A 57671-nucleotide genomic window follows, 5' to 3' on the forward strand; every position below is an offset into this window, starting at 1 on the left:
GTCAAAGTTGAATGCTTACTGTGATAGTATACTGGACGGACATAATTAGTATTAGCAGTAATGTAACCCGTCATACCATCAGATTTACTATGATGATTGACGTCACGGACTTGATATCGGAGCACGTGATTCTTGCTATACTTGTAATTCGTCACCACAAACATTGGGCGATTAACCCGGGGCTTTTTAGCGTAACTAAACTTGCGGGCGCCTTTGGTAAAGTTATTGCTTCGATACAGATAGATGTGTTTCAAAGCGTAAACGGCTTCACCTTTTTTGGCAACCAATTTCCCGCTTGGCTCAGCCGGTTCTGGAGTTGGAGTCGGGGTTGGTTGTGGGTTTGGTGTTGGTTCTGGATTTGGCTGAGGTTCTGGTCCCGGACCTGGATTAGGGTTGGGTGGCGTTACCGTCTTTTGATAGTAAAAGATGACTGGCGTGGTATTGGCCGTTAAAGTGCCGGTTAAATTAGTTGGCATCTTGGATTTAACCAGGGTATAGGATTGGCCGTTAATCGTCAGGGTATCCGGATAATAAGGCGGATCAATTTTATAGGGGTCATTAATAGTCCCGTGAACCACCTTTTGCTGGAGCAACTGATTATTATCATTATCCAGGTAGTTAATATTCAAAGTGGTATCATTAGCAAATGACTTGCTATAAACCACGTCAATGGTACCACCACCATCAGGAATGATTACCTGGTTTTGGTTAACGACTTTATGATCATTAACCACATATCCGGGAATATCAGGCACAGTGACATATTGACCGACATCATCCTTACCACTAACATCGTGACCTAACGGATTCCCGTTTTGATCAACTGGGTGAATGGTGTACGACACCGTGGTGGCATCATAAGCCACTCGAATATCCCCACCGCCTTCTGGCACGGTGACTTGATGATTTACAACTTGGCTATCATCAACATTGTAGCCGGTAATGTCTGGCACTGTAACCTTATCACCAGCCATACCGGTTTGTTCCGTTGGCGTGTAAGTTGAAATGTTCTGACCGGTCTTTTTATCATAAGGAATAATGCGATACTTAATCTGAGCAACGTTAATTTCATATGGAATATATTCATCGAAAATGGTATAGACCGGGTTGGTAGTAGTATCTTGATAGCCTAAATATAAATAATACTTATACGGATTTTGAATTATTTTGGAATTATAACCATCGTCAAATGGATAATTGGTTGGTCCGGGTTTTACCTGCGAAATGATATTACTATAAGTCATACTGCCATCTTTTTGCCAGGTATTGCCGGCGCCGATATAAAAGGCCTGCGCAAACTTGTTATCCGAATCCAGGGAAAAACCGTCAGCCCAACCGCTATCACCATCAGCGTAGCCCAATTCCCCTCGGTTGGTATAAGTCATTCCTTGTGGTAATTTATTGTTAAACGGCTGAGTGACGGTAATCGTATTGGTTGCGGAATAGATTACCGGCAAAACGAGTTGTTGCCGGAAAATAGCAAAATTTTTGGTATATTGACTCATTTTCAGTGAAGAAAAATCAGAAATACAATTATATTGAAGCCGTAAATCAGTTACTTTGCTTAAATTAGCTATAGGTGTGACATCAGTAATTCGATTACCGATCAGCGTAATATTTTCCAAGTTTTTACAGTTAGCCAAAGGTGAAATATCAGTAATATCAGCGTGGTAGAACTTAGAACCGAAGTTAAATGTAGTGCTTAAATCAATTGTCGTTAAACTGGTCGCATATTGTAAACCTTCCAAAGAATAGTTGCCTGGGTTAATACTCTTTGGACCAACCGCACCATTTCCCCCGTTATAAGGACCCAACGAATCGTAAAACTCATCGTCGGACCCATTACCGAACCATTGTAAAGTTTTTAGCTTTGACAAAGCTGTTTTAAATGAATCCACTGTGAAATCACTCAACTGAGCATTCTGAGCAGCTAAATCCTCATCTTTAAGATTATACAAAACTAACTGCTGTAACTTTTCGTTGGGCATTACTTGATCCAGCGCCGGATTAGTATCTTGCTCATCCGCATATACTACTACGACTGGTGGCGTACTGCCAATTGGCACCATTGATACTGAGAATAGGACCATACCCACCAAAAATACAATTGGCACCAACAAACACTTAATTAATTTCATCGCCTTAACCCCCTCACAAAAAAACAAACCATAAAATTCCCCTAAATCCATTATAACTGATTCCCGTTAAGCGGGCATTGTTTCCGCTTACATTATTGTTATAAATGAGCATAACTTTTGCCTCATTTGCAAAAACATCTATTATCTTTAAAGTAGCCTTTTCCCATCCCAACCAATAATTCCGCCCCCGTTATCGTATATTATATGTATAAGCCAAAAGGAGGCGCCACAATGACCCAAACTAACCAACTACTCGAACGACTGAAAAAAGAATACGCCAAGATTCTCAAGGATAACCTTGTTGGCATCTACCTCCACGGATCTTACGTCATGGGTTCTTACAACGAAGAAGTCAGTGATTTAGACTACATTGTTGTTGTGAAAGAGCCACTCAAATTCAGTGACAAACAACGACTCATGAATGTCACCATCAAAAGGTTATGGCCGCTTTCACCACAGAAGGGCTTGGAATTCCACGTCCTTCTGCTTGAAGATACAAGCCATTTTACAGATCCGCTACCCTTTGATTTCCATTTTTCTCAAATGCACCTCGCAGAATATGCATCGAATCCAGATAAATATATCAAATCAATGCATGGCAAGGATCCCGATTTAGCCGCTCACATTACCATTCTCAACCGCTACGGCCAGGAGTTGATTGGCGCACCGATCGAAGAAGTCTTCAGTGAAGTTCCTTCAGCGGACTATTGGCGAAGTATCACAGCGGACATTAACGATGCCGACCAAGAAATCCTCAGCCAGCCCATGTACATTGTCCTCAACCTTTGCCGGGTTTTAGCGTACGAGCAAGACAATCTCGTGACATCCAAATTAACTGGTGGCGAATGGGGATTAAGGGCCTTACCAGAAAAATACCACCCCATTATCCAAGCAGCCTTAACAAAATATACGTTAGCTAGTTCAAAGGATCCGTTTGATAGCATCCGTGCCACTCAATTAGATCAATTTGCCCGTTTGATGCTAAAGAAAATAAGACTGAGGCAATAGGCGATTTGATCCCAGCCTAATTGCGATCATTCTTCTGATCCATCAACTTCAAACCCGTTTGAACAAAGTCTTCTCCAAACGCCGCCACTAATAATCGTTGCCAATCCGTTGGTACTGCCAACTCCCTTAAGATCGGTTGAAGCCACTGATTGGTCGGCAGTAATTTCATTAATGAATGCTTTGTAAATTGAGAAAATAACAAGTTTCTTCCATAGAAAGTGGCCAGTCGCTGCTGAAAATTCGGTACCGCCACTGGCACTAACAGGTTATTGGCATTATTTCGATCACCCAAATAGAGTTGGGCAGCCAAGAAATCAGTCTTCAGATCAAACGAAACGGCTTTATGGGCCGCTGCCATCGCTGGTGCCATCCGGATAAACCAGATTAACTTGTGTTGCTCCAACGTCCGCAACAAATGAAGTAGCGCTAAATCCAATTGGCTTAATCGAAATTGGTTCGCCTGCATTGCCGGCCGCGTTAAACTAACTTTAATTGCTGCAGTTAACTCGTCAAAATCCCCGGGATCATCCCAGAGCACTTCAACCTGCTGCGCATGTGCTAACCACAATTCATGAGTGGCCACTCGCAATGTGAGCCAATTCATTTGACCATTTTCGGCGACAATCTTTAACAACCAGTAGGAGCTGGCTGTTGAGCGCGCATAATTGCTGGCAACCAGCTCCACCCCTGCAGGTAATGTAGCGATAATCGTTTGCTGCAATCGTTGCCGGTACGCATCATCCATGGTAAATTGATATTTCCCGTTATTCGGTCGTAACTTGGCCAAAGCTGTCATCCCAATCGTTCTTTAAATTGATTGTAGCACGCATTTTAATCAGCAAATTAAAAAGCAATCCCCGAAGAGATTACTTTACACTTAGGTGGCATTTAATTAATCGAGCGTTTCCGGTTTAGCTGCCTTCTTATTGTTCAAATTGGCCAAGAGGAAGAGGACCGTTCCAACAACTAAGAGGATAATGGCAATGTAAAATCCCATGATCTTCGAACCAGTGGCATCCGAGATACTACCGGTTAGTGCCGGGGCAATGATCGATGACATCATCCCAAAGAAGTTAAAGACACCAAGGGTTGTGCCAATCCCAACTCGCGGCGCATTTTCACCCAACCAGGAAATAATAATTGGTTCGACGGCCAACTTACCAAGGAAACCATATAAGACCAGCGCGATCAATAAGAATGTTGGATTAGTCGCCTGAACAGTTGCCAGCAGCATTGCGGCAGCCAGAAGTTCCAAGACAACAATGAATTTGATCTTTTGATTCATAAAGCGGTCGGCTAATTTACTGAAGAACAAGGCGCCTGGAATCGAGGCGAAGGCAACTAATGAGGCTGAAAAACCAATGGCAGTTCCTTTGAATCCGCGTTCGGTTGCCAGAAAGTTCGGGAGCCAAGTGACGATCATGTAGTAAGCGTAACAGGTAGCAAAGTACAGTAGGTAACTAAAGAACATCTTAGGTGCCAACAAAGTACCAACTGAAACTTTTTCCTTTGGCTTCTTTTCAGTCTTCTTCTCAAGAGCGGCTTGAATCACTGCCACATCATCCTTGTTACTGCGGATGATGGCTTGAAAAGCAATCACCATGAATAGAATCATCGCGATTGAAATGTACATCATCACTTGCCAAGGCATCCCCTGTTGAGCAACCAAGAAACTTGAAAGAATCATGCCAAGTCCCGAGCCAACTGCCGAGCCACTGTTCACAATCGCTGTCGAGAAGCTCCGTTTGTTGGCCGGAATATTCTGATTGGTGAGGGAGTATGCTGACCCGTAGAAGGAACCACATCCTAAACCAGCCAGTAAACTACCTAAATAAATGATTTGAATTGATCCGGCCAGCGCAACGATTAACGCTGCCGCCGCAAACAGTAAGAAGCCTGGGATCAGAACCCGTTTCTTACCGATCTTATCAACCAAAAATCCGGCCGGTATCTGCATAACCACATATCCTAAAAAGTAAAAACTAGAAATGGATCCTAGGGCAGTGTCTGAAACATTACCACCCAATGAGGCTCTAATCTGTGGGTAAACGGGGGCTAAAGCAGACCGGTAGACCCAAATTGCGATCCAACCAGCACATAATAAGATAACGATCTTTTTCCAATACGCCATTCCAGTGTGGGGTTTACTTTCGTCTCTTTCCATCATCAATTCCTCCAATAATAGCTTTACTCATTTGGTAAGCGCTTTCAATTATAATTATAACGGCTGCTCTTTTAAAAACACTGCCCATTCTGAACCATAATGGATAAAACATTGTCTAAAGTGGCTAAATATGGTTTAATGAATAGAGATGTAAGCGCTACCGTTATGAAATTGGAGGCATTTTACTTTGACGACATTAGAACAATTACTCGACCTGCCACGATTCTCCGACTTGGAAATCCTTTCCGCCCATAAGAACCTTGAACGCAAAGTGGAAAGTGTCGAAATCACTGAAACTCCCGACGTTGCAAATTTTATTCCCAAGAACGCCATTGTCCTGACGACGGCAATGATCTACAAAGATGATCAATCAAAAATGAAGCACTTACTTGATACCCTCGTTTCTAAGGACGTTGCCGCGTTAGGGATTAAAGTCGGCCGATTCATTGACGATATTGACCAAGATGTGGTTGATTATGCCTCGAAGGTTGATGTCCCCATCGTCAAAGTCCCCAGCAGCCAACCATTGGGAAGACTGTTATACCAAATGTTGAGTTATATCTGGGACGCTAAGACTGAACAGCTTACTTATGCATTAGATATTCAGAAACGCTTCTCGGGCCTGCTTATGCACGACGTCAATTTAAGCCGCTTTATCGCCGAACTCGGAAAAATCATCAATGCCCCGGTGATTTTACTGAGCCCTTGGCACAAAGTCATCAGCAATTCTCAATACTTTTCCCGCTCAGACCATCCGGCTTCGTTTTACATTGAACAGATTGATGACCACCATTATGACAAAATCAATGAAGGCAATAGTTCATTTATCGTGAAAGACTTGAAGGGTGAAAACGTCCAGGTGCTGGGATATCCAGTGAATGTTGACACGTATTTTCCGTTCCACTTAATTATCTTGAAACCCGAACAAATTCCTTATCCTGTGTCTGAGTTTGCTATCGAGCAAGCGATCCTCGTCTTGACGTTCATTTTGTTCAAGAATTACAAAGTCGATGAATTCTTCGATATCATGAAAAGTGACTTCCTCTCTCAATTGATTAAGGCAAAAACGGACCAAACTCACGACCACCGCAATTGGGTCGACTTAGGGTCGCGCTATGGCCTTGTTCACAGTAAGTATTATCGCTTGGCCCTGGCCTACTGTGTTCCTAACAAAGACAACAAGACCAAGCTGATTTATCGCCAAGAAGAGGCTGCCATTGCCAAAAAATGGCTGGAAGCGCAACTGCCACTTCGAATTAAGAATGTCATTATCTTTAAGGTCAAGAACACCAACGAAATTGCTTTGCTCTTCCAGTCGCAGGAACCGGATGCCAACAAAGTTCTTCAAACACTGGCGGATGAACTCAAAGAGGCACTGTCAATCCAGCTATGCTTTGCATTTGGAAATCCCTATGAAGCAATTACCAATATCTCCAGTTCGTTTATTGAAGCAAAATCAGCACTGGATGAAGCAACCCGGCTCTTCAACCCAAATGTTGTAAATTATTACCATCCAAAGGGGCTGGTTGGCCTTTTTGAAAATACAAACGAGGAAAGTATTCACTATTATTGTGAAAAAATACTCAAAGATTTAGCCTATCCAAACGATCAATCCCAAAAGGAATTAAGAAATACTTTGAAGCATTATTTGGATTACAACTGTGAAATTACTAAAACTGCCACAGCGTTGTATCTCCACAGGAACACAATTAAGTACCGGATTAAGCAATGTGAGAAATTACTGGGGCTGTCCGTCAAGGATCCGGAGAATAGTTTGAATCTACGGTTGGCATTGGAATTGTCAGAATCGGGCAACGAATCCAGTGAGCAAGCGGAACCTGGTGCCTAAAAATTGAGCAGAAGTTCTTAGCTACCAACAAATTAATAGCAAAAAAGGGGACCCAATTGAAATCCTAAAATGGATTTCAATTGGGTCCCTTTTAAGAGCCGCGTCAGAGCGCTCACTGTTTTAGGACAGCTCCGCAAAGCAGAAGTCTGCATGTAAGCACCACCGAGAAAAATTCCAGAACCGGGAATTTCTCTCGCTGGAGACTTACATTCCGACTTCTAATCGCTTTGATCCGCTCACTTTTTCTACTGTGCTGTATATCCGCCATCTACGACGAATTCTGCACCAGTTGCGAATTTGGATTCATCTGAAGCCAAGTAGACACAGATCCAGGCAATATCATTCGGTTCGCCAATATGGCCCATTGGTGTCTTGCTTCTTTGCGACATCATTTCTTCTGCACCCTCAAGATCGTCAACTAACGGAGTCTTGATATAGCCTGGGTGAACGGTGTTAACTCGCACGTCATAATCTTTTAAGGCACAATCCAAGGCAGCTGATTTGGACATGATTCGCACGGCACCCTTTGAAGCATTGTATGCACCCAAGTTCGGATCGCCGACAAAACCTTCGATCGAGGACATGTTGATGATTGAAGCGCCGAGGTTCTTATTCTTCATTCGTTGAATTCCCAAGCGGGTTCCAAAGAATACCCCGTCCAGGTTAATTGACTGTAATTTGCGCCATTCTTCAGTTGTCGTTTCTTCAACGCTCTTGCTAACCGCAATTCCAGCGTTGTTAACGATTGTGGTCACTTGGCCAAATGCTTTTTCAGTTTCATCAAATAATTTGGTCCAGCCTTCTTCATCTGAAGCATCGTGCTTGATGAATTTGATGACATCCGGTCCACCAACTGATTTTGCGGCTTTTTCACCAACATCAGCGTGACGGCCAGTAATGACCACTTTGGCACCTTCTTCAACAAATTTATCAGCAACAGCCAACCCAATTCCTAAAGTACCACCGGTTACAATCGCAACTTTTCCTTTTAATCGATCTGTCATTTGATTACCTCCGTTTTATAGACGATATCGAGTACCAATGAAGTGATTTATTTCACAAACTTATAATACACTATTTATCTTCTTTTGTAAATTATTTTCTTTTTATTTGAAATTAATTTTCATCATGACGCATAACTGATTCTCGTTCCGGCTTTACCTTGTAGGGCGAGGTCGGCTTCATCTAACGCGCAAATAATGGCTGTCCCGCCAGTTTTGGCGAATCCAATTCCCGCTTCAATTTTCGGTCCCATACTTCCCACAGAAAAATGGCCATCTGACAGGTATTTCTCAGCCTCAGTAACTGAAATATCCTGGAGCTTTTCTTGTTCAGGCTTCCCATAGTTAATATAGACATTGCTGACATCCGTCAAAATCATAAAGATATCTGCATTCACTTGTTCTGCCAATTTGCGGCCGGTGCGGTCCTTATCAATGACGGCCTCAACGCCACACAACTGACCTTCATTGGTTTGGTAGACCGGAATCCCACCACCGCCACCAGCAATGACAATGATATTTTGCTCGAGCAGATGGACAATTGAATCGATCCCATGAATCATCGAGGGCATTGGTGAAGGCACAACCCGTCGATAGCCCCGGCCGGCATCCTCAACCATAATCCAGTTCTTTGTTGCCTGTAGTTGCTTAGCTTCTTCTTCTGAATAGAAAATCCCGATTGGCTTGCTTGGATTCTGGAATGCCGGGTCATTTCGATCGACCTCAACTTCCGTCAGCAGCGTTGCAACGTTGGCCGAAGATTGATTCTTCCGCAATGTATTTTTCAATGATTGTTCCAGCATGTAGCCGATAGATCCCTGGGTTTCCCCATTACAGGCGTCTAACGGGAAAGCCGGCACAACGTCTTTGGCAATTTCATTTTGTTGTAAAATATTTCCAACTTGCGGACCATTCCCGTGGGTCAACACAATTTCATAGTCCATTGCCTCTATTTTGGCGATCTGTTCCGCACTCTTGCGGACATTTTGCATCTGAATGTCAAATTCTGCCGGTTGTTTTGGCTGTAAAATGGCATTCCCGCCGATCGCAATCACAACTCGCTTAGCCATCAAATACCCCCTTTCAAGTTATCAATTAAATTCATATTCACAAGTTCACAAATGTACTTTGAACAAAAGCGCAGAGACGATACCAGATATCGTGTCAATGCCCGATGTATTGCCGTAATCAATTGCATCGTGTAGCAACTCATCTATATCGTTAAGTGCGCCTTTGCCTGATAGATAATCAGCAATCTTCAGTACAGCACTGCTAAACCGTTTGTTCAACGCATGATTCAAATAATGGCGACTAATATCCGTCGTGTATCTGTCCGTCGCAATCTTTGATCGAATTGCTTGGTGGAGGGATTCAGTGGGCTCAACCAGCCAATCGATTAGCAGCCAGCCCAACAGCAGGTCATCCCCCGAGGGCGTCAACCCCCGGCCGCGGCCAGCGAAGAAATCAACCCCGCGTTGCACATTGGCAGCCTCAGTTAACCAGGTTAATTCGGCTTGGAACGGTGAGGCCGCTTTACTCAACAAGGCTTGAAATGGCTGGTTTAATCCTGTCATCTTATTGAGCTGCTGGGCAGCCCCAAGCAGATATTGCGCCCTGGTGCCATCGATTTTAGTCGCTTTAAGACTCACATCGTAAGTCTTTGACAGCTCAATTTGCCAGGTTTCAGTAGCCGTCGTGATTTCAATCAGCTGGTCTGCAAACCGAATGGATTGGGCATCATTTATTTGGGCCAACAACTCATAGAATTCTGCCTTGGGGATATAAACCCCGCCCGGAAACAGCTTGGATTGATCCCAAGCCACCAGGATAAGAGGGTTATGCTGTCGGTCAGTGAGATTAAAGGTGTGCTTAAATACACTGTGGACAAACCAGTCTCCCCGTTCCAAATCCAATAAGTCCTGATCCGCATATGCCTGTACTTTTCTCATGATTCATCAAACCCCAACTTCAAATCCGAGTTTCTCCGCGTAAGCTAAGACTGCTTTTTCAAAACATTCCATTGGTGGGTTAACGGTTCCGGCACCGATTTGGCCAAGGCCGGCTTTCTTATTGGCAATACCAGTATTAATGACCGGCAAAATCCCAGTTTCAACCACTTTACGAGCATCAATTCCAATCGAAATCCCCTTGAAGTCCCAAGTTGGAATTGGGAAATTCGGATTAGATGCGGTAGTGATTTCAGTCATTTCTTCACTAATGTGGAGGGCATCGAAGAAACCACCCGTGCCAATAAAGCGGGTCACTGCAGGGGCTGCGATCATCGCAAAGCCGCCGACACCAAATGTTTCGGTGATGGCACTGTCACCCATGTCCGGAGACGCATCATCTTCGGAGAATCCTGAGAAGTACAGCCCTTTTGGCGTGTTAACCGGACCGGTAAACCATTGGTCACCCATTCCAGAAATTCGAATCCCAAATTCATAACCGTTCCGGCACATTGCCGTGACAATCGTGCCTTCTTGAACTTGGCGGGCACCATCCATGACGGATTTAGCAGAGGCCATCATAATATTCAAGAAAAATTGATCGGTATCAGCTAAGAACTGGATCACGTCTTCTTTGTCTTTCTGGTTAATATTTAGTTTGACAATACTTGGGGACATTTCCTTTAAGAATGCCAGTGAAGCGGCAATGTTTCGCTGATGGAATTCATCCCCCATGGCAATCGCTTTGGCAATCAACACGTTGACGTTTAGCGGTTCACGCATTTGCATGGCTTCGCTCAAGGTTGGTCCCAAAACATCTCTCATCCATCTTAATCGATTAATCACTTCCGGACCGTTGGCGCCAAATCGGAGCACAGCACCAATGCCTTCGTTCATTGTGCAATAAGCACGGTTGCCATCTGTTTTGTTTTCAACAATAAAGACCGGCATATTAGCAGACGTAATCCCACCCATGGGACCAACCGCATCCACATGGTGACATGGGATCAGCTTGACTTCGCCGCTCTCCATCAAGGCGCGGGCATCGTCTTCATTATCAGCCCAACCTTCAAAGATGGCAGCGCCGATGCAGGCCCCTTGAACCGGATCAATCATCTTGTCGTAGGTAATTGGTGGACCCGCGTGCAGCAGAACCTTGCCATGATTGAACGCATCAATGACCTCTTTTGCGGGGACAACATCCAGCAAGAATGGCGAACCGGCAATAATTTTTGAAATAACGGCATTGTTGGCTTCTTCTACATTTGCATAGACCATCCCTACACCTCCACTTTCTTGTTCAATGACACTTTGTTCAAGAAGATTAAAGCCTTCTGAAGTTCCACGTTCCCACCAGAAACTGGATGCCAATCGAACTGAACGGCATGGCCACCATTTTCATTAATGGCTTTGGCGAAACTTTCCAACCCAACGTTGATAAATTTATCCACCGTAAGCAACTTCTGAAGATCTTCAGAAACGGCTGGCATGACGGCATCGGAAGCTTCTTCAGGTAAAATCGGCTTGAGATCTTCATGCACCGGCTTGCCAACCAATGCTAAAGCGGTCTTAACGGCTTGGGCATTGCTTTGGCAGAGAATAACTCCGGCATCCTGTAAAATCTTCTGTTGATTATGGTAATCTTGAGGGTCCAAATCAGTTCCGACAATCGTGCCAATAACTGGCAAGTTCCGCCCTTGAGCCTTCGCGTCGGCAATCACTTTCTTGATGGCGGGTTCTAATTCACCGGCCATGTTATCATGCGCACCATATCCGAGGACGATATCGATCAAGATTGCGGCTGTTTCCGGGTCATTACCGGCTTCAACCATCATTTCTTTGCGTTTAGTCGCGTCAATCATCGGATGTGGCCGACCCTGGGTGTAAACATCGTCGCCTAAATCGATGACTTCATAGCCTTCCTTTTTAAGGATATAGCCATCACCGGCATCTTGGGCATTGAGACCCAGGGCATCGTTCATCAACGTTGCAGCTTCGTATGCCAGCGTGCCACCAGAATAATAACCCTTGATGTACTTCTGCTTAGGGTCCAACTTGATCGTTGGAACTTCCAACTGATCGTCGATGGCTTCCGGCTGCTGACCATTTAACAGGTCAACGGCAATTCGGGCAGTTTCTTCCAAAGTGTATGCCCGGTAGAGGCCTTCTTCATGAGCGGCTGGCTTTTCGCCGAGGAAAATGGCGACAACTGGCTTGCTGGCAGCCCGAAGTAAGGCAACGACGTCATCGCGAACCTCTTTGGCAGGTGGCTTGGAAATCGCCACGATGACTTTAACATTCGGATCTTGATCAAGTAGGGCAACTGCATCCTTGAAGGTGGTTCCTTGAACGGCAGCCTTTAAGTCACGGCCACCGGTTCCAATCGCATTGGTCACCCCGGCACCCAGCTTGTGGATGATGGTTGAAACTTCCTGAATTCCAGTTCCAGAAGCACCAACCATGCCGATGCCGCCCTTGCGAATTCGGTTAGCGAATGCCAATGGAATCCCATTAGCAATCCCAGTTCCACAGTCAGGTCCCATCAACAGCAAGCCCTTTTCGTGGGCAAGGTTTTTCAAGCGGGCTTCATCTTCGATCGTCACGTTATCGCTAAAACAGAAAACGTGTTTGCCGGCATCCAAAGCCTTTTCAACTTCACCGGCCGCATAGGTGCCTGGCACAGAAATCAAGGCAACTGGCGCGTCTTTGCCCAACTCTAAGGCTTTATCCCAAGTCTTAACCCGTTGTTCATCGTCAGTGCCTTGATCATCAGCTTGGCCCTGTTCATCCAGGTATTCCTTCGACTTTTCAATCACCTCATCGACTAAGTCATCGCTGTCAGCATCGAGAACGATCACCATATCGTTTGGAGAAGCTTTTTCTAATTCATCGGTTGCAAGCCCACCAGTTTTGAAGATATCTTTGTTGGCGGGGGTCCCCATCATCACTTGAACGTTGTTGACGCCATCCAAAGTTTCCAGATAGTTCGTCAGCAGCATTAGGACGATTGAATCTTGATAACTATTTTTTTCAATAATTGTATGGAGCATGGACTCACCAACTTCCTTTCCTAAGCGAAGGCACCTTTACCATCGTATTCATCCAAATGAACTACGTCACTCTTCAAATACTCATAAATATCAGTGGCAACTTCAATGCCATTCTTCATTGCTTTTGCGTATCTAATCTGGCTTCTTTCTCCAGGTAGATAGACTTGGTCATAGCCTTTAGCAGGTGGCATCGAATGCAGTTCATCGATCATTTGCGAAACCCGTTTCTTAAACGCTTCTGGATCAGTAAACTTAGCTGGATCCATTAAAATATACATTTGACCCAAGTTCCGTTTTTCAGTCAGATCATGATACATTGAGGAAACGTGCTTGCCAAATGGTAATCCCAACAGCGAGCCTGACAAGACATCGATCATCATCATCAAACCATAACCTTTAGGCCCGGCGATTGGCAATAATGCCCGTACATCATGAGGATTGGTGGTTGGATTACCTTCAGCATCCACTGCCCAGGTATCCGGAATTGAGCGGTTCTTGGAACGCGCATCCAGCACCTTGCCCCAAGCTTGCACCGTGGTTGCCATATCGAACACAAGCGGCTTTTCACCATTGGTTGGTGCGGAAAAGGCAAACGGGTTGGTTCCAAAGTAGGTTTCACTGCCACCAAATGGCACCACCATTGGATCCGATTGGCACATGGCGATTGCAGCCAAACCTTCTTCAGCTGCCCGTTTAACATAATATGAAAGCATCCCACTGTGACCTGTTCTGGCAACACCAACGATTGCCGAACCGCTCTTCTTAGCCATATCAATGGCATAATCTAGCGCAACGTTGCAAACGTATTGGCCCATGCCGTTATCACAATCAACCACGCCGGTTGAATCGCTCGTTGGCTTGAAAACGATGTTTGGATCGAGGTTAACGCCGCCTTTAGCAATTCGTTCTGCGTAATAGGCAACCCTGACAGTTCCATGGGAGTGAATCCCACAGGCGTCTGCATAAGTTAAGTGTCGGGCAGTTTCTTCGGCATGAGCTTCTTTTAGCCCGGCCTTCATAAATTTACGTTTCATTAATTCTTGTAATTCTGCTGCATCAACTAATGTGGTCCCGGCTGTTTCTTGCATGATAAGTCTCCTCGCTTAGTTGTGATTTAGATTTCAGGATCTCGGTTGGCATCTTTTGAGTAGACGTAAGCTAATGGTTCACCCCGGCCAACTGCGTAGGCGGCTTGTGGTACATAAGAAGCCATGAATAAGTAATCGCCCTTTTCAACGGGGTACCAATCGTTGTCCAAGTTATACATGCCTTCGCCAGAAATCAGATAGGCACCGTGCTCCTGAAAATGAGTCTCGATGTAGCCGTGGCTTGCGCCTGGTTCAAATGACAAAATGTGAACGTTCATATCGAAGCCAAGTTCTTTTGGCAGGAAGTCCCAGAGCAACACATCTTTCATGCCTTCATATTCTTCCGGCTTTTGATCCTTGGTATTGCCAACGACCTTGTGGGCTTCGTAGCCTTCAAGTGGCTGATAACGTTTCTTGTAGAGGAAGACCTCGGTTGGTTCATCTTGAGCGTTTTCCATCATCATTTTGACGCCAGCTGGATAATAAGCGTAACCGCCAGTTTCCAAGACGTCTTCTTCCTTGCCATCGGTTACTTTTAATTTTCCCTTTACAACGTAGGCAACTGTTTCAATGCCATCACCGCCGAAGCCAGTGTGTTTGCCACCCTTTTGGAAAGTCGCAATATAGTCGACAAATCCGGCACCAATTCTTGGTGATCCCAGAATCGAAACGTCCACGTTCTCAAATCCAGGAATGGTATTCTTAACCAAGCCATCGTGAGGAATGATTGCGAAACTGTCTTTCTTAATAACTGCCCGTGATGCTAATAAAGTCTTTTGGTACCCTGTTCTGTCGTTTTTATATCCCATGATAAATCCTCCCATTTTCTAATAAAACTTATTTATAGGCTAATTGATATAATGTATCGGCTAATAATTGAACACCGGTCACTAAGTCTTCAAATGGTGTATCTTCTGCCGGATTATGACTAATCCCGTCAATACTTGGCACAAAGATCATTGCCGTTGGATAGAATGGTGCGATAACTTGTGAATCATGACCGGCACCACTGTGCATGATGCGATATTTGTAGCCTTCAGCTTTGGCTTCTTTTTCGATTGTCGCCACAATCTCATCGTTCAATGGAACGGGAGCTTCATCCATCCACAAATCAATGTCAATCCCAAGCCCTTGTTCCTTCGCGGTTGCCTTCATCATTTCTTCTAATTCTTGAGTGAAGTTAACCAGGAATTCAGCATCCGTATGGCGGCAGTCCATCGTGAACAAAACTTCGCCCGGAACCACGTTAACGGTGTTTGGCTTGACCGCAACCTTCCCAAACGTGAGAACCAATGGATCCCCAATTTCATGAGCACGATCCAAAGCCTTTGAAATGATCTTGGACATCCCATAAACTGCGTCGTGACGATAACTAAGTGGCGTGGTGCCGGCATGGTTGGCCTCGCCTTTCAGCGTAATGTTGTAACGGCGTTGGCCAGCAATGTTATTAACGATCCCAATTTGTTCATGCTCGTGCTCTAGAATGTCACCTTGCTCAATATGCTCTTCAACGAAGGCTTTGATATCATCTCGACGCGTTTGCTTAGGCTTAAAGTCAAATCCTTGGCGATGCATTTCATCGACAAACTTGTTACCTTCAGCGTCCGCAATGTCTTTGACTTCATCATCATTGGCAACCCCGACAAAATTTTTACTTCCCCAGAATGCCATTGGGAAGCGGCTGCCTTCTTCTTCGGCCATCGAAATGACTTCAAGAGCACGGCGTGGTTGACCATACTTTTCAAGCAGATATTGAGCCGCGGTCAGCGATGCAACAACGCCAAATTGGCCGTCAAGCTTGCCACCGTTCACAACCGTATCAATATGAGAACCTGACATAATCGTTTCATCTGGCAAATCAGTTCCTTCGATGCGACCGAACAAGTTCCCAACTTCATCAAATTGAGTGGTCATCCCAAACGATTCCATTTGCTGTTTCACATACTTTTGTGCCTGCAGCCAGGAATCGGTATAGAGTAATCGGGTCATCCCACCGGTTGGGTCACTTCCAATAGAAGATAAAGCTTTGAGTCTTTCATCAACATTCTTAGCAATTTCTGAATTCACTGTCTTATCGGTTGTCATGATATAGCCCTCCTTGTATTACGTTACAAATATATTGTATGCGCTTTCATGACAGACATCATTGGTTACTTTGGCTAAATCTATGAACGGATTTGTCGGTTCCTGTTCAAAATAACCAACCGATCTTATGATCCAAAACAGGCCATCACCTCCAAAATCATTTTCTTAACGAAGCCGGATTGCCAGAAAATCCAATCCCAGCTCACTGACATCCAAGCTCATTTGTTATCTTTAGTGTAATCGTTTTCAAAACGAATGCCGTTGTCTATATTGCATAAATATATCGGATTTTAGTGCATTACCTACAAAAGAATCAGTAACTGAAAATCGGTCGTCTGAGACCAGTCAAAAAGCGGCCCCCATTATATCCAAAATTGGATTAATGAGGACCGCTTAATGATCAATACGTTCATTCAGTTACCTGGGCAAGTTAATTTAGCACAGCTTTATGAGCCTTATCAGCCTGCTTTTCATCTACAGACTTGGGGCCATTCTTGATAAATTGACCTGGGAATTCCTTGATCACACCTTGGTCTTGGCTATAAATTGTTTGGCCTCTCAAAATAGTTTGAACCACTTGAGCACCAATCTTCTTGCCAATGTATGGGCTGATCTTGTTACGATATTCTAATTCATCTGCTTCCAAAGTGTAAGGGGCATTTGGTTTGATAAGTGCAAAGTCAGCATCTTTACCAACACTGATACGGCCCTTTTGATCCAAATGATAACGATCTGCTGGATTTGAACCAATGATCTCACCAAATTGCTTCAGTGACATGCCCCGTTTTTGAACGGCTTCATCGAACATCACGTCAACGTCGTTTTGAACGCCGGCGATTCCACCCCATGCTTCAAAGGCGTTGTCGGTATCCTTCAAATCTGGCGTACATGGTGAGTGATCAGAAGTGACAAAACTAATGCCGCCTGATTCAACTCTTTGCCAAAGGGCATCTTGCTGCGCTTGTTCACGAATTGGTGGTGAACATTTAACAACTGGGCCAATGGCATCCAATTGATCCTTTGTGAAGTAGAGGTAGTGGACACATGTTTCACATGTAACATCGACACCTTCAGCTCTAGCCTTGATCACTTCGTCAACGCCTTCTTTACAAGCAACGTGACAGATATGAATTCGACAGCCGGTTTGTTTTGCCATGAAGATTGCCTTGCGAATAGCTTCAACTTCTGTAAATGCTGGGCGGGTGTCCACATAATCTGCTAACGTCGTTTTGCCTTCAGCTTTAGCGATTTCACCCAGTTTATCGGTAATCGCAGCATTTTCTGCGTGGATTGCCAGCACTTTACCGGTTTTGGCAACTTGCTTCATCCCTTCATATAAGGAATAATCATCCACGTTTTGGAAATCGCCGTCGATTGAACGGTCACCACAAGTTGCTAGGAAGCACTTGTAGCCTGAAACGCCTTCTTCATCCAATTCTTGGATGCCGCCGTCCAAATTGTATGGTACCAATCCGCCGAAGGAAGCAACATCAACCTTCAATTGATTTTTACCAGTCTGATATTTTAGTTCGATACTCTTCTTATCCACGGTAGCTGGAACCTGATTCAATGGCATTTCCATGAATGAGGTTACTCCACCCTTGGCACAAGCAGCCGTTCCGGTAACGTATCCTTCCCATTCATCACGATAGCCACCGCCCATTGGGGTAATGTGAACGTGGGCATCAACCATCCCCGGGCTCACAACTAATCCCTTGGCATCAATGACTTTGTCGCCATCAAGATCTGCGCCAATTGCAGTAATCTTACCATTATCAACGGCAACGTCTGTCTTGACACCACCGTCTTCTAAAATAACTAATCCGTTCTTAATAACCAATTCATGACTCATGTTGTTTCCTCCTTCGAGACTGACTGAGGTTCAAGACCCCAGCTCTATCCAACTTTGCAGTAGGCAACGCACGTTCTAATCATCAATCGTTTCTAAAGCTTTCTTGGGCACCAGCCGTTTCAATGCGAGGTAAATAATGAATGCTGAACCAAAGCCAACAAACCATGAAACGTCTGAAATCCCAGATAATGCCGGAATAAATTGACCGCTAAGTGACAGCAGCAACGCCAGGATTGTGGCAACGTAGGCCTCCCGGTTGATTCCGTGATACAAAACATCCTTATTGTTGGTATCCAAATCCATATACAAATCGTCCAAGTCTTCGTGCCGTTTGTGAATGAAGAAGTAGTTGGCAATCATCACTCCGGCAACGGGTCCCAAAACTGCCCCGATTGAGTTTAGGAAAACGAAGATACTATCTGAATTTTCCATCAACTTCCACGGCATGATCAAGAAACTAATCAGTGAAGCAATTAATACCCCACTCTTGTAATGAAGTCGCTTGGGGAACAGCGCCGTTAGCTGGTAACCTGCTGGAATGATATTTCCAGTGGCATTGGTTGAGATCGTTGTCAGTAAGAAGACGGCCATTGAAATAATGACGGCTGGAAAATTGTCCCATCGTTCGATGATATTTAACACATTCCATTCTTCAATGTGATAATGAATCGAACCGCCAATCAGAATCACCACACTGGAAAAGGCAAAGATTAAATATCCCAGTGATAATCCCAACGTTTGGCCCACCACTTGGGCGCGGGTAGATTTGGCATTTTGAGTAAAGTCAGAAACACTCGTCCCTGGCGCTGCCCAAACGGCTAATACTGAGTTGAAAATGATAAAGTAAACCAGAATTGGATTGACGTGAGCGGTCGCTGACAGCCGGTAGGAAAGAATCGGTCCCAAACCGCCGGCAGCTGAAATTGCCCAAATAGCCATGCCACCGAATACAACATAAATCAGTGGGCTTAAGATGGCGGTAAACTTGTTCAAAATGCCCCCGCCGCCAATTCCAACGAGTACGTTCAAAATCCAGAAAATGGTAAAGGAAATCAATCCTGGAATGCCAATCCCTAAAATTTTGACCGAACCACCAAGATGTAAGAACCCTGGCCAAATTTTACCAATCATAATCAATAATGCAAGTGAACCGGTGTACGTCTGCAATCCAAACCAGGCGATAGCAGCGACGCATCCCCGCAGGAACCCTGGGAGTTTAGCACCAAAGTTTCCGTAGGCTGATCGGAGATGCATCGCAAACGGAATCCCGTACTTTGACCCCACAATCCCGTTCAGGGACATGAACGCTGATACGAAAAATGCGCTTAGGAACAGGGCAATCATGACGTTCAGCGGTGACAATCCCAAGAATAGGAAGCCCCCGACCGCGGCATAGTTGGGAATATTATGAATGGATCCCATCCATAACGTGAAGTAATTCCCCGCTCCCATGTTGCGTTTATCTTTGGTCTTGGGAAGTAAATCATCATTATAACCGCGCTTTTTATACTCGGTTATTTGGTTTTCAGTTACTTCGAAATCGTCTCTTTTCACCTTCAAAACCCCTTACATATAGCCAGTCGACCACCTTTGTTAAAGGAATCAGTTTAGATAAACAACTTCCTCGGCAATTACTAGTTAAAAATAGATAGACCAATCTGCGCAGATCGTTGTTCTTGTTCATATATGAACTTGTGGAACTAGTACAAGCAAAATGATTCTGTCATTTATCAATTATTATTGTAAGCGTTTTCTTTGTTGGCTGCATTGTTCAGATTGGACAATTTAATAATTTGGTTTGTCTCATAACATTTTTTAGATTTGTTAGAATGACCAGTAAGAGATCCTTTGAAAGGTGGCATGCAAAGTGGAAATTCAGACGATTGAACTAGACCAATATGAAACGGCTTCAATTAAAGCAACGATCTATCACGGTACCGCCAACAATCAAAGCCCCATCTTATATCTCCATGGCGGTGGATTAATATTCGGCAACCGTAATGACTTACCTACCGACTATATCGAAAAATTTGTCGCCGCCGGGCATCCCTTTGTGACCCTCGATTACCTGCTGGCACCGGAATCCAAGCTAGACGTAATCTTGACTGTCTTGAACCGATCCATTAACCAGTTAAAAGCCCAATCGCTGATGAATGATGACTTGGTATTAATGGGCCGGTCGGCAGGGGCTTACCTAGCCTACCTCTTAATTCGCGATGGGCTGAAAGCCAATGCCTTAATTGATTTATACGGATACTCTCGACTGGATTATCCCGAATTCCACCTGCCGGCGCCCTACTACAATCAATTTCCAAAGGTCCTGCCAATGGCTGCCCAAGCTCAAGTGGGTGCCACCCCAATCTCAGCCGGGGAAATGAAGGATCGTTATCCAATTTATGTATCTGCCCGCCAATTTGGCACTTGGATGAGCATGGTCCTGCCAACTCAGCAGACCATTCCAGCCTATTCCTTGACAGCTGAAGCGTTGAACCAACTGCCTAAGACCATCATGCTCCACAGCACCGATGATCCGGATGTGCCATTTACTGCGGCTCAAAACGCCGCGGCAATCATGACTGCGGCAACCTTAGTGCCGGTTCCAAGTCAAGAACATGACTTTGACCGGGAAGTGACGGCTAACAATCTAGCCTACTATGATCAGATCATTGACTTCATTTCTTAACACAATCGATTTCACAGCTGTTTCGACGACATTGCGTCTATCAATTGATGGTGATTATGATGAGAATTACAGCTAAGCAGACTCAAAAGCGCCAAATTTTACAAAATATCTTCCACCAAAAGGGCCGCGTGACCGCCATTGTCGGCTCGGCTATTTTGACATTAACTGCAATTTTGATTTCAAATTTGCGGCTTTCCGTGCTGCTCTACTTAGTGGCTTACGGCATTGTTAGTTATCCAATCATCCTTGAATCGGTTCGCAATATGTTTCACGGAGAATTCTTTGACGAAAACGTCTTAATGACAATTGCCACGATCGGTGCCTTGGTTCTCGGCGAATATCCTGAAGCCGTCGCGGTGATCTTGTTCTACGAAATTGGGGAGTTGTTTGAAGATGCTGCCATTAGTCAATCCCAACGGTCCATTTCATCATTAGTCAAGCTCAAAGCCCAAACGGCAAACGTAAAAGTCGCGGCTGGCATTCAACCGGTCAAGTTGGAAGCTGTCTCTCCCGGCCGCACCATCGTGGTCCGGCCAGGAGAACGAGTGCCATTGGACGGCAAACTTGCGAGTGAGACTGCAACCGTTGATATGTCGGCTTTGACCGGTGAATCCGTACCTAACGACCTAAACGTGAACGATGAAATCTTGAGTGGAGCAATTAATCTATTCAATGCAATCGAGGTCCTGGTCACTAAGCCATACGAGGACTCCACGGTCGCTCGAATTTTAGATATGGTTGAAAACGCCAGCAGCAAAAAGACGCCGACTGAAAAATTCATCAAACGATTTGCGAAGGTTTATACACCATTAGTTGTGCTGGCGGCCATTATCTTAGCAATCGTCCCACCCCTATTTTTTAATGAACCCCTCGTCACCTGGGTCAACCGTGCATTGGTCTTTTTAGTCATTAGCTGTCCGTGTGCGTTGGTTATTTCAGTGCCGCTCAGCTTCTTTGGCGGCATCGGGGCCGCTTCAAAGCAGGGGATTTTGGTTAAAGGCAGCAATTTCTTGGAAGTCCTTCATCGCCTAGATACCGTTGTTTTCGATAAAACCGGCACCTTAACGGTTGGTCACTTTTCAATTGATCAAATCACGCCAGCACCCGAATTTACCCGCGATGACCTGCTGACTTACGCCGCGATTGTCGAGCAGCATTCCACCCACCCCGTTGCGCAATCAATCGTTGCAGCTTATCATGGTGACCTCCAACAATATCCAGTAACGAATGTGGCTGAAAAGCCGGGTTTTGGGATCACAGCCACCGTTAACCACCAAAACGTGACGGTCGGCAACGCCAAAGCCCTCAAGCAGGTGGGCATCAAGCTAAAGAACGACCAGCAGGTCACCACCGTATTTGTCGCAATTGATGGTCAATACGCCGGTTCAATTTCAGTTACCGATCAACCAAAGCCCGATTCCAAGCAGGCAATTAGCCAACTTAAACAACACGGCATCAAAAGAACGGTGATGTTGACCGGCGACAACCACCAAATTGCAGCCCAAATTGGCAAACAGCTTGGAATTGACGAAGTTCAAGCTGAGCTGCTCCCGGGAGATAAGGTTAAAGTTGTTGATTCATTGATACAAGACGCCCATCAGAACAAGCACTGTGTTGGCTTTGTTGGCGACGGGATTAATGATTCACCCGTCTTAGCCCGGGCAGATGTCGGCATCGCCATGGGTGGCCTTGGCTCTGACGCCGCAATCGAAGCTTCTGACATCGTCATCATGACGGATCAACCCACCAAGATTGTCAAAGCGATCGATATTTCCAAGCGAACCAAAACCATTGTTTGGGAAAACATTATTTTTGCACTCATTGTTAAAGGCATTTGCTTAATTCTTGGAGCGTTGGGAATTGCCGGCATGTGGGAAGCCGTGTTCGCAGATGTTGGCGTCACATTACTGGCCGTGATGAACGCATTGCGACTCCAGACCCTCACCTAATTTTTGATAAAAGATAAAAAAAGAAACCACAATGTGTTGTAATGGATCATTAACTTCTCAGCTAATGATGCGTTACCATTGTGGTTTCTCTTTGTGTTTCACATGAAACATCAATCTATCTCTATGTGGAATTCTTTGGTTATGGTTTTAAATTAATAACGGTTAATTTCTCTCGTGACATTGAAAGAATACTGTTGTGGACACCCTGGGTCCCCATTCCTGAGGCTTTAACACCTAAGAATGGGAAGTTATCAGGTCCCCGTTGTGGCCGACCATTAACTTGGACGGTCCCAACTTCAACGGCCCCAGCAATTTCAAGCGCTTTGTCAATATCTTGGGTGAAGACGCTGGCCTGCAAACCAAAATTTGATTTGTTGGCAATTTCAACCGCTTGATCAACTGAGTGAACTCGGATAACTGGTAATACTGGGCCAAATGGTTCAATCCAGGCAATATCCATGTCCTCGGTCACATTGTCCAGCAACGTTGGTTGAAGTAAATTGCCATCCCGTTTGTTACCACTGACTAAAGTGGCCCCTTTATCCAAGGCATCATCAATCAATCCCTGAACAAAGTCAGCAGCCTTATCATCAATCAATGGGACGATCGCACTGTCGTTAACTGGTGAGCCAACTGACAGGTTTTCGACCTTTTATTTTAACTTGGCAACAAGTTCATCAGCAACTTTGTCGTCAACCAGCACCCGTTTAACAGCGGTACAACGTTGACCTGAATATGAATAAGCACCTTTGACAATGTTATCAGCCGTCTTATCCAAATCCGCATCGTCGCACACGATTGCTGGATCCTTACCACCTAATTCAAGGACCAACGGAATCATAATTGATTTCTGTGACAAATGCTTACCGGTTTGGGTACTGCCGGTAAAACTAATCATATTAATGCCTGGATGTTCGGTTAAATAATCACCGATTTCAGAGCCATGACCCGTTATCAAGCTTAAAATGCCCTTAGGAAAACCAGCCCGATCCAATGCCTGAATCATCTTAATGCCAGTAATGGAACCCTGAGTTGCCGGCTTGAAAATAACGGCGTTACCAGCCATTAAAGCAGGCGCAATTTTAGACGCTGCTAAATTAACGGGGTAATTGAATGGTGAAATTGCAAGCACAACTCCAAGTGGTACTCGTTCAATGATTCCTAATTTATTTTTGGAACCGCCGGGAAAGCCGTCGCCACGAACACTTTGGCCATGCATATGCAATGCTTCTTGAACGGTGTAACGAACTAAATCAATAGTCCGTTGAACTTCACCTTCAGCACTCTTGAAATTTTTACCAACTTCATTCATTAATGAAGTTGCAATATCGTCCTTTGCTTCTTCGAGTTCATCCGCCCAACGGTTGAGATACTGACCGCGGTCGCCGAGTGAGAGCTTAGCCCATGAACGTTGGGCTTCTTTAGCTGCTTGAATACTCTCATCAACTTCTGGCTGAGTGACGGCCTGCACGTTGCCGATCACCTCATGTTTCCAAGGTGACTTAATCGCAATTGTTTTTTGAGAATTACTCTCTCGCCATTCTCCTGTGAGGTAAGCTGGATAAGTTTTAACTTCATTTTTTACGCTATCCAAATCAATTCTCCTCTCCGTCATTCAATATTGATGACATCAAAATCCGCCTTCATGCTTCTTAATTATGAAAGTGAATTATGTTCATTAAAATAGATTTTACAATATTTTTTCATTAACTTCCAATAGTTTTCACATTTATTTCAAGTGATATCGGTTACAATGTTGCTGCTATGGGGATCATTAATTTTCGTAAAGCCTTGATTGATATCGGATCGTGACAAGTGACTGATATATCAATTTAGATAGGCCTGGTGAATCCAAATGATGATTTTTACTTTATTTTACTTATTTTTATGAAAACTCCCTTCTGATTAATTTCACGTTCTTTCATTGTTTGAAAACTCGTTTTGATTTTGATCTTGAAGTCGAATCGATGCTTCCGAGAAACGATTAGCCTGTTATGACCATTTGTGGCGTAATTAAAAAGGCTCAGGCAAATTGATTTTTACCTGAGCCAGTTATATTGGAATTAACACTATTCAATCAGCACTTCAATACGAGGGCATTGGGTTGCCGCTCACGATTTTCGATCATCAACCTTCTCATCAATAATCGACTCAAAGCGCTTTCCCAAAAAGTCGCTCGACACGGTCTTATCCTTGCGCTTGATCAGGTAGCTGGCCAAGCCAAAGACCACCCAGATCGCGAGGATCACGTATTCAGCCGGCCAAACCAATGAAACTGGCGTCCCAGGAACCAGCGTCAATAAGGCCACTCCCAGCGCGACGACCCCACCAATTGTTGGTGCCACTAAATGCTGATTGCGAAAGCCGCCCTTTAATTTCGGGTATTTTCGGCGAATCTTGAGCAAACAAAAGGTACTGAATGACCAAGCCAGCGCAATTAGGAAGCCGCCCATATCAAGGAAATAAACCAGGGCACCTTTACCTAACCAGCCGACACCCAAAACCAATGCCAGCACTAACCACAAAGCATTTGTCGGGGTTCCGTACTTTGGATGAACCTTAGCAAATGCCTTGGGGAGGATATTCCCCCGAGCCAAAGAGAAAATCAATCTTGGCGCCGCTGCAAATAACGACAAGAAGCTGGTCGCCAATCCCAAGAATGAAATCATGTAGGCAAAGATGCTCAGGATTGGAAAGCCAGCCGCTTTGAATGCGTCAATGGTGCCCATTTGCATATTGGCCGTCTTTTCCCACGGGTAGACCCACGCCGAAGAAAGGAGCACCGAACAGTAATAGATCGCCGCAATCACGATTGATAAAACGACCACTAAACCGATCCGTCTGCGGGGAATGTTTGTCTCCTCAGCCATCACGGCGACCGACTCCCAGCCGGTTAGAAAGGTCATCGCCGGTAAAATAAATCGGAATACCGAAGACACTTTATTCTGCCCATTTGAAAATGCGGGCATGAAATTGCTGACACTCCCGCGGACAAAGCCCACGACAACCAGCGATAAACCCAACACCACCAACAATAGGAACAAAATAATTTGCACGTGTCCGGTCAATCGAGCCCCCAAATAATTGACCAGGAAAATGAGCAGCGTAAAGCCAACCCCAATCGCCAGTTCAGTTAAATGCACCCGCACACCGGCAAATGTATAATAGGGTCCCACTGCAATTTGCGGGAAAATCGTTGAAATCAGTAAACTGGACGCTGTCACAAAGAACGCCAAGATGCTCAGGTATGCCCCAAGGAGCGCCCAGCCGGCAAACAACGCTCCTTTCTTACCAAAGGCTGCATACCCATACACCACTTCACCGCCGGAACGGGAAAAGATGGTCGACAATTCGGCAAACGAAAGTGATACCAATACGGCCAAAGCAGACGCAACCAGTAAGCCAAAGATTTCACCACCAGCACCGTAAACTTTGAAAAATTGGCTGTTGGTGTAGATCCAGCTACTCCCAATAACCCCGCCGGCACCAAGTGATACCAAACCAAAAAAACTAATATTGCGTTTCAAAGATCCATCCATGAATGAGTCCTCCATCATGACCAATAAATTGCGAATAAATGTTGCACCGCTATTTTAACAGAGGATTGCCAGCTATAAAAGCGGTAACACTGGGAATCAGTCGATATACTAGTATGGAAGCCGAGCGACCGTTGCTCACAAAATCGGTCACCACATCCACGATCGCGTGACCAAGCACCCAGTTAACGCAAACATCTATTAATGTCGATACCAACAACAGGCGCGACCTAACTCGGGAAGGCTTCCCTTCTCGGATTTGGTCGTGCCTGTTCTTGAATATATTGTGAAAACAGCAATAGTTTGGATATATTTGGTCGCCACTAGCTAGCCAAGTGGTGCTCCGCAAAGCAGAAGCCGACAACCAAGAATCCTCAAAACCAGGATTTCTGTTGGCGGAGACTTAGGTGCTGGCTTCTATTTAAGCGCTTTGCTAGGCACGCTCATCCTCAAAGTTATCATTATGTAACGACACATTTGGCCGCCACTTCTTGCCAATCTGTTCCCACTGAAAATTTGAGCTGACCTTAATCTGCTTGTTCTTCTTATCCACTTCGGTAATCAAAATCAAGCGATGGTCGAATTCACTTCTGGTCCGTTGAATATCTGGCGTATCCAGTAATATTTTGGTGTTCTTGCGAGTGAATCCCCCAAGATCAATCAAATCGTAATCCATAAAATCCCCTCCAAAAAAGTGTGAGCATCGCTAAGGAGCCAAAAGCGGGCTAAAAGTGTCCCGAATCACAAATCCCGATTTTGGAGATTGATGATTGGGCCACTTATGCTCAGTTCCTGCTTAACGAAGCTGGCCTTAAATATACTTTCATTATAAGCAAAGCGGCCTGTTAAGCCCAAATTTGAAAAGTGTTTCGTTCTAGGCCAAAATCCTTATAGTAATTATTACTTGTTATTAAGGGATGTATGTTAGAATACAATCACGGTTATAGCCTCTAGTCCGCTTCATATCAAGGTATTTGGGACATTTTATCAATTCAATGATCATCACAATTGCGATTAATTGAACCGAATCGGAATCGTTTACTTCATTTTTCCAAATTGATACTAAAAAATGTCCAAAAATATTATTCCTAATCTTTCTTTCAAAACCCAAAAAGTCTGGAAACGCCTTTAACAATGTTGTTTTGTAAAAAATGCTCAACCGCTTATATATCAAGGGATGAATCCATTCCTGTAAGGTCTAGAACTAATTTGACCTACCTTATTAATTAGATGATAATTTAGTTGCTAGGGTTTATGATTACAAAGATTTGTGATTACCCCTTTGTATCATTTCATTGTGAAATCTCACGCATTTCACAAACTCAATTGACAGGAACAGGGGTGGGTTGTTACGGACTACACATTATTCTTCGAAAAAAATGATCAGTTGGCTTTTTCACTGCTGCAGAAATTCTTCGTCCGAAGAAATATGATTGTCACAGTGTCGTCAATTCTCGATACTCTGCCGATATCAGAATACAAGCTTAACCAACTGCTCACAACAATTAACAATGACCTCTCGCAGGTTCACTATACCAAAAGTCCCCAAATTACCTCACCCGATAAAAATGTCTTGAAAGGCGAAAATATTACCACAACGGTCATGAACGAGATGCGTCTCTTGTATCTCAAGCGGTCCGTTCTTTTTGCTTTGTTCCAATACAATTTCTTACAATCCAAGACCTTGTCCAAAGCGACCTTCATGAAGCAAAATTTTATTAGTAAAACCAAATTCTATGCATCAGGCGTTGAACTCAAACAAATTTTAAAGGATTCCGACTTTTATCACTCGCCGAACATCATTAAAAATCCTGAATATGTTCTCAGACTGCACATTTTTGAGTTTTTCTACACGGCGTTTAATGGCATCGACAGTCCGTTTGAAGACATGAATGTCAAAATCAATAACCTCATTATTCGGATTCAGGCTCAATTCTCATTTATTCTCAAGCCGATTCAAAAAAGCAAATTGGAGATCTTCCTCAAAATCTGGATTCTCCGAATGCAAAATGGCAATGACATCACTGACAAACTAATTTCACAAGACAACGTCCAACCTGATGTGATGGAAAAGCTCACCAGCATTCAAGCGTTCATTCATGAGCAATTTAACGTTGACATCAAAAAAGAAGAACTGAACTATCTGTATACTTTTCTGTTGACCCAGGAATACGTCAACGGCATCCAGCGGGTGTTAACCAAGGATGATTATCCCTTGGCCTACAAGCTCACCAACGATCTGGTTGATCAAGTCCGAACAGTGGGGATGCTCAACGACCCAACCAAGTTTGATCCAACCGATTTATATACCGCGCTCACCTGCATCCATTTGCGGTTCATCACGTTATACATTGAGCCAACCACATTCATTTCCTTGGAGCAAGTCAGCTTTTTCCAGCAAACCTATCCAATTTTCCATACAATTATCAATCATTACATCGAATATATCAAAACCAAGAAAATTATGAGCCTCAACAAGCGCGAATCTGCCAACCTTTATTTTGACTATATGTTTGCGTTCATTACGACTATTCCAAAAGATTTACTGCTGGACAAGGTTCATATCTGTGTCGATTTTTCTCAAGGCAGCATTTATAACAACTACATTATCAGCACGCTGGAAGGCTTCGCAAATGCCAACATTGTCATTGAATCCAACCTTTCCAGAACGACCGATATCTATTTATCAGACTTCTATTCCACGAGCGTTACCAAATCCCAAACCATTTGGCGTGACCCACCTTCACCTGATGATTGGGCCGACCTCGGGGACAACATTGTCCGTCTTAAACAGGATAAAGTGAAGAGCCTGGCAGATCAAAGTTCACCATTATCCAGGGAGGATCCTGACGATGGAACACCAAATACACACTTATAAAAAAGTCGTTTGGCTGGGGATGATTCCCCTGTTTTGGAGCGTCATCACCGCAACATCAATCAACGTTTCAGCCGATGACTTCTCAACCACACCTCAAACGACAGGAGATGCCGCTGCTTCGACAACTTCTCAAAGCCCTGATACTACTCAAAGTACAGCTGCTGTCAGTTCCACCAACACTGATGCGGCAACGGACTCAACCGCAACCCCAACGGCAACTGTCGACTCGGATTCCACCAACGTCGAAACGGCGGCAACCAGTGCAACGCCGACAACTCAGTCGATGGCTGCCAGCACAAGCAGTCCAGCTCAACCGGCCTCTCAGCAAGCGAATTCATCAGCCCAAGGGAACGCTACCTCGGCTTCGACAGCAACTACAGCTAGTTCGGCCGCTTCAGATCAATCAAGCAGCTCAACCAGTGCAGCAACGTCTGCAGCGAACCAATCCACTGTCTCAGCCAACGGCATCACCAATCCCGACAGCAACGTTTCAATCCCAATCACTGAGGATAAGGTCACTGAGTTGAACACCCTGCTCAATCAATATCTGACTAAATTCAACGCAGCCAACCAAGCTGATTATCAGCTGGTTAAGAGTTATCGGTTCACCAACAGCATTGAAAATGAGCTGATTGATCCGACAACTGATGTGACTGATGGTACTATTTTGTTCGATAACCTCAGAAAACTCCTGACAGATTTTACCAATGACAACCGGATTTATCTGCTTAAAAATTATCAGGGCGTCGATATTTCTTTTAATTTAACGACGAAAAATCATACCTTCACCAACTACGGCAAGATCCTGACGATTCCCGTTTACATCGTGAACACTGACGAAGACGGCAACCAAATCGGTGACCCGATCCCAGTGAGTGCGGCCGATAACGCTGGCCTGGAATATGGTGGCAGTTGGGCCACCAACTCGACGGACCTCGCTGGCTATCAGTTGGTAAGTTCCCCAACAAGTTCGACCGGCAAATGGGACGGCTCGTTTGACTATGGCTTGCTCAATGACAAGGGCCAGCTCATCTTGAAGTATGTCTACAAGAAAACACCCGTGACGCCGGTTACCCCGGTAACGCCCGTCAATCCTGATCCAGAACCCAGCCAGCCCGTGACGCCTGATCCACAACCAACGACGCCCACAACGGATGACCAAGAACCAGCAACCATCGAACCGGACACTGTCACACCAACGGTCACCAGTGAGCCTCAAACTAACCAACCTCGGCTAATCGAGGTTCCAAAAATGACTTTCAGACAGACCCAACCGGTTAAACCAAGCCCTGTGCTCACTACACCAGTGATTGCTCCAGAAGCCGGGATTGCGGTTGCCCCCGTCAAAACGATCACCCGAGCAGATCCATTTACCTTGATTGCCAAATACACCCTGCCGACAAAAGTTGCCGCACCAACGCAAGCAACGACGACCCAAGCGACTCGGCGATCACTGAAAACCAAGCCGCAAAAGGCCCAGGTCAAGCGAATCACGCCGGTTCTGGACGTTAACGTCCCTAATCCAATGACGGAATTAGCCAGCAACCTTAAACTGTCAGAAATCCAACAACCCAATCCTGACAAAATAACCAATCCAGTTCTTCAACCGAATCAAATTGTCAAACAGCTGCCAGGTGGCAACCCCGCTCATACCCAATTGGGTCAATTCTTCGCCATGCTGAGTGGCACGATTAATTTTGGCACCGCTGATAAGGAAAGAACCAATTGGCGGGAACCTTTCTCATAAAATTAACATTGGATGGTGACTCATGACCCATTATTTTATTACTTCTCAAATTGACGATTACACCTCCGCGATTGAAATCGCTGAAATCCAGCGTCTGCACTTATTTGACGATCTGGGTCAGCAAGCCTATATCGTCACCAAAAATCATGTCAGAAACGCTGCTGAGACTTGGCGCAAATTGGGAATTGCGGGTCGGGTCATCAACCTGTTTCAGTATTTTCAAGGGCGTCAACCAAGCGGAGAACCCATCGCTGACACGACTACTTTGATCAAGCAGCTCACCAATCTGCCGATCCACGACAATGTGGCGTGGGTTGATGGCAAAGTGCGGGTCCAAATCACGATGGCTGGCTCTGAAATCTATTACGTCGATTACATCGATCAGTGGGGCTTTACTGACCGCCGCGATTTTTACGAAGGCAACCGGTTGTCCTACTCAGAATATTTCGACGACAACGGTCGGCTCAATAGCCGGGCCTATTACGATCAGTCTGGCCAAGTGGTGATTGTCCTGCGCTATCACGGCGGAGCGAACAACCAACCCGTCCTGAGCTTGATCATGCTGACCCACGACGGCCGCCACTTGCAATTCGACGACCTCGATCAGTTGATGGCCTACTTCTTGGATTGCCTGGCCGCCGCCGATGATGACCCCCGTTTCTATTGCGACCGTGAGGACATTGCGGTCAAGCCATTCAAGTTAATGCAGCAGCCTGCCAAACGTTATGTGATCCTTCATTCCACCTTCACTGAAAACGCCCAACGGAACGGGAAATTTTACCCGTACGTCAAAATCATCTCAACAATGACTGACAAACTGACTGGCATTATTTCATCAACGATTAACGAAGCCGCTGACGTCCATGCCCGAATTCCGGGCACCAAGGCCTACACGGTCCCCGTCAGCTACCTGCCAAATGAGCGATTCAATGCCCATTTTGACTTTAGCAAACGCAAACCCTACCAACTTATTGCGGTGGCTCGGGTCACCAAATTAAAACAATTGGATCACATTATTGATATTACCCAGTCGCTGCACGAAATCTTTCCCTACATTGACCTCAAAATTTATGGCTACGAGGATTCCACCAGCGATCCGACAACCGTCAACCAGCTTCATCGTTCGGTTATCGACAATCACGCTGACTCCTTTATCCATTTCTGCGGTTACGTCCAGGATCTCACCACCGTGTATGAAACCGCCGACTTATTGGTGCTAACCAGCCAGTACGAGGGCTTTTCGATGGCCGTTTTAGAAGCGCTCGGTCACGGCTGCCCGGTTGTCAGTTACGATATCAACTATGGTCCGTCGGAAATGGTCAAAAATGGCGTCAACGGTCAGCTGATCAAGCCCGATGACACCAAGGCACTGTTTGAAACCATCAAGCACCTCTTGATGAACCGCGACCTGCTGAAAATAGATAGCGAGCAAGCAATGGTTCCACTGCACAAATTTTCGGAAGACGCCGTCAAGCAGGATTGGTTGCAAGTGATCAACGAAAAGTGACGGATGCCACGCCTAAAGCACAAAAAAGAAGCCCCGCGTGAACAGGACTTCCTATATAAAAGAACTATAATTTAACGATATTTGATAACCGCTTGCTGATCACAGCTATGGTGGTTATTTTTTGCTGGCTTTGATACAACTCAACACTAATCCGATTAACATGATATCCCTGCGGAACGCAAAAACACCGCCAGACATTAACATCTATTTAATTACTGGTGTACGTCATATGTAGTACAATACAGCGTAGAGGTGATTATTATGGCAAGAATTGAAGTTAGAATTGATGATGATGTCAAACAAAAAGCAGTTGCAGAATTAGCCAAACATCAGATTACGCTGTCAGCCTTTGTGAAAGCACAAGTGGCTACCGTTTCCTCGTTACTATTCAATGCCAAATGTCGAACAAAATAAGGCAATTCAAGAGATTGCTGATGATATTAAAGGCAAAAAAACATTGCCAGGCGCTACCAACTCGGATGAATTGGAGCGGCGATTAAACGAATGAAGTCAAATTATCCACCCACATCATTTTACCAATCCATCCCTCACAATCACCCCATCATGAACTTCCAATACCACGCGATTGCCGTCCTTCAAAACGAGTCGATACCCGTTCTGCTTAAGCGCTTTGTCAATTGCTTTGGAAGCATCGGTGAAGCTTGCCCTGATCGTTTTCAGGGCCTTTTTGTTTTGCTTGGGGTGTCGGCGCACGATCTTCAGTGCTTGCTGATAATCATGCTTTTTCACCTGGACCACGTAGGTTTTCTTGGCAGCATCAAACGTGACTGTCCCAATATCGTCCCGATACGTGTTCCTTAATTCTTTTAAAATCCCCTTTTCGCGCAATGCCTGCTTTTGCTGGGTGTTTTTTTGTTTGGCCCGGGCATTAAAATAGGTCGACCCCTTCAGCTTACCTGAAGTTTGGGTAACCTTACTCTGAGCAACCGGCTTGTTGTTCTGGGCATGAACATCGTAGGCCACGCTCACAATCAAGCAGCCCACGGCAACAATCGTCCAGAACGCCATCAAGCCAGTCGGCCCATCATGCGTCCCGGCCCAAATCCAAGCACCGATGCCAATCAGGGTTAAAATTGCAAACACAATTGCGATAATGGTGACAATCATCGACCGTCACCCCCACCATCACGAATTCCCTCAAAATTGAACATCCAAACTCCCCCTCACTTTGCTACTGGTACCTTCGTTGAACTTGTGGTCCACACGACGCTTTGCAGCCAGCGGCCAATCTTTTCAAGCAGTAACCTGACGTTGTTCTCGATGCTTAACCACGGCAGCCAGTAATACTGGTTCTTGGCGGGGTTGGCCGGACTCACCACGATCTGAAATAACGGTGTGGTGACTTCCGTTGAAATCGGCAGCGGCCGCAGTTGCCAGTCAATGCTCATGAAACGAGTCATCAAGCGTTGCTGCAGCACGCCGATCACGTAATCGTCCAACTTATTCGGGTAACTGACTTGAACGTGCTTTTGGGAGATAAAGGGTGCCAAATACCGGCTCAACACCTGCGTCATCTCGTCAGCGAACTGGGTCAACTCCGGAATGTCCTTGGTCAAAACGGCAACGATGTGCTTTAACTCCGGAATGGCTTCGACCTCATCGGGCTCATTAAGCTTAATCGCCGGTTGTTTTAGCAGAATCGCAAATTGAATCGATTCCATTAAATATTCATCAAGTTCTTCAAAATAAAGTGGTGATCGATAGACTTGCAGCCGCGTGATGACCGTTTTAACTACCAATTGGATCAAGTACGGCAGTACCGCTCGTTCCTTGGGTCGCACCAGCTTGGTGGTGTGGGTATCCACAAAATAGGGACTGTAAGTGACCATGTATTGCAGCCAATAGACCTCAGCCAAATTAAACTTAATGTTCTGAGACTTAGCCGGCAAGCTGGTAAATCGCATCAGTTCATTGCGTTTCGACTTGGGTGACGGTTGGGATTCCTGCGTCAAATACTTGTACTTGCTCAGTCGAATGGCGGTCACTTGTAAAAAGCGGGTGACCGCATGAGATTGTTTCACTTTGGCCGGTACTGATTTGGCCAGGGCCTGCAAGTAATCATCTTCATCCGCCGTTAATTTCAGATCCTCATTGCCCAACTCGCAAAGCTGCCAGCCGAAGATTCGGATGAGCCGTTCATCGCCCTGAAGCTCGTTGGTGCGCATGTTATAAGTCAAGTTATGGTCGGCTAACCACTTCACAAAGGGGGTCAGCCGAGTCAGGATCGTGGTGTTCCCAACCGGCAATAGTGGCTTGGGCTGCTCGCGGATCGCTGCTAACAGGCACCGATATGCCACTGAATTGCGAACCAACGTCTGGGTCAAGACCCGATCGATCCAATCGCATTGATCGACCAGCGCCTTCTTGGAAATTTTCTTGCCAGTAATGGCTTGATAGTTGGTAACCAGCCGACGATAGACTTGTTGAGTTGAGACGTAGGGCCACTTTAACAACTTGGACAACTCGGTAAATTCAACCCGCCGTTGCGAACGAATCGCTTCGATTAATTGAAGTTGCCGACGCTCAGGGTTGGTTAGCAGCATATCTATAAACATAGGGTCAACTTCTTTCTAAGAGTGGTTCAGTAGGCGTTTTGACCCCAGAATGTAAGGCAAACATCAAGTATTCCCGGTTTTGGGGATATTTGATGTTTGCCTTACATGGCAGGGGTCAGCCGTCTGAACCACATTTTATCAATGTAACAGTGGTGCTTGACTTTGGAATGATAGCTGTTTGCCTTACACGGCAGGAATCAGCCGTCTGAAGCATATTTTATCAATGTAACAGTGGTGCTCATTTACCAAAGACCCACCACTCCACAAAATCATTCAAACAAAATCACTAAATTTCTTTCCGTTTCTTAATTCCAAACAGCCCCAGCAGTCCAGCCAACGCAACACCAATCAAGGCAGCGATTGGTGAATTACTGTCACCAGTCTGTGGTAAAGTTGCGGCTTTTTCGACCTGTTGGTTCTCAGGCAACTTGTGATTCTGACCAGTCTGCCCGTTGCCACCAACAGTTGAACTTAGCTTGGTGACACCAGTGCCGTTCGTGGTATAGCGAGCAACCCGATCACGAGTACCGCGAGTCTGATTGCCGTTGACCTTGGCAGCCTGCCTAGAAGCCCCCGACTGGTTATTCCGAGTTGCCTTCTTGGTCGTCTTGGCCTTCTTAGTGGCCTTTTTAGCAGATTTCTTAGCCGTCTTCTTTTTCGTTGTTGTCGGCTTCGTCTTCTGATCGTTGCGATTAGTCGTCTGATTCTGGTCATTATTCCCAGAAACGGTTGCGCCGTTGTTGGTCGTTGAGCCGGCATTGTTGTTATTGTTGGCGTTATTACTTGGGGTGACCGAACCGCCACCATTGCCACCGTTACCACCACCGCCATTAACAGCGACATAGTGAATTGAACTGATGGCTCCAGGATTGGTGATGGTTGGCAAGACGTACCCGCGTGACGGATTCGTGCTGTCCACCAGGCCCAAATTGCCGTTAGGACCCACAGCGTAGTAGCCGCTAATATATGGAACAACCTGATTGGTTGGCGCACTGACCTTCGTTGGGTCGGTATGATCCACCACGTAGGTCACGCTGGTTACTTGACCACTTGGAGAAACGATGGCGTAGCTGCCGACCTTGTTATAAACGTATTTGATGGTCACGTTGGCGTCGCCGATCTTGCCGGTGGCGTTCGTTGGCATTGCGGTCAAATAATACCCATCAATATACTTAGCGATGGTCGTGTAGCTGTCACCCGCTTTCAAATGTTCGCCAGAAACGGGATCGGCCAGTTGCTTACCAGCTTCATCCACGTAGACTGCCTGCCATGAAAAATCGTTGGCAACAATCGTGAATTGACCAGCTTTCACCGTAATCGTGTAGTTCGGATTGGCCGCATCAGTCGCCGTGACGTTAATGGCGTAAGTGCCCGGCGTTTCACCAGCCACCCGGCTTACCGTATAAACTGGCTTCACCCCAGCCGTTGGCAAGCCACTGACCGTGGCCGTGAAGGTTGGGTCGGCTTGACCAGCCGTCTTTGAGGCATCATTAGCAGTAATTGTGATGGCGGCCTTATTGATAATCGCATGACCGGCCTGGGCAGTTGCCTGCACACCCTTGTTGGCATCGGTAATCTTCTTCAAACCAGCCGCGTTCAGCGTCACGCTGTAGCTGCCGGCATTGGCATTGACCTGGCTCCAGTCAAAGTCTGAATGATCAAACGTTGGCGTCACGACGTCAGTGCCACCAGTCAGCGTCACCTTAGGAACCGAATTGTCAGCCCCATTAAAATCAGTGGTGCCATCGTAAGTCTTAGTCACGTTGCCAACAGTCGCCAAGACGCTGTTCGGCGCAACAATAGTAAATGTCCCTTTATTAGCTGTAATGGTATAGTTCGGATTGTCGGTCGCACTGGCAGTCACCGTAATTGCATACTGACCAGGTTCCTCACCGGCAGCCCGACTAACCGTATACTTAACGTCAGCGCCAGCAGCGGGCTTCGTCACCGTTGCTGTCAACTTCGGATCCGCTTGCCCTTGAACCTTGCTGGCATTGTCGGGGGTAATCGTAATGGCTGCCTTGTTGATGGTCACCGTTCCGCTAGTCACATCGTTCGTTGCCAAAGTCGTGCCATCATTGGCATCAGTAATCTTCTTAATGCCGGCAGCGTTTAAAGTCACCGTGTATTGACCAGCATCGGGCTTCACCTGGCTCCAATCGAAATCAGCCGCCGTGAAAGTTGGGGTTGCCAATACGGATTTCCCACTCAAAGTGACGGTTGGCACAGCTTTAAAACTGGTCGTGCCATCATAAGGCTTGGTAACATTCCCAACTTGAGCTTTAATGGCCACCGTGGTTGGTGTCTTAGCAGTGATGGTTGCATGACCCACTGTGATATCTGTAGTAGCCAAGGTTGTATTAGCATTCAGTGCAGTAATCTTGGCAATCCCTTTGGCATTCAACGTAATTGAATAAGTACCAGGAGTAGCCTTAACTTGGCTCCAATCAAAATCATCCACCGTAAATGTTGGGTTCTTCAAACCAGTCTCACCGCTTAAAGTGACCGTTGGTACATCCTTGAAAGTAGTCGTACCATCTTCTAACTTGGTGACATCCCCAACCTTGGCTTTAATTGCCACTGTAGTTGGCGTCTTGGCTGTGATGGTTGCGTGACCCGCTGTAACATCTGCAGTCGCTAATGTCGTGTTGGCATTCAAAGCAGTAATCTTGGCAATCCCCGTGGCATTCAATGTAATTGAATAACTCCCAGGAGTAGCCTTCACTTGGCTCCAATCAAAATCGTCAGCTGTAAATGTTGGTGTCTTCAAACCGGCTTCACCACTCAAAGTGACCGTTGGTTCGTCTTTGAAAGTAGTGGTACCATCTTCTACCTTGGTGACATCCCCAACTTGAGCTTTAATGGCCACTGTGGTCGGTGTCTTAGCAGTAATGGTGGCGTGACCCGCTGTGATATCTGCGGTCGCTAAGGTTGTATTAGCATTCAAAGCCGTAATCTTGGCAATCCCGCTCGCGTTCAACGTAATTGAATAACTCCCAGGAGTAGCCTTTACTTGACTCCAGTCAAAATCGTCTGCCGTAAATGTTGGGGTCTTTACCCCGGCTTCACCACTCAAAGTGACAGTTGGTACGTCCTTGAAGGTGGTCGTGCCGTCCCCCACCTTGGTAACATCTCCAACTTGAGCTTTCAGTGCAGTCACTGCGGGCGTTGCGGCGCTTTTCCAATGATTGATGACAAGCTGCATTGTCTTGCCACCTAAAATACTGCTTAACTTGGTGGGGCCCTCTGTACTTACATATGTAAAGTTAGGTACAGAACTCTTGATGGTTGGGTTAGCGATCTCTGTGCCAACCTTACCAACATAATAGGTCGTATCCGAATTTCCACTAGGCGATACTAAATTGTTAACGCTGGCACCGTTATCGGTTTCGGGGTTGGTTGGATCAACCACAAGTCCAGCATTATTCAATAAATCCCCTGCCTTAATCCGTGGACCCACATTCTCTGTAAAAATTGGATTGTTATATTCATCCACGTTAATGATCAAAGCAAACGATGTGTTGTCGGTCGATTGCTGCTGATCGGAATTAGTCCGAAGATTGCCACTCGTAATGTTTCCAAGTGCCTGAACAGCGCCGAAGTATTCCGCTGCTGCGAGCATTAGATCGGCGGCGCTGCCCGAAGTGTATTCTGTCTGCAACTTTTCCCAATAGGGTAGCAGACTATTGTAATAAGTAATAGTAGGTGCTTCGTAGAACGGTTCCGTTTTGATCGTGCTGCCATCTTGGGTAATATCAAGTGATCCCAATCTTGTTTTAATGGCACTCTTGGCTGCGGCTAAAAGCTCTGCATCATTGTAGCCCTTTGTACCGTAATATAGTTGCACGGGATCAACCACATTCCGAAAGGCCTTGGTTAACCCTTTAGAGTCCATCTGATTCAGGACAGATTGATAACTGGCATGATTATTGGTCGAAACGACCAGATCGCCGTACTCATCAATCTTGGCTGTCGTATCTGCTGGTAAGACAATCTTATTCAACGCCTGCTCAGAATCTGACACTTGTTGAGTGTTAACGCCATTCTTGTCTTCAAGGAGCATCTTATTGGCAACGTCCAATTCCGTGCGCATGCTCTGAAGCAGTTCGTTAGCTTGATTCAAGGTCGTCTGCATCTGAGCTAACTTCTTGGGCAACTTCATTGAGGTTGTTGCCTTGACTTGCTTTAATTCACTGTTGACGTGGGCTTGAATTGCATCCAACCCAGAATCGTGAACCACAGTATCGTCACTCTTGGCGTTGGCTTGTTGAGCATCTGCCTTAACCACTGCATTAACATTGTCCGCGACTTTTTGAGCCTGAGCCGTAATTTTTGCGGCCTGCTTATTGAAGTCCGTTGCACTTTTTACTTTAGGCGTCGCAATTTTTTGAACGGTTGCCTTGACTGCAGTGACATTGTTTTTTGATGGACTTTGACTTGTGGCAACCTCATTATTCGTGCTTTCAGTATTTACCGAAGTGGCCGGCGCGGTCGAACCTGTACTTGCCTTCACCGCCTGAGTTGCACTAGTGGTTGCGGTCGTTGTCTCGTTCGCCGCATTGTCAACAGTTGCCTGGTCGGTTTCAGACTCATCCTGTGTATTCACAACAGTTTTGGTTGCAACCATCGCAGTTTGTGTGCTGTTTTCTTGATCATTATTTTGATCATCCTGCTGGACATTTTGAGTTGCTGTTACAGCAGAATCATTAGTTGGTTGCGCCTGATCATTAAGTGTATCCGCATGCGCTGTTGTGATATCTGGTGCCATTAGGCCAGGAACCCCGTGAACCTGAGCTTCATGCACCCCTAGTAATAACGCAACGGTTGTCATCCCTTGAACAACCCATTGCTTCTTGGCCTTATAGAGCTTATATCTGGTCACACTAGGCTCTGTATCTGTAATCTGATCATATTGATACCGTCTCATATCATGACACCCTCTATTTCATCGATTTTCAAAATTACCCTCAGTAATATTGGATTAGTGTTCTATGTGTTCCTATATATTAGGAAGAAATCTATATCAATTAATCTATGTATGAATGGGTGGTATTCACCACCCATCCAGTAATTCGGGTTAACGGATCGCCCCATCAGGGGAAACGGAGCGATTCATCGGCATTGCGAACCATTGCCGTTATTGAGGGGGAACGGAATGATTCACTAGCTGCATTGCTTCAAAAGAAACTAGTTACGTCTCTTTCTCCGCAATGCGGCCAAGCCAATCGTGCTTAACATTCCCACGACACCCAAGATTACGGCCCCTTCATTTTGATCGTCACCAGTTTGTGGCAATCGCTTCTGGGCTAATTGTTGACTTGAAGCTTGTTTATTCAAATTATTCGATTGTTGTGAAGCAGGTTTAGCTGGACCATATACACCAGCAACCTTAACAGGTTCGTTCGACAACCGCTTTGGCTGAGCGTTGGTGTTAACTCGAGCTTTCCCAAGCTTAGCTGGCTCATTACCATTATTACTACTATTGCTACGACCATTACCAGGCTTCGACGGCTGATTATTTACAGTCGTTGGCTGCGTTGGAGTTGGAGTAGCTGGTTGTGTTGGTTGAGTCGGCTGCGTTGGCTGGGTCGGCTGAGTCGGTTGCGTTGGCTGGGTCGGCTGAGTCGGTTGCGTTGGTTGAGTCGGTTGATTAGTCGGTTGCGTTGGCTGCGTCGGTTGCGTTGGTTGCGTCGGCTGCGTTGGTTGCGTCGGCTGATTAGTTGGCTGAGTCGGCTGCGTTGGCTGAGTCGGCTGTGTTGGCTGAGTCGGTTGCGTCGGCTGCGTTGGTTGTGTTGGCTGAGTCGGCTGCGTTGGTTGAGTCGGCTGCGTTGGCTGGGTTGGTTGACTAGCCTTTACATAGTGAATATACGTGTCCTTATCAGGAGTTGCATAAGGCGCTGTTGGTGGCAAGTAACCCTTAGTTGCATCAGACTTATCAGCCTGAACTAAGTCGTTTCCATCAGCATCCACTGCCTTGTAACCATCAATATAAGGGATAATCCCAGTCGTTGGTGTCGTGATCTTCGCTGGATCATCAGGATCATTTGGATAAACCGAAATGTCCTTGTCGCCACCAGTTGGTAGGATAGAAATATATTTACCAATTAATCTGTACGTGTAGGTAATGGTCTTATCACTGTTCGTCATTGTGCCATTAGCATCACTTGGTGTCTTGATCAAGTAGTACTTCTGAACTACGAGTGCTTTAGACGTATACTTATCGCCAGCTTTTAAGTCCGCTGTTGTGGTTGATGGGGCAACGTCATTGCCCTTTTCGTCAACATACTTCACGATCAACTTGTAAGTTTGAGCATCAGTAATTGTCAACTTACCAGGAACAACCTTAATATCATAATTAGGATTATCTGTGGCACTGGCCGTCACACTAATGTCATAACTACCAGGTTCGATATCTTTACTAATATCACCAAGGGTATATTTAAGATCATCACCCTTAACTGGCTTGCCATCGACGGTAGCCACGATCTTGCTTTGATCACTGTATGGCTTACCATCGTACTCTTTGTTCAGCGTTGGCCCAGTAATCGTAATTGGTGCCTTGGTAATCTCAAACTGGGTATTCGTAACATCATCCATCGTGATTGCCTTGGTTGAATTTGCTGCCTGTAAGTCAGCCAATCCTTTGGCACTCAACTTAACGTCGTACTTGCCCACGTTCTGACTGTTAATACCAGTCGTATCAAAGTCATCTGCTGTCCAACCAGCAGTTGGGGCAACTAAGTTATCACCCAACTTAACATCGAAGACTGTTGGGTCAGTCGAAGCATCACCATCGTAGACTTTGCTCTTAGGTTGGAGAACCACAGCACCCTTATCAACTGGTGTGGTTGTGATCGTCAACTTACCAGGAACAACCGTAACGTTATAGTTAGGATTGTCAGTGGCATTAGCCGTTACGGCAATATCATAATCACCAACTTCAATGTCCTTACTAATGTCTCCAAGGGTATACACAACATCAGCACCCTTAGCAGGCTTACCAGCGACGGTAGCGACAACCTTGGTTGTGTCAGCGTACGGCTTGCCATCATAGACTTTGGTCAAGGTTGGGCCTGTAATTGTAACTGGTGCCTTGGTAATCTCAAATTGGGTATTCGTAACATCATCCATCGTGATGGTGCTCTTCTTGTTGGCTGCTTGGAGATCAGCCAATCCTTTAGCACTCAACTTAACGTCGTACTTGCCAACATTCTGGCTATTAATGCCGGTGGTATCAAAATCATCAGCAGTCCAGCCAGCCGTTGGGGCAACTAAGTTATCACCTAACTTGACATCAAAGGTTGTTGGATCGGTTGTGGCATCGCCATCATAAACTTTGCTCTTAGGTTGCAGAACAACGGCATCCTTACCAACCGGTGCAGTTGTAATCGTCAACTTACCGGGAACAACCGTTACCGTGTAGTTTGGATTATCAGTATCAGTTGCCGTTACGGCAATGTCATACGTTCCTGGATCAACATCCTTACTGATATCTGCAACGGTGTACTTAGGATCAACTCCCTTGGCTGGCTTGCCATCGACCTTAGCAACATCCTTGTCCGCTGCTGTGTATGGCTTGCCATCATAAACCTTGTTGAGAGTTGGACCCGTAATCGTAATTGGGGCTTTGGTGATTGTGAACTGCGTATTAGTAACATCGTCCATCGTGATCGTCTTAGTTGTGTTAGCAGCTTGCAAATCACTTAATCCCTTGGCACTCAACTTAACATCGTAACTACCAACGTTTTGACTGGTAATCCCGGTGGTATCAAAATCATCAGCAGTCCAGCCAGCCGTTGGGGCAACTAAGTCGTCACCTAACTTAACATCGAAGACCGTTGGATCAGTTGTGGCATCGCCATCGTAGACCTTACTCTTAGGTTGCAGAACAACAGCATCCTTATCAACTGGGGTCTGGGTATAGGTTACCGTGAATGTCTGGGTGGCACCCTTGGCATCAGAGTTCAAGTCAAATGCTGGATTGGCTACTAATGCATCAGCCAAAGTATCATAAGACTTGCCGTCTGGACCAGTAACCTTATAAGTACCAGTCTTGGCTAAGTCAGCATCCGTTGTCTTAAACGTGATGTCATTGGTACCCGTTGCCGTCTTGGCACCTGTATTAGGGTTCTTAGTATCATCATTACCTAATGCCGTATCGATCACTTTAGCAGCAACCGTTCCGGGACCTTGGGTTACCAAGTTAGCCTTGTCTACTTGGAAGTGATTAACCAAGGTTGCTGAACCGTCTAGCTTGATAGTGGTATCTCCATCTGTCGTTGTGAAGACATACCCAGGAACAGTTGGAATGTTATTCAAAATCTTAGAACCAGCAACTCCTACTGGTGGGGTGGCAGTTCCATCATCACTATAGCCACCATCTGAACCAGGGAAACCGTTAATGACTTTACCATCCTGATCAACGTTCTTAATATGAGCAGTAGTTGTAAATGAATCGGTAATGGAGCCGGTCACATTATTCAAACCATCAACTCGGAAGTAAGTTGGGATAGTGACTTGCTTACCACGGTCATTAATACTATCAGGATCTTTAACTGGCAAGATGACATCCGCCATATCTTGAGAAGCTAGCTTGGGAATTGAAGTGACGATTCCAACAATACTACTCCACTTTGTGCCAACCTTATCAGCAGTCATTAAATCATCCGCCGTAGTGGTGCTGGTTCCATCCTTGGCGTTGAAGTAGTATTTGTGCCCATTACTAGTTAAGGTGACACTCTTTCCGCCATCGGTTAGTTCCAATGCACTATTTGAATACAAGGTTGTCGTGGAATCACCAGCAGTACTCTTACCCTCAGTAGCAGCACCAGTCATTTGAAGTGCAAACTTACCTGGGGTATCTCCCTTATTAGCAGTAACTTCGGTTGGTAAGTTAATGATGCCGCCAACGTTAGTGCTAGTACTAGCCGTGTTGTTTGCTAATCGAAGACGGATAGATTGCTTATCATTTTTCATTGGGTTATTGACGCCGCTAGTACTATAACTAGTTCCAAAACTTTGGTTATCTTGGATGGCCCCACTTAAAATCATGCCTTCAGGAGCATTAATCATCATTAAATCACCAAAGTTCCGACCAAGGGTAATTCCAAGACTGTAGACACTCCTACCATCAAACGAACTTAGTCCAGATACAGTTGTGGTATTTCCCTCTGAATCAGTTAAAATTGTATGGAGATTTTGAGCATTACTTTGTTTAAATAAACCAGTGTATTGACTTACATTGCTATCATTATCGTCACCGGCAAGCATTACAACACTGGTTGATTCTCCGTCCTTACCACCCTTAGTCGCAGATGCAACATCGTAAGTTTTGCCATTGTATGTGTTAGTAGTTGCTTCTGTATTTTGGAAAGGCTGCAGTGCAGATACTGCATCTGCATTTACTTTAAACTGGACATTCAGTGCCATACTACCTGGATCGAATTCTAATCCAGTACCGGTGTAATCAACCTTATAGACTACTTGATTATCGGCATTTGTATATTGAGTTACCTTTGGAGAAATAGTAACACCACTCCACCCAGCACCAATTTGAGAGAATACTTGACCATTGGCCTGTTTGACAAGTTGTGTTTGCTTAGGCACGGTAATGTAAAAGACTGGGTCCTTTTTTGTTAATGCAACACCGTAGTATCCGGGCATATCATTCTCATCTTTAGCTGATGGATGATTAACCAGGTTATTGTTAAATCCACTGTTCGGTTGATTATTAACGTAAAATCCATTCGCATTCATGTTAGGATTCTTGTAAACTGGTTTTGATCCATCGCCAATGGAAACAGTGAACGTGTCACCAGGATTTAAGACCTTGTTAAAACTTTGAGTAGCATCTAATGATATTGGAGCATTTATAAGCGCTGTTGCAGTTGTCGTTTTCGTAGCAATAGCTTGACCAGTATCATTATCGTCAACTGTCAAAACAAATGGTACATTTGTTTTGTCTGCGACACCATTCTTAACGTACCCTAGCGTAGCAAAAGAAGTTGTTTGCACATCATTTTCAGTACCATCTTGGTTGAGCACTTCACCACCCCAACCAATTTTCCCCCACATAGTTTCTCCGGGATTCAATACAAAATTTGGAGTGATTTCATAACTTTTTACCGAGGCACCAGTAGGAACAGTAAACATTGTAGTAGTATTGACACTACCTGTTTGTGCAATCGTAGAAAGAGTGCTTCCTTCCTTAATATCTTTAAATTCTTGTGAAGTACCATTAGTAAAATTAATTTTGACATTATAACTGTTGCCGGAAGCCCAAGTTCCATATGCTTTTGTTAGCAACGGTATATATAATCCGGTTGATTCTACACTATCTGGAAGAGCCATTATTATTGTTGCATTTAATTGTGCTTGCCCAGTTGAGGTGATTCCAAAATTATTTAGAACATTTGAAGCTTGATTCCCCACCACTAATTCATTTTGACTATTAGCATTATAAAGATACGTACTAGCAGCTTTTCCTGTAGAAGCAGCAACATTCTCAATTAGTTTATTACTTGTACCATCAAATGTTATAGAACCATTAAGTGCAGATGTTTTAGGTGTTAATCCTTTTTCTGAGCCATTGTCAAGAGCAACGGGGGCTGTTGTATTACCGAAATTTTTAGAATAAACAGCTTTCCCTATGCTAAATGTTTGCTGACCCGTTTGTGTTGAATCACCGTATGAACCAATAAAATATAGCGATGAGTTGAAAACGTTATAGTTTCTTCCTTCTTTAGTCTTAAAGACAACTGGCGTGCCAACCCCACCTGGTTGTGATATTTCAACCGTTGCTGAATTAATAGGTGTATGCTGCCACATATACTGCTGTGTTTTTTCCGCATCAAGCGAAAATGTGGCTGGCACGTTAACTTCAATATCAACATCATTAACACTACCGTTTAAGGAATTGCCCCATTTAGTCATACCACCGGATAAAGAATAAATATAATCTATATTTTTAATTCTTGGAAGTGTATTGATGGTACCAACTGTTCCCAACGTCAACTTATTAATCTTATTAGTATTCTGAATTGTAATACTAGTTGTTTTATCGGTAAGATTAGTACCTCCATATGATATCGGCAGCAAACTCTGATCAGCTACTGATCCAATTGGACCAGCTAAACCACCAGTTGCTGGAGTGCCTGATCCCATATCACTTAGAACACCATAATTAGCATTCCCCATGCCAGTTAAATTAATAGTTTGGTTTGAAGTCTCTCCATCATTTTGAACAGTCCAAGTATATGTAACTGAACCGTCTTTATTTGTCACTTGTTTAGGACTTCCTGTTGCAATAGCAGTATTTTCATATCCTTGCTTATTCGTTAATGAAGCAGGAATTGTAACGTGAAAAGTGTCGCCCTTGTTTCCAGAGTAACTAAAATTGAAAGGTATCGATTGATCATAAAGACTTTGTCTGTCGTAAACGTATGTGGCTGAGCCATCGGAATTTACAATAATCTGTTGAGATCCGTCATCCCATTTTGAAGCTGTAAATGTCAGATTTGCCGCCTCCGCCGGATCAACCACCTGCCTGAAACTCTTCGTCAACCCCTGTTTATGTAAGTTGGCTAGAACTTTGTTGTAGCTCTTGGTGTTGCCGGTCGTAATGATCAAATCCCCGTAATCATCGACTTTGGCGGAAGTTCCATTTGGGACGCTGACATCGTTGTAGGCTGCTTTGGCATTGGCAACCACGTGGGCTTTAACACCCTTTTTATCAGCTGAGACCAAGGCAGTTGCCTGGTTCAATTCAGTGTGCATGTTAGCAACCACTGTTAAGGCTGAATTCAACTTGGTCGTTGCTTGCTTCTGGTTCTTAACAGCGATCTTTTGGGCAGCCTTAATTGTCTTCAAGACTTGCGCTTGTTGGGCCTTTTGATGGGTACCAATTGCAGTTAAGGCTTCGTCTTGAGGAATGTTGTCATTTTCTTTGGCATTGGCCAACTTGTTACCCTTATTGATTTGGGTTTGGGTGGCCTTCATAATCTTGTTAGCCCGGTTAACGATTGATTGGGCTGACTTTTTGTTGTATTTAGTTAACTTCTTATAAGTAACTTTTTTAACTTTGAGCTGATTATTGACCTTTTTATTCACCTTGGTGGTCTTCTTTTGAGAAGTTGCCTTGGTTGAATTGTTAGTGGCATCGGTCGTTGCGGCATTGGTTTGATCGGTGGTGCCAGTTGTTGAACTGCTGGTACTGTTGGTTGAACCAGTGGTTGCTGAATTGGTTAACGATGATTGGTCGCCAGTTGTTGTGCTGGAGCTGTTTGCGTCAGATGTTGCAGTGACTGCGCTGCTTTGGCTGCTATTGTTGCTTTCACTGGTTGAAGTAGCGGTTACCGGCTTGGTTGCGGTCGCCGTTGCAGTACTAGATTCACCGGTAGCTTGAGCATCATCCCCGTTATAAGTAGCGGTGGTGTCAGCGTGCACTGGATGTGATGACAACATGGTATATGACAACCCAGAAGTGAAGACTGAGATGCCGGCAACTAACCATAATTTGCCCTTCTTGTATAGCTTGTAGTGTTCCTGTTTCTCCAAGCTATCTTTGTATAGTCTTGAATTATAATTGTATCGATTCATGTGTGATACCCCCAAAAGTAAGTGAGCGGATCCAAGCGGTTAGAGATCGGAGTGTAAGTCTCCTCGAACGGAAATTCCGGTTTTGGGAATTTTTGTTCGAGGTGCTTACATGCAGATCTCTGCTTGGAGTAGCTGTCCTTTATTTCTATTCTGCAATTTTCTTAATTCGTGGATAAGTTCCCACGTCAACGATTCCCTCTATTTCAACGGTCGTTTCCAATTTGTTAAGGTGAACGGCCGATTGTTCTTTGGCGCTTGATACCGATTTGACGACTAAGTTATGTTGCTTTTTGATTTGTCGCCGACTGGGTACTTCATGCCCATATCTTTCCATCGAGTCACCCCCGGTAATAAAGTGAGCGGAGTAAAGCAGTTAGAAGTCGCTACGACAACCAACCACTCCGCTTATAAAACGCATCAACGTTATGCTTCACTTCGTCGCCCAAGGTTCCTTCCAACTGGCCGACAATAATGTCAGAACCATATGGGAGGTAGCGGTGCGCGGCGATGGCTAACTTCCGGGACACCTTTGCTTCAAACGTTTCCGGTTTGCCCCGGTAGTCCACTAAGACAGCGAATTGATACGTGCTGTCGTTTTTTGGCTTCAATTTGATTAGCCAAGCCGTTTCGATTTTATGGATATGCGTCAATGCCCGGCTCAATGCATCTTGAAGCTTGGTTGGCGTTGGGTTGATCAGCTTGAACTTGAAGTCGTCATCTTGATTGTGCGTGACAACGACCGGTGCAACCTTGTGAATGTAATCCCAGTACTCCTGAGTTAATGGGAAGCTCTGGGTGCCCGGGTTAATCAAGATTCCCTGGAGGCTGAACTGTTTAGCTTCAGCCATTAATTCCTTGCTAGTGAACTCAAAGGATCGGAATGGGTCCAGATTGGGCGTGCCGGCAAGGAATTTTTGCATTTTCGCTAGGTCAGTGAACACTGGAATATACTTCTGGCCATCCGCCAAGTAAGTGGTCACGGCCACGGACAAGGTGAACGCCGGCTTGGGCTGTCTGGATGAAGCGGGCCGGCGACCTGTTTGAACCGGGGCGTAGAATTTCATTTCCAGGAGTGAAGCCGCGAAACGATGTTCAAGGGCCGGATCCATCGGTTGATCCATGAACGATTGCAGCCGTTGGTTGAAGCCGGAAGTCTTGAACGACATAATCCCTTCAGATTGAGACTCGACTTTAGCTGGCGTGTTCTCCGGTTCGGTTTTCTTCACTGAATCAGTTTCCATCATATTCATCCCTCTTCTCTTGAAGCCGAGCCGCTATTGGTTCAACTTTGAGATAGCTTTCAGCAATGCTTCGGCGCTGTCGACCAACTGGAGCACCTGTTGCTTATTGCCATCGGTAGCGGCATCGTCAATTGCTTGGGCAATCGTGCTCATGTTTTGGCTTAATACTTTAACGGGCGTCATGCGCGTCAAAGTGTCAATGTTATCAGTTTCTGTATTCATATCAGTCCCCCACTTTTCTATTGAAACGATTAATCATTATTCAGCTTGGTTAAGGTGCGAATCGCAGCTAACAACTGATCGGCGGATTGAGTCAGATCAGCAATTTCTTGTTGGTTGCTGGCTTCTTCCAAGCTGTGGCAGATAAGGCCAAACGCCTGGGCCAACAAAGTGATCGGTGTCGCTTGATGGGCCTGGTGAGTGGTTGTAGCTGCTTGTGATTCGCTTGGCTGCTGGCTTGATTGCTGGCTTTGTGGCTCGTCGACTTGCGGTTGGGTTGGTTCCTGATCTGCTGGCCAATTATCATTTGGATACTGTGGTCGCAAATGGGCTGGCCGTTTGGCTTCACGAGTTGCTTGTTGCGATTCCGGTTGCTTTGGTTGGCTCGCTTGTGAATCATCAGCGGCTGGTTGCGCCGGTTGATCATCGGCTTGAGCTTCTTGATCGTCAGCACTCACAGATTCTGTCATTGGCTTCTCTAACTCACTCTTGAGGTCTTCAATGTTGAGAATGCTTTCATTATTACCTTCACTTAACTCGTGCTCCATCCGGTCAACCTTCTGTTTTTCTTCATCAGTTAAGCTAACCAGACTCGTTTTGGCGGTTGGGCTGTTGGGTTGGTAATGGTTCACATCGTCAATCCGCTCGCCAAGCCCCTCGTCGTCCAACACGTAATAGTGATGCTGCTCATCGACGGCCGGTAATTGAACTGGGGCAACCTCGTCTGGTTGATCACCATTTTTTAACGGAACCAATTCCCCGGTCATGTCGGTTAGGCCGTGATAAACGTGAAGTGAGCCAATCCTGCCATAGACCAGCTTGATGATTGCCGGTTCAGTTCCCATCAGCCGTGAAAGGCGTTGTGGCTTGTTGACAAGTACGTAGCCATTTAATATCGGTAATGCGATTCGGTATTCTTCACTAATGGCTCGAAAGATTTTTTGCGGTTCCATCAATTGATTGCCGTCAAGGTTCTCAAAGTGGACTTCAGCGTAGTTTTGAACTTGTCGGGCCGCTCCCTCAGCTTCTGACATCATTAATTCCTCCCATCCAAATAAAATAGTTGCTATAAATAGATGAAAAACCGCCCGGAACTTACCCGTCCATCGTGCTAACCCCGAATAGGTATCCCCTCAATATAAATTAACGGTTATTTATTTACACACTTAATTCTAAATAAACGATTATATATATCTATATGTATCAGACGCGTTTTGTCCGCACTTTTTTGGGAAAATAAAAAATATAAAAATGGATGCTAATTTTTGATTATTAGCATCCATTTTTGTGATGAGTGATTTGAGAACCGTGCTGTGGCAAGGCTCAAAGTGTTATTAAGATATTATTAAGAAGTTAATTTGCATAATTGTATTTATTTGTTGGTGAATTTTTGTAAGTAGAAAATCATTATTTATAATCGTTCATCATGTTTGACCGTGTGCACCAAATGTCATACAATTTAGAAAATGAGGTGATATTAATGGCATCTGCTAAAACTAAACCACGCATCAACGTCCGAATTGATCCTGATATTAAAGAAAAGGCCGAGTCCCAGCTTAAGAAGCAAGGATTGACCATTTCTGAATTTGTAAGGGCAACCTTGACTTCAGTCGCTAACGAAGGTTTGCCGGAACACTTCATGATTCCAAACCAAGAAACAATGGCTGGAATTAAAGAAGCAATTGAGACAATCCAAGGAAAAACAGATCTTCCGGGAACCGACGACCCCAAAAAATTATTAGAAATGTTGCTATCAGATGATGACAAAACAAATTAAGTATCGAAAAAACTTTAAAAAACAGATCAAAAAGATTCTCCATAATTCCAGCTGGCAGCGAGTATTTCAAGTGTCACTTCCAAAAGAAATTGATAAGAAACAAAGACCACCCTTTGACTTCATTGTTTACTGTTTGGCTAACAACGCTCCTATTCCTGAATATTTTTATGTCCATTCTTTATTGGGATACTCAAGAACCATTGGTGAAATCAAACGCCAGATCGGTAGATCCAAATTAGATATAAAAATTCTGGAACTCCACTTTGATGGACATACTGGCGACCATTTATTAATTTATGCAGATAGTCCAGATATGGTTGTTTTGATTGCTATTGGAACCCATAGCGAGTTATTTGGTTAAAAATAGTTGTTAAAATTTCCTAATTAATCAGCAATTAGCACCATCAATTCTTAATACTAACCACAACAGTGTCACGTGCTATCCGTATGTGTGAGGATAATACAAAGCCGTCGAGCTCTCGTTCGGCGGCTTTGTATTATCTATAATTATGAACATTAGATTTCAAATAAATCATTCTCAAGCTGTCGATCAAATTTAGCGGTTCTGCTTAGCTTCATCTTCTAATTGATTAATCCATTTTTCAAAATCATGGAGACTGCCATCGCCAATGGTCTTTACCTCGCCGCTAATAGCTTCCCGTAAAGCTTCTTTAGCATCAGGCGTATCATAAAAATTTTGCTTATCTACTTCTGCTTCTTTTTTTAATTGATCCAGTCGTTCCTTGTCAATTAACACCACACTTTTGCGAACAGGCTGATCTTTCTCTTGGACTGCAATTTCAACTTCATTATTAGTGTCTAAAACGGATCTAAGAACTTGAAATAAGTTTTTCCTGAATGAACTTGGTGTATAAATTACCATAAAAACATCTCCTCGTTAGGATAAGGTCACAAGTCTAATTCATACAAATTATAACGTACCCACATATGTACGCCTATGGGTACCCCTCGTCATCTGAAACTAACCAAATGATTTCTATTGAGCGTTACCGTTAAAGAAGTTGATTAGTATGCTACATCGTGAAAACCAAATTCGCCAATATCATGATGGTTCAGTTGCTGACTTAATGAACTTTTTTCATACTTACGCAAACGCCGATTGAAAAAAGGACCCGCCGAGCTTTCGCCGGGCGGGTCTGGGGAGCTATTTGGTTTATTGTATTACCTCTAAAATGGTAAATCAGATAATTCATCGTGTTTACCAAAGTAAGCAAGCTGATTATCCAAGTAAACTTCAACCGTATAATTATCATCGTTAACATCTTGAAGTGACAATGTCAGACTTTGGGGAAGCGCACCCGAACCGTTCGGATCTGGCCAGTACCATTTTCGGTTGCTCGAGTCGGTTATCACTATTCGATAATTAAGATACGCATCTTTATTCTCAGGTACGAGAGGTACTAAGCTATTATACCAGTCGTTATAGATCTGGTTGACTATTTAACCAAGTTTGAGTTTCTTTGATGCTCATAAACTCTGCCTTTGGATTTTTCTTACTATAAAGGTGAATATAAATTCGAATCGGCAGTTTTGACAGATACCGCTCCATCAACGGACGAACTTCCTTATTCCAATCTAACCCACCATTTCCAGCGCCAAGTTCTGGAAATGATATTGAGGTAATCCCAAGTCGTTGATAGTTTTCAACAAATTTTTTAAGGCCTGCTTCAAGATATTCAATTTTAGATTTATTCCGCCAGTCTTGCTTAGTTGGAAAATTAAGGATCCATTTGGTGGGCGATTTATATAACCAAAGTTTCCCAATACTCAACTGACCATTTTCACAATAACGCTGATACTGATGGAACATGTCGGGATATAATCGTTTAAATTCTAATGCGATCCCCTTACCCATCACGCCTACCGTATTAACTGTATTAACTAGTACCTTAGCAGGACTTTTAAATAAGTTATTTTTAGTATATATAATCATTAAATCAACTCCAAATGTTGAAAATCTGTGTTAAGTCTAAACAGCACCTATATTTCAAGTAAACTAAGTATAGCATATCCTTCTTACAGTTAAGGAGATGGTTACTGGGTTCCTTGATCGGAAATGAATGGCACCCACCTATTGTCGATATCTGCTCATTTGGTCAGTTCAAAGCAACAATGTCGATTTGCAATCATAGCAATCATAGCCATCTTGAAGCGCCTTCCACGGGAATGTGACAGCGAGACTTCTTTTTTACGTATAACATGACTATTGTCCGCTCACTAATAAAAAATTAGATCGAAGCCCTGTATTATCGCGGTTTATTAGGAACGAGATAGCCTAGGTGTCCGTTTCGGACGCTTTACAACTGGCAATTGGGATTGGTCTTTTGATCATTAACCTAATTGGATTAGTTGTTGAGCTGATTAAAAATCAGCAAAAAAAATAGCCACCTTAGCTCGGGCAAGCTAGCGGGTATTTAATAGTCGTTTAATGTCACCGTCTTATACGGCTCTACACGGGAAGTTCCGTTCACGCGGAACTTCCTTTTTGTGTTTATATTATATCACGGTTAGAGGAATTTGGATAGAAAGATCGCTTAGATGCACCGTACCTCTGATATAACATGTTTGATTTATAGAAAAATTTCCAAATCATGTTTGTATCTCAGGAGATACAAACATGTTATAATAACAAGAGATAATGCAGTTTGGATGTGGAAGCCATTGATCAATATCAATGACATTAAAAAAATAATTATAGATATTCAAAAAAGGCGCAATTATTGGAAACTTAGTACTCGTCGTAAAAATCTATTAACATTAACAGAATTAGGAATCACTCAAAACATTGCCTTCGACTTGATTTATAATCACTTAGAGTGGCGGGACTATGTTTCTGGACCTCAATTAGATGATCATGCCATACCGGGAAATATTTGGGTATTTGGACTTACAATTAACGATTATCCTTGTTATTTAAAGTTTCAAGATCGGCCTAATGGCATCGTAATGTGGATTTCGTTTCATAAAGCTGACTACTCACTCCGTTTTCCGTACCGCTAACTTGAAAATCATTCGTCTTAAGATAAAGCGAGGTAACAAAATGAATCTTAAAAAAGCACTTTATAATCCGGAATTGGATACTACCGAAATATACACCGAAGTGTGGAAGCCTGAGATTGTGAAGGTCCGGGATATTAACGACTTGTTAGTTATAAATCATTACTGGCAAGATGCTGACGGAGAGTTATGGGGAGATTTTGCCGATCCGATGGAAAACGTTAGGAACAGCTTTACTGCTTACCGAAAACGTAAGAATTATATGACTTCCGGAGAAATCAGAGAATTGCGTCACAATTTAGGATTGTCTGTAAGAGAATTTGCATATATCTTGGGAATCGGTTCATCATCATTAACTCAAATTGAAAATAATCAACGGGTTCAGGCAAAATATCAAGAAATACTTTTTGAAGCTGCTCGAAATGACTACAATAGTCATCACCAACTACCCGATAATTGGCGAAATGATTTTGAGAAGCCACTGGCAAGTGCATTTGATAATTCACCCACATATTCTCCAACTAACGATTTGTATACCACTAAATCTCTGGACGCTGATCCCCAATCCTTTGGTAAATCAGGCGAGTTAGGAGGTGCTGCTTAATGAGTATTCTACGATTCAATGGTTATAAAGTTCAGGAGATGGCATACAAAAGAAATGCCCACTATCAACCGGCCAAGAAGCAAATCGAATTAGATCCGAAGATCACTACAAAAATCGACATAACTGATAATGACATCAATATTACACTAACCGTTATGATCGGTTCTTTGGAAAAAGGTTCCATGCCATTTCAGGTCAGGTGTTCGATCATTGGCAATTTTACCTACAATCCAGTTGAGGATAATACTAATATTGGCATCGACACTTTCGTGCGTCGCAATGCAGTGGCAATTCTTTACCCCTACGCGCGTGCGATCATCGCGACATTAACAACGACGTCTAACGAATTCCCTGGATATAATATGCCAACTATTAACGTTGCTAAATTATTAACTCAAGATGATTCAAATTAGAAACACTTACCATGCTAAAAGGAGCACTCCAACAATGAAGTGCCCCCTTTACTTTGTATAAATGTTCCACATGAAACAATTACACCTTAACGGTCTTAATATCTAAAAAATCCTGAATATCATCGCTAGGGATCGACTTGATTGCCGGCCCACCAATTTGATGAACGTAAATCAAGTTCAGATGACCATCACGATTCTTCTTATCGTTCTTAATTTTGTCGAAAACTGCTGGGGATTCTAAGAGTGGTGAAGTGACCGGCAGACCAACTGCTTCTAGGCGATCAATCAATGTTTGGGTCAAGCCTTCATGGGATAAGCCCTTTTCTTCAAAAATTCGGGTGATCGCAACCATCCCGATGCTGACTGCTTCGCCATGACGCAGATCGCCATCAGCCAAAGCTTCAACGGCATGACCAATCGTGTGGCCAAAGTTGAGCAATTGCCGCAAGCCGCCCTCTTTTTCATCACCCATAACCACGTTGGCTTTGTATTGAACGGAATGAATACTGAGCTCTTTGGCATTGGCGAGAATGTCTGCCGGTGAATTGATTGACTGAACCAATTTCCAAAGATCGCCGTCTGATAAAGCAGCTACCTTGACGATTTCCCCGTAACCTTCAACCAGGTCGCGGGTTTTTAACGTCTGCAACGTTTCTGAATCGATGATCACCAAATCAGGTTGGTAAAAAGCCCCAATGATGTTCTTAGTGTTATCTAAATCCACGGCAGTCTTGCCGCCAACTGAACTGTCAACCTGCGCCAGCAATGAAGTTGGGATCTGAATCAAGCTGATGCCCCGCATGTAAGTTGCAGCCAAGAACCCTGCCAGGTCGCCGGTAACGCCGCCACCCAAGGCGATCACACCATCATCGCGATTGAAGCCATCAGCGGCCATTTCACGAGTTAAATTGCCAAGAACCTCGAGTGATTTAGAGGCCTCGCCAGCTGGGAATTGGTAGTTATGAACGGTGAAACCAACGCTCTCCAACGCGTCAGCCACCCTATCTTGGTAGAGTGGCGCAACGTTGCTGTCACTAACCAGAGCAATTTTTCGTTTTGACCAAATACTGGAAACCAATTGACCGGTACAGTTCAGGACACCATTTTCAATTTCCACGTTGTATGAATGATCTGGTAATTCAACTTTAATTATCTTCATAAACTAACCTCACTTTTTTCTTCGACGGGGGCAACAAGGGTCTTGCGGATTGCGAAGGCTTTAGCAGCCATTTCACGGTATTGGTTTGGCTTCAATGCTTGGGCACCATCGGAGAATGCGTGGGCTGGGTCATCGTGAATTTCAACGACCAAACCACTTGCCCCAACGGCAACTCCGGCCAATGCTTCAGGGGTCACAAATTCGGTATGACCAGCGGCATGACTGGGGTCAACAATCACTGGGTAATGAGTCAATTTTTGCAGAACCGGAACGGCACCGAGGTCCAATGTGTTTCGCGTGTATTTGTTATCAAATGTTCGAATGCCCCGTTCCGTGATGATAATCTGGTGGTTACCACCGGCAGCGATGTATTCAGCTGCGTTCAAGATGTCGTCAATGGTTGCTGACATCCCACGTTTTAACATAACTGGAATGTTTGTCCGGCCAACCGCTTTCAACAAAGAGAAGTTTTGCATATTACGGGCACCAATTTGGAAAATATCGGTGTATTTAGCAATCATGTCCACGTGGTCTTGGTCCATCACTTCAGTTAAGACGTCCATATCGTAGGCATCAGCGGCGGCTCGTAAGAACTTCAAGCCGTCTTCGCCGAGTCCCTGGAAGGAGTATGGTGATGTCCGGGGCTTGAAGGCGCCACCTCGAAGAATCGTTGCGCCACCACTCTTCGCAACCTTCGCCATCTTCATGACGTGCTCTGCAGATTCGACGGAGCATGGACCTGCCATCATGGTGAAGTGATCGCCACCGATTTTACTATGAGCGGTTGTCACCACCGTATCTTCTGGATGGAATAATCGGCTGCCCTGCACGGCTGCTGGAACATTATCAATAATTAAATCGATCGCATTCTTTTCTTCGGCGTTTAAGTCCTTTTCGGTGATGCCTTGAATTGCAACGCGATTATGATGGACAAATACTTCATTGGTACCATCGAACCGGTTCTTAATTTCATCAATAATTTCTTCGTGTCCTGCTTTAACTATAACTATCATAATATAATCTCCATTTCCTTTGGCTTATTGACATTTTGGTTAAAATAAAACTCCCGCAGCGTCTATCTATCTAGAACACCACGGGAGTTTCTGGTTTAGGGTAAAAAAATTGGTCCCGCAGTATTTTGAAAATTTACTGTGTGACCGGAGTAATCATGCTGAAATACTATTGGTCGCACAAGTTGTAGGATGTGCCCACAACCTGTACGGTGTGAACACTACAATGGCCAATAGTAACTAAATCGATTAAGATTTGCGTTTAATTTCATCATAATTAGAATCTCCTAATAAAGTTAAATTTTAATTGCAGTTATCATATTATGAATTTAGGATTGTGTCAAGGATTAAATTTCAAAAAGTTTAAATCGTGAGGATAAAGCACTGGTTATACGGGGGAAATTTGTGTGGGTTAGGGCAGCTCCTCCAGGCAGCAACCTGCACGTAAGCACCACAAGCAAAAATTCCAAAACCGGGAATTTCTGCTGGTGGCGACTTACGCTCCGGTTGCTAACCGCCTGGATCCGCTCACTTCTCTTAGGACAGCTCCTCAAAGCAGGAATCTGCACATAAGCA

40 protein-coding genes and 1 pseudogene are annotated in these 57671 nt (G+C 44.7%); 13 read left to right on the forward strand and 28 right to left on the reverse strand.

Going from position 1 to position 57671, the window contains the following annotated elements; translation table 11 throughout:
* A partial coding sequence (locus FD12_RS07170) for a MucBP domain-containing protein (protein WP_056982356.1) occupies window positions 1-2138 on the reverse strand: 2138 nt, incomplete at its 3' end.
* A 231-nt stretch (window positions 2139-2369) separates the two neighbouring features.
* Between FD12_RS07170 and FD12_RS07175 the strand changes: the two genes are divergently transcribed.
* Window positions 2370-3146, forward strand: a complete 777-nt coding sequence (locus FD12_RS07175; protein WP_146985924.1) for an aminoglycoside adenylyltransferase domain-containing protein — start codon at window positions 2370-2372, stop codon at window positions 3144-3146.
* A gap of 16 nt (window positions 3147-3162) precedes the next feature.
* Here the strand turns inward: FD12_RS07175 and FD12_RS07180 are convergent, their stop codons facing one another.
* Both FD12_RS07180 and FD12_RS07185 read right to left on the reverse strand, forming a co-directional pair.
* Complete coding sequence (locus tag FD12_RS07180; RefSeq protein ID WP_054748278.1) at window positions 3163-3933, reverse strand: hypothetical protein; 771 nt, start codon at window positions 3931-3933, stop codon at window positions 3163-3165.
* A gap of 105 nt (window positions 3934-4038) precedes the next feature.
* Window positions 4039-5310, reverse strand: a complete 1272-nt coding sequence (locus FD12_RS07185) for an MFS transporter (RefSeq protein ID WP_054748241.1) — start codon at window positions 5308-5310, stop codon at window positions 4039-4041.
* 187 nt (window positions 5311-5497) lie between these two features.
* On the opposite strand from FD12_RS07185, the gene FD12_RS07190 reads away from it, so the two are divergent.
* Window positions 5498-7159 carry a PucR family transcriptional regulator gene (locus tag FD12_RS07190; RefSeq protein ID WP_056982359.1) on the forward strand — a complete coding sequence of 554 codons (1662 nt, stop codon included), beginning with the start codon at window positions 5498-5500 and terminating at the stop codon, window positions 7157-7159.
* A gap of 245 nt (window positions 7160-7404) precedes the next feature.
* Here FD12_RS07190 and FD12_RS07195 read toward each other — a convergent pair whose 3' ends face one another.
* The 10 genes from FD12_RS07195 to allW form a co-directional block, all read right to left on the reverse strand.
* The gene (locus FD12_RS07195; RefSeq protein ID WP_054748243.1) at window positions 7405-8163 is read right to left on the reverse strand and encodes an NADP-dependent (R)-specific alcohol dehydrogenase; all 759 of its coding nucleotides are present in this window, start codon (window positions 8161-8163) and stop codon (window positions 7405-7407) included.
* Window positions 8164-8285: 122 nt separating this feature from the next.
* A complete protein-coding gene (gene arcC, locus FD12_RS07200; RefSeq protein ID WP_054748245.1) occupies window positions 8286-9230 on the reverse strand; it encodes a carbamate kinase in 945 nt (314 codons plus the stop codon).
* 45 nt (window positions 9231-9275) lie between these two features.
* Window positions 9276-10109 (reverse strand): oxamate carbamoyltransferase subunit AllH family protein, encoded by an 834-nt coding sequence (locus FD12_RS07205; RefSeq protein WP_056982362.1) that lies wholly within the window; start codon window positions 10107-10109, stop codon window positions 9276-9278.
* A gap of 6 nt (window positions 10110-10115) precedes the next feature.
* Window positions 10116-11384: a YlbE family protein gene (locus FD12_RS07210; protein WP_056982364.1), complete on the reverse strand. Its 1269-nt coding sequence runs from the start codon at window positions 11382-11384 to the stop codon at window positions 10116-10118.
* A 2-nt stretch (window positions 11385-11386) separates the two neighbouring features.
* Complete coding sequence (fdrA, locus tag FD12_RS07215) at window positions 11387-13156, reverse strand: acyl-CoA synthetase FdrA (protein WP_056982366.1); 1770 nt, start codon at window positions 13154-13156, stop codon at window positions 11387-11389.
* A gap of 20 nt (window positions 13157-13176) precedes the next feature.
* The gene (gene allD, locus FD12_RS07220) at window positions 13177-14244 is read right to left on the reverse strand and encodes an ureidoglycolate dehydrogenase (RefSeq protein WP_056982368.1); all 1068 of its coding nucleotides are present in this window, start codon (window positions 14242-14244) and stop codon (window positions 13177-13179) included.
* A gap of 26 nt (window positions 14245-14270) precedes the next feature.
* Window positions 14271-15053, reverse strand: a complete 783-nt coding sequence (allE, locus tag FD12_RS07225; protein ID WP_054748251.1) for a (S)-ureidoglycine aminohydrolase — start codon at window positions 15051-15053, stop codon at window positions 14271-14273.
* A gap of 28 nt (window positions 15054-15081) precedes the next feature.
* On the reverse strand, window positions 15082-16329 hold the full coding sequence (gene allC, locus FD12_RS07230) for an allantoate deiminase (protein WP_054748252.1): 1248 nt from the start codon (window positions 16327-16329) through the stop codon (window positions 15082-15084).
* 430 nt (window positions 16330-16759) lie between these two features.
* Complete coding sequence (allB, locus tag FD12_RS07235) at window positions 16760-18181, reverse strand: allantoinase AllB (RefSeq protein ID WP_056982370.1); 1422 nt, start codon at window positions 18179-18181, stop codon at window positions 16760-16762.
* A gap of 75 nt (window positions 18182-18256) precedes the next feature.
* A complete protein-coding gene (allW, locus tag FD12_RS07240; protein WP_056982372.1) occupies window positions 18257-19735 on the reverse strand; it encodes an allantoin permease in 1479 nt (492 codons plus the stop codon).
* Between the two features lie 313 nt (window positions 19736-20048).
* Here allW and FD12_RS07245 point away from each other — a divergent pair, with 313 nt between their 5' ends.
* Both FD12_RS07245 and FD12_RS07250 read left to right on the forward strand, forming a co-directional pair.
* Window positions 20049-20864: an alpha/beta hydrolase gene (locus FD12_RS07245; protein ID WP_054748254.1), complete on the forward strand. Its 816-nt coding sequence runs from the start codon at window positions 20049-20051 to the stop codon at window positions 20862-20864.
* 56 nt (window positions 20865-20920) lie between these two features.
* The gene (locus FD12_RS07250; protein WP_225427267.1) at window positions 20921-22813 is read left to right on the forward strand and encodes a heavy metal translocating P-type ATPase; all 1893 of its coding nucleotides are present in this window, start codon (window positions 20921-20923) and stop codon (window positions 22811-22813) included.
* Window positions 22814-22952: 139 nt separating this feature from the next.
* On the opposite strand, the pseudogene FD12_RS07255 reads toward FD12_RS07250, so the two are convergent.
* The 3 genes and pseudogenes from FD12_RS07255 to FD12_RS07265 form a co-directional block, all read right to left on the reverse strand.
* Window positions 22953-24428, reverse strand: a pseudogene (locus FD12_RS07255) (NADP-dependent glyceraldehyde-3-phosphate dehydrogenase).
* 496 nt (window positions 24429-24924) lie between these two features.
* Window positions 24925-26352 carry an APC family permease gene (locus tag FD12_RS07260; RefSeq protein WP_054748256.1) on the reverse strand — a complete coding sequence of 476 codons (1428 nt, stop codon included), beginning with the start codon at window positions 26350-26352 and terminating at the stop codon, window positions 24925-24927.
* Window positions 26353-26782: 430 nt separating this feature from the next.
* Window positions 26783-27025: a hypothetical protein gene (locus FD12_RS07265; protein ID WP_054748258.1), complete on the reverse strand. Its 243-nt coding sequence runs from the start codon at window positions 27023-27025 to the stop codon at window positions 26783-26785.
* 753 nt (window positions 27026-27778) lie between these two features.
* Here FD12_RS07265 and FD12_RS07270 point away from each other — a divergent pair.
* The 4 genes from FD12_RS07270 (at window position 27779) to FD12_RS13895 (ending at window position 32895) form a co-directional block, all read left to right on the forward strand.
* Window positions 27779-29227, forward strand: a complete 1449-nt coding sequence (locus FD12_RS07270; RefSeq protein WP_146985931.1) for a helix-turn-helix domain-containing protein — start codon at window positions 27779-27781, stop codon at window positions 29225-29227.
* Window positions 29202-30974 (forward strand): MucBP domain-containing protein, encoded by a 1773-nt coding sequence (locus FD12_RS07275; RefSeq protein ID WP_056982378.1) that lies wholly within the window; start codon window positions 29202-29204, stop codon window positions 30972-30974. Before FD12_RS07270 ends, FD12_RS07275 begins: the two co-directional genes overlap by 26 nt.
* A gap of 22 nt (window positions 30975-30996) precedes the next feature.
* Window positions 30997-32481 carry a glycosyltransferase gene (locus tag FD12_RS07280; RefSeq protein WP_054748266.1) on the forward strand — a complete coding sequence of 495 codons (1485 nt, stop codon included), beginning with the start codon at window positions 30997-30999 and terminating at the stop codon, window positions 32479-32481.
* Window positions 32482-32742: 261 nt separating this feature from the next.
* Window positions 32743-32895: a hypothetical protein gene (locus tag FD12_RS13895; RefSeq protein ID WP_156404074.1), complete on the forward strand. Its 153-nt coding sequence runs from the start codon at window positions 32743-32745 to the stop codon at window positions 32893-32895.
* A gap of 114 nt (window positions 32896-33009) precedes the next feature.
* On the opposite strand, the gene FD12_RS07285 is transcribed toward FD12_RS13895, so the two are convergent.
* The 8 genes from FD12_RS07285 to FD12_RS07320 all read right to left on the reverse strand — a co-directional run bounded on the left by FD12_RS07285 (window position 33010) and on the right by FD12_RS07320 (window position 50151).
* Window positions 33010-33609 (reverse strand): hypothetical protein, encoded by a 600-nt coding sequence (locus FD12_RS07285; protein WP_054748268.1) that lies wholly within the window; start codon window positions 33607-33609, stop codon window positions 33010-33012.
* Between the two features lie 56 nt (window positions 33610-33665).
* Entirely contained in the window at window positions 33666-35057 is a 1392-nt protein-coding gene (locus FD12_RS07290) for a hypothetical protein (RefSeq protein ID WP_056982379.1), read from the reverse strand.
* Window positions 35058-35343: 286 nt separating this feature from the next.
* Window positions 35344-39984: an MBG domain-containing protein gene (locus FD12_RS07295; protein WP_056982380.1), complete on the reverse strand. Its 4641-nt coding sequence runs from the start codon at window positions 39982-39984 to the stop codon at window positions 35344-35346.
* A gap of 260 nt (window positions 39985-40244) precedes the next feature.
* On the reverse strand, window positions 40245-47654 hold the full coding sequence (locus FD12_RS07300; RefSeq protein ID WP_056982383.1) for an MBG domain-containing protein: 7410 nt from the start codon (window positions 47652-47654) through the stop codon (window positions 40245-40247).
* A 145-nt stretch (window positions 47655-47799) separates the two neighbouring features.
* Window positions 47800-47988, reverse strand: a complete 189-nt coding sequence (locus FD12_RS07305; protein ID WP_054748503.1) for a hypothetical protein — start codon at window positions 47986-47988, stop codon at window positions 47800-47802.
* 49 nt (window positions 47989-48037) lie between these two features.
* Window positions 48038-48898, reverse strand: coding sequence for an SseB family protein (locus FD12_RS07310; protein ID WP_054748505.1), 861 nt, complete (start codon window positions 48896-48898; stop codon window positions 48038-48040).
* Between the two features lie 30 nt (window positions 48899-48928).
* Complete coding sequence (locus FD12_RS07315) at window positions 48929-49117, reverse strand: hypothetical protein (protein ID WP_054748507.1); 189 nt, start codon at window positions 49115-49117, stop codon at window positions 48929-48931.
* 29 nt (window positions 49118-49146) lie between these two features.
* The gene (locus FD12_RS07320; RefSeq protein WP_146986048.1) at window positions 49147-50151 is read right to left on the reverse strand and encodes a MucBP domain-containing protein; all 1005 of its coding nucleotides are present in this window, start codon (window positions 50149-50151) and stop codon (window positions 49147-49149) included.
* A gap of 443 nt (window positions 50152-50594) precedes the next feature.
* Between FD12_RS07320 and FD12_RS07325 the strand changes: the two genes are divergently transcribed.
* Together FD12_RS07325 and FD12_RS07330 are read left to right on the forward strand one after the other, a co-directional pair.
* Window positions 50595-50891: a type II toxin-antitoxin system RelB/DinJ family antitoxin gene (locus FD12_RS07325; protein WP_054748511.1), complete on the forward strand. Its 297-nt coding sequence runs from the start codon at window positions 50595-50597 to the stop codon at window positions 50889-50891.
* Complete coding sequence (locus FD12_RS07330; RefSeq protein ID WP_054748513.1) at window positions 50872-51252, forward strand: type II toxin-antitoxin system YafQ family toxin; 381 nt, start codon at window positions 50872-50874, stop codon at window positions 51250-51252. Before FD12_RS07325 ends, FD12_RS07330 begins: the two co-directional genes overlap by 20 nt.
* A gap of 195 nt (window positions 51253-51447) precedes the next feature.
* Here FD12_RS07330 and FD12_RS07335 read toward each other — a convergent pair whose 3' ends face one another.
* Both FD12_RS07335 and FD12_RS07345 read right to left on the reverse strand, forming a co-directional pair.
* Window positions 51448-51774 (reverse strand): hypothetical protein, encoded by a 327-nt coding sequence (locus tag FD12_RS07335; RefSeq protein WP_054748514.1) that lies wholly within the window; start codon window positions 51772-51774, stop codon window positions 51448-51450.
* A 558-nt stretch (window positions 51775-52332) separates the two neighbouring features.
* On the reverse strand, window positions 52333-52845 hold the full coding sequence (locus FD12_RS07345; RefSeq protein ID WP_056982386.1) for a macro domain-containing protein: 513 nt from the start codon (window positions 52843-52845) through the stop codon (window positions 52333-52335).
* 346 nt (window positions 52846-53191) lie between these two features.
* On the opposite strand from FD12_RS07345, the gene FD12_RS14415 reads away from it, so the two are divergent.
* From FD12_RS14415 to FD12_RS07365, 3 genes are all read left to right on the forward strand, one after another.
* Window positions 53192-53296 (forward strand): putative holin-like toxin, encoded by a 105-nt coding sequence (locus tag FD12_RS14415; RefSeq protein ID WP_054748523.1) that lies wholly within the window; start codon window positions 53192-53194, stop codon window positions 53294-53296.
* A 656-nt stretch (window positions 53297-53952) separates the two neighbouring features.
* The gene (locus FD12_RS07360) at window positions 53953-54513 is read left to right on the forward strand and encodes a transcriptional regulator (RefSeq protein ID WP_056982388.1); all 561 of its coding nucleotides are present in this window, start codon (window positions 53953-53955) and stop codon (window positions 54511-54513) included.
* Complete coding sequence (locus FD12_RS07365; protein ID WP_054748528.1) at window positions 54513-54926, forward strand: protein-export chaperone SecB; 414 nt, start codon at window positions 54513-54515, stop codon at window positions 54924-54926. Before FD12_RS07360 ends, FD12_RS07365 begins: the two co-directional genes overlap by 1 nt.
* A 79-nt stretch (window positions 54927-55005) precedes the next feature.
* On the opposite strand, the gene aroB is transcribed toward FD12_RS07365, so the two are convergent.
* Both aroB and aroF read right to left on the reverse strand, forming a co-directional pair.
* Window positions 55006-56085: a 3-dehydroquinate synthase gene (aroB, locus tag FD12_RS07370; protein ID WP_056982390.1), complete on the reverse strand. Its 1080-nt coding sequence runs from the start codon at window positions 56083-56085 to the stop codon at window positions 55006-55008.
* Complete coding sequence (gene aroF, locus FD12_RS07375) at window positions 56082-57098, reverse strand: 3-deoxy-7-phosphoheptulonate synthase (protein WP_056982392.1); 1017 nt, start codon at window positions 57096-57098, stop codon at window positions 56082-56084. Before aroF ends, aroB begins: the two co-directional genes overlap by 4 nt.
* Window positions 57099-57671 lie beyond the last annotated feature (573 nt).

The sequence above is a fragment of the Lentilactobacillus rapi DSM 19907 = JCM 15042 genome (assembly GCF_001436255.1).
Classification (GTDB): Bacteria; Bacillota; Bacilli; order Lactobacillales; family Lactobacillaceae; genus Lentilactobacillus; species Lentilactobacillus rapi.

What these genes read in the sequence shown, in the direction of transcription:
- FD12_RS07175 (WP_146985924.1), top strand. Translation starts at nt 2,370, where the DNA reads ATGACCCAAACTAACCAACTACTCGAACGACTGAAAAAAGAATACGCC.
- FD12_RS07185 (WP_054748241.1), bottom strand. Translation starts at nt 5,310, where the DNA reads ATGGAAAGAGACGAAAGTAAACCCCACACTGGAATGGCGTATTGGAAA.
- FD12_RS07195 (WP_054748243.1), bottom strand. Translation starts at nt 8,163, where the DNA reads ATGACAGATCGATTAAAAGGAAAAGTTGCGATTGTAACCGGTGGTACT.
- arcC (WP_054748245.1), bottom strand. Translation starts at nt 9,230, where the DNA reads ATGGCTAAGCGAGTTGTGATTGCGATCGGCGGGAATGCCATTTTACAG.
- FD12_RS07205 (WP_056982362.1), bottom strand. Translation starts at nt 10,109, where the DNA reads ATGAGAAAAGTACAGGCATATGCGGATCAGGACTTATTGGATTTGGAA.
- FD12_RS07210 (WP_056982364.1), bottom strand. Translation starts at nt 11,384, where the DNA reads ATGGTCTATGCAAATGTAGAAGAAGCCAACAATGCCGTTATTTCAAAA.
- fdrA (WP_056982366.1), bottom strand. Translation starts at nt 13,156, where the DNA reads ATGCTCCATACAATTATTGAAAAAAATAGTTATCAAGATTCAATCGTC.
- allD (WP_056982368.1), bottom strand. Translation starts at nt 14,244, where the DNA reads ATGCAAGAAACAGCCGGGACCACATTAGTTGATGCAGCAGAATTACAA.
- allE (WP_054748251.1), bottom strand. Translation starts at nt 15,053, where the DNA reads ATGGGATATAAAAACGACAGAACAGGGTACCAAAAGACTTTATTAGCA.
- allC (WP_054748252.1), bottom strand. Translation starts at nt 16,329, where the DNA reads ATGACAACCGATAAGACAGTGAATTCAGAAATTGCTAAGAATGTTGAT.
- allB (WP_056982370.1), bottom strand. Translation starts at nt 18,181, where the DNA reads ATGAGTCATGAATTGGTTATTAAGAACGGATTAGTTATTTTAGAAGAC.
- FD12_RS07250 (WP_225427267.1), top strand. Translation starts at nt 20,921, where the DNA reads ATGATGAGAATTACAGCTAAGCAGACTCAAAAGCGCCAAATTTTACAA.
- FD12_RS07260 (WP_054748256.1), bottom strand. Translation starts at nt 26,352, where the DNA reads ATGGATGGATCTTTGAAACGCAATATTAGTTTTTTTGGTTTGGTATCA.
- FD12_RS07265 (WP_054748258.1), bottom strand. Translation starts at nt 27,025, where the DNA reads ATGGATTACGATTTGATTGATCTTGGGGGATTCACTCGCAAGAACACC.
- FD12_RS07270 (WP_146985931.1), top strand. Translation starts at nt 27,779, where the DNA reads ATGATTGTCACAGTGTCGTCAATTCTCGATACTCTGCCGATATCAGAA.
- FD12_RS07275 (WP_056982378.1), top strand. Translation starts at nt 29,202, where the DNA reads ATGGAACACCAAATACACACTTATAAAAAAGTCGTTTGGCTGGGGATG.
- FD12_RS07280 (WP_054748266.1), top strand. Translation starts at nt 30,997, where the DNA reads ATGACCCATTATTTTATTACTTCTCAAATTGACGATTACACCTCCGCG.
- FD12_RS13895 (WP_156404074.1), top strand. Translation starts at nt 32,743, where the DNA reads ATGGCAAGAATTGAAGTTAGAATTGATGATGATGTCAAACAAAAAGCA.
- FD12_RS07285 (WP_054748268.1), bottom strand. Translation starts at nt 33,609, where the DNA reads ATGATTGTCACCATTATCGCAATTGTGTTTGCAATTTTAACCCTGATT.
- FD12_RS07290 (WP_056982379.1), bottom strand. Translation starts at nt 35,057, where the DNA reads ATGTTTATAGATATGCTGCTAACCAACCCTGAGCGTCGGCAACTTCAA.
- FD12_RS07295 (WP_056982380.1), bottom strand. Translation starts at nt 39,984, where the DNA reads ATGAGACGGTATCAATATGATCAGATTACAGATACAGAGCCTAGTGTG.
- FD12_RS07300 (WP_056982383.1), bottom strand. Translation starts at nt 47,654, where the DNA reads ATGAATCGATACAATTATAATTCAAGACTATACAAAGATAGCTTGGAG.
- FD12_RS07305 (WP_054748503.1), bottom strand. Translation starts at nt 47,988, where the DNA reads ATGGAAAGATATGGGCATGAAGTACCCAGTCGGCGACAAATCAAAAAG.
- FD12_RS07310 (WP_054748505.1), bottom strand. Translation starts at nt 48,898, where the DNA reads ATGATGGAAACTGATTCAGTGAAGAAAACCGAACCGGAGAACACGCCA.
- FD12_RS07315 (WP_054748507.1), bottom strand. Translation starts at nt 49,117, where the DNA reads ATGAATACAGAAACTGATAACATTGACACTTTGACGCGCATGACGCCC.
- FD12_RS07320 (WP_146986048.1), bottom strand. Translation starts at nt 50,151, where the DNA reads ATGATGTCAGAAGCTGAGGGAGCGGCCCGACAAGTTCAAAACTACGCT.
- FD12_RS07325 (WP_054748511.1), top strand. Translation starts at nt 50,595, where the DNA reads ATGGCATCTGCTAAAACTAAACCACGCATCAACGTCCGAATTGATCCT.
- FD12_RS07330 (WP_054748513.1), top strand. Translation starts at nt 50,872, where the DNA reads ATGATGACAAAACAAATTAAGTATCGAAAAAACTTTAAAAAACAGATC.
- FD12_RS07335 (WP_054748514.1), bottom strand. Translation starts at nt 51,774, where the DNA reads ATGGTAATTTATACACCAAGTTCATTCAGGAAAAACTTATTTCAAGTT.
- FD12_RS07345 (WP_056982386.1), bottom strand. Translation starts at nt 52,845, where the DNA reads ATGATTATATATACTAAAAATAACTTATTTAAAAGTCCTGCTAAGGTA.
- FD12_RS07360 (WP_056982388.1), top strand. Translation starts at nt 53,953, where the DNA reads ATGAATCTTAAAAAAGCACTTTATAATCCGGAATTGGATACTACCGAA.
- FD12_RS07365 (WP_054748528.1), top strand. Translation starts at nt 54,513, where the DNA reads ATGAGTATTCTACGATTCAATGGTTATAAAGTTCAGGAGATGGCATAC.
- aroB (WP_056982390.1), bottom strand. Translation starts at nt 56,085, where the DNA reads ATGAAGATAATTAAAGTTGAATTACCAGATCATTCATACAACGTGGAA.
- aroF (WP_056982392.1), bottom strand. Translation starts at nt 57,098, where the DNA reads ATGATAGTTATAGTTAAAGCAGGACACGAAGAAATTATTGATGAAATT.